Source organism: Limosilactobacillus balticus, from assembly GCF_014145615.1.
In the GTDB taxonomy this organism is placed as follows: domain Bacteria; phylum Bacillota; class Bacilli; order Lactobacillales; family Lactobacillaceae; genus Limosilactobacillus; species Limosilactobacillus balticus.
Genome location: NZ_JACIVH010000042.1, coordinates 173,015 through 230,685, shown reverse-complemented (window position 1 = coordinate 230,685; position 57,671 = coordinate 173,015). Strand labels below are relative to the sequence as shown.

The window sequence follows — 57,671 nt, the reverse complement described above, 5'->3', positions numbered from 1 at the left end:
ACTCGCCGCTAAAATGTGGTTAACACGGGTAATTGGTGTATGAATTTCTAAAATTGCCACTTGATAAAGATACTGATATGCCTCCGTTAAATCTGTAAAATACTTATAAAATGCTCCTCTGGCGATTCCCGCTTGCTTTACAATCCGTGCAACTTGGGCACTTGCTAAACTATGTTGACTAAATTCTGTTAATAGTGCATTAGTAATAAGTTCTTTTTTCTGTTGATTTAAATTTTCAAATGTTGTACTTGGCATTTTAATTCCTCCAGCGTCTGATGACACAATGTCACCATCGATGTAATTTATACATTACCATCAAAGTGACACCGTGTCAATCATTAGGTGGATATTCATGTAAACTTTACAATTGTAGGACTTAACTTAAACTTGTTCTAACTGCTGATTACATTCCTTTGCGGATAAAATGATGTATAAAAAAAGAGGTGAGAAATTTATCTCGCCTCGTTTTCAATAGATTTAATTTTTATCTCAATCTAGATTAAGCTTCTTCGCCGCCCACTTTAACAACAGCTTTTGAAACTTTACCTAACTTACCACTAACAAAGTCTTCCACACCATCAAGGTCTAATTCATGTGAGAAGAGTGGTAGTGGATCAACAACCCCAGAAGAAAGAAGTGCAATTGAGTCTTCAAAGGTGTAAGGGTTAATGAAGGCACCTTGAATTGTAAGTTGCTTTTGGAATACATCGTAAGTGTTTACTGAGAACTTATCATCAGGGTTACCAACACCAAACATTAATACTTGAGCACCACGAGCAGCTGCTGCAAGTGCTTGTTCTTGAGTAGCTGGTAAACCAACAGCTTCAACAACGATGTCATATGCATCAGCAGGAATCTCTTCCTTAGTAGTGTTGATAGTCTTAACACCAAAGTGCTTCCGGTTGTTTTCCAACTTTTCGTCTGAACGACCAGCTAAGGTAACTTCATGGATACCACGTGCCTTTAAGATTTGTGCAAATAATTGACCTTCAAAACCATCACCTAATACTAAAGCCTTTTGGTATGGGTGAGTTTCAAGCAAGTCAACACCGTGCATTGCACATGAGATTGGTTCAACCACGGCAGCAGCCTTTAATGAAACATCATCAGGAATTGGGTAAACAACTTTTGCGGGAGCAGTAAAGTATTCTTCAAAACCACCGTTACGAGTAACACCAACAGCATCAAGGTGTTCACATAATTCTGGGCGTTGAGTCCGGCAGTACTTACATTGACCACAGTAAATGTTAGGGTCAACAGTTACACGATCACCTGGCTTAACGTTAGTAACTTCCGAACCAACTTTTGTAACTACACCTGAGTTTTCGTGACCTAAAACAATAGGAGGAACAGCTGATGCAGATCCAGGAAGACCAGCATAGAGTGCCTTATCAGTACCACAAATACCAGCGTAGGCAGTGTGAATTAAGACTTCATCAGGCTTAATTTCAGGTTCTTTAATATCTTCAATTTCAAGTTGCTTTTTACCTGTTAAAACAAGTGCCTTCATAATCAAAATACCTCTCTTGTGAATTTAATCATTTGTCAAGTGTTAGTATAGTGTGAAAACGCCTTAATTGTCAAACGTCCAACAATTACCTCACATTCTTTTTACCATCATAAAACGTTAAACTCACTAAATATAAACTCAAACAAAAGCCGATATAAAAGGTTTTTGAAAAAAAGTAATATTTTTAAATATTTTTTTCTTCACTAAGTGACTGCTATTTTTTCGCTATTACATAAATGGTTTTACCATCATTTTTTCAATTACATAACTTCACAAAGCTTCTTTTAGCCAATTTAAGTTTTATATCAATAAATAAAATGTTCCTACATACAAAGAAGAAAAATCTAAATTTATATAAAAATTTCTCCACACTTTTGCAAGCGCTTAACAACCATTAGGTACGCCAAAACTTATCTCCAACCGGTCCTTAACGTTACTTAAACTGCCGTTATAACGGCGATTTTCCATTGCAGGATATATTTTTTTATGTTACCCTAACAAAGTATTCGAACTTAGTTAATTATGATTTCCAATCTAATTAACAAAACTCAAATGAAAGGTGGATTTGGCGTGGACGACACAAAGAATCAACACCGTAAGCATAAATTAATTGAATATGCTAACGGTAAATCACTAGAGGAAATCAACGGAACAGTTGAAGTTCCTCGTGGAAAAGGCTTCTGGCGAACATTATTCGCTTACTCTGGTCCCGGTGCATTAGTTGCCGTGGGTTACATGGATCCAGGTAACTGGTCAACTTCAATTACTGGTGGACAGAGTTTCCAATATACCTTAATGACTACTATCTTGATTTCAAGTTTGATTGCGATGTTACTTCAATACATGGCGGCTAAACTCGGAATCGTGAGCCAAATGGACCTTGCTCAGGCAACACGGGCACGTACCGGTAAAGCATTAGGTATTATTTTGTGGATTATGACTGAGTTAGCGATTATGGCAACTGATATCGCTGAAGTTATCGGAGCTGCTATCGCGTTAAACTTACTGTTCCATATTCCGTTAATCCCATCTGTATTTATTACTGTTCTTGATGTTTTAGTACTGCTATTATTAACCAAGATCGGATTCCGGAAAATCGAAGCAATTGTTGCATGTTTGATTTTGGTAATCTTGTTTGTTTTTGCTTACCAAGTTGCTTTATCTAACCCTAACTGGGGTGGCGTATTTATGGGTCTTCTCCCATCAGCCAAAGCAATTGCTCAACATCCTGAAATCGGTGGCATCACTCCATTAACTGGTACACTAGGTATTATCGGTGCGACAGTTATGCCTCACAACCTATACCTCCACTCAGCTATTTCTCAGACTCGGAAGATCGATCATAATGATCTTGATAGTATTCGTCAAACAGTTCGTTTTACTACTTGGGATTCAAATATCCAATTATCTCTTGCGTTTATCGTTAATTCTCTCCTTTTGATCATGGGGGTTGCTGTTTTCAAGACTGGTGCTGTTCAAGATAGCTCTTTCTTCGGTCTGTATGATGCCCTAAACAATACCTCAATGCTTAGTAATCCAGTGTTAATTGCTGTTGCTAAGTCAGGTGTATTATCTACTTTATTTGCCGTTGCTTTACTTGCTTCTGGGCAAAATTCAACAATTACTGGAACATTAACCGGTCAAGTTATTATGGAAGGTTTCATTCATATGCGAATGCCTTTATGGGCACGACGGTTAGTTACTCGGATTATTTCCGTTATTCCGGTTATTGCTTGTGTTGCTATGACGAGCGGTGAAAATACTATCCAACAACACACCGCCTTGAACCTTTTAATGGAAAATTCACAGGTATTCTTAGCTTTTGCCCTTCCGTTCTCAATGTTGCCATTATTAATGATGACTAACAGTGAAGTTGAAATGGGTGAATTTAAGAATAGTGGCTGGGTTAAGGTTTGCGGTTGGATTTCTGTAATTGCCCTTACTTTCTTAAACCTTTACAATCTTCCTGCAACTTACGAAGGCTTTGGTATCTGGTCTAAAGGAACATCTGACGTTCTTGCTTATACCACAATTATTATCATCCTTGCCCTTCTTATCTGGACTTGTGTTGAACTATATAAAGGTGACAAACGCTTTGCTGCTGAAGGCAAAGGATTTGGTCAACGCGAAGCTCAAATGAAAGATACAGCTGTAGAAGATTAAAATAAAAAGCTGGAACTAACTTCCAGTTTTTTATTTTTGTAATGATTATTTCACAAAATGTTCATACTTGAACGGTATAGTATAGACAATCCCTAATATAAATAAACCCCTATTTTTCTTCTATACTATCCCCCTCAAAATAGCTATGAAGAAATACGAAAAATGGTCGGCCCATAATGGGTCGACCATTTTTTAATACATCTAGGATCTCCATGGTATAATAAGGAACTAGATATATTACTCATTAAGTATGAGGTGAAATCATTGAATAATAAAGATAATAATCAAAACAACAATAAACGTCGTCCTACTCGGGTTGAGCTTTATGACACTCCGAAGCCAGGAGAAGAAAAGAAAAAACGTTCTTTCTTTAATCGTAAGCCTAAACAGACTACCCCTAACCATAAACATAAGACAGCATCACCTAACAAGAAAAAGAATCCATATGGAATTTCTCGCCGGATGTTTAAGGTCATTTTAGGCTGTCTATTAGTTGTCTTAATTGCAACCATTGTTATTTTCCTAGTTAAACAACAGGACCCTATCAATGTTGATAGTAATGACACTACTGTTTCCACAAGTACTTCATCACGCAAGAAACATAAAAAGAGTAGCAGTAGCAGTCATAAGCACCGTTCGAGTTCCAATGACAGTGATGATAATGATACTCAAGATACTTATAGTATTTCAACGCCTAGTCGTTCAAATAGCACGCCTCAGACAAATCATTCAACTAATCAACAACCAACTACTACCTCTTCCTCAACTCCACAACAAAACCAACCATCGCAGGAAGAGCACCATGATCAAGGCAGCAGCCAACAACAATCTACTTCACAACCAGCAAGCAGCAATTCTGGGTCACAATCTACTCAAAGTTCGCAAAGTACTAGTTCACAATCAAATCCACAACCAGTTCAACCTCATTCTCAAAATAATTAATTATTAATTTAGAATATAGGGGTTGTCAATTAAAGTGGGCGTGCTATAATCAAGACAATCGATTGAAGGATATGCACTTTCAAAACCCTCTACAGAGAGCAGGTGCCTTGAGTGGAAGCACTTGTGGGTGGCGATGATTGTTGTACCACCTTCCCTTATTATTAGCCGAGATAAGGCTAGTCGGATCGTGTCCGTTACCGCACCTTAGAGAGGACATTACTAGTATGTCCTAAAGATGGGTGGAACCACGCTAATTTTTGTTAATTAACGTCCCTGATACTTTCAACGTCGAAAGTATCAGGGACGTTTTATTTATATTAAAGGAGAGATTTCTATGGCTCAGGTTGCTGTTATGTCCCCAGATGGATCAGTTAAAAAGATCGATCGGGATTCACAAGAAGGTTTAGAAGCATTACGTAAGCTTTCTGCATTAATGTTAAAAGCTGCATTAAAACAAGAATTTAAGGGTATTCGACTTGGTGAAGCTGTCGCTGATGAAGATGGTTTCCATGTTGATTCTGATAAAGATAATCAACAAGTTTCTGCTGACGAATTACCAGCTCTTGAAGATGTAATTAAGGGAATGGCAAAGAACGATGTTAAGGTAGAATTTGTTGAAGTACCGGTTGACGAGGCTCTTGCTGAAGTAAAAGATGATCGTTTCTCTACTGAATTGATCAATGAAAATGCTAAAGACGGCAAAGTAGCAATGTACCAACTTGGCGATGTTAAAGCCGTTGCCGATGATGACATTCTTTTGTATGGTAATGTTGTTAAAAACTTACGCCTGCTTTCTGTTGCTGGTGCTTACTGGAAGGGAATGTCCTCTAATCCTATGCTTCAACGGATTTACGGAACTGTCTTCTACAAGAAGGACGCATTAGAAGATGATTTAAAGAAACGTCAAGAAGCTAAGGAACGTGACCACCGTGTTATCGGTAACCAACTTGATCTCTTCTTTGTTGATCCTAAAGTTGGTGCCGGTTTACCATACTGGTTACCAAAAGGTGCTACTATTCGCCGGACAATCGAACGTTACATCATTGACCGAGAAGTTGCCGATGGTTACCAACACGTTTATACTCCAGTCCTAATGAATCTTGATGCATACAAGACTTCTGGCCACTGGGAACACTACCGTGACGACATGTTCCCACCAATGGACATGGGTGATGGTGAAATGCTTGAATTACGGCCAATGAACTGCCCAAGTCATATTCAAGTTTACAAGCACCATATTCGTTCATACCGTGATCTTCCATTACGGATTGCTGAACTTGGTATGATGCACCGTTATGAAAAATCAGGTGCTCTTTCTGGCCTTCAACGGGTTCGTGAAATGACTTTGAACGATGGTCACACCTTCGTTACCCTTGACCAAATTCGTTCTGAATTCGCTAAGATTTTGAAGTTGATCATGAGCGTTTACGAAGACTTTGATATTACTGATTACAGCTTCCGTCTTTCTCTTCGTGACCCTAAGAACGTTAAGAAGTACTACGCTAATGACGAAATGTGGGAAAAATCTCAATCAATGTTGAAGTCAGCAATGGACGACCTTAACCTTGATTATTATGAAGCTGAAGGTGAAGCTGCCTTCTATGGTCCAAAACTTGATATTCAAACCAAGACTGCTCTTGGAAATGACGAAACAATGTCAACTATTCAACTTGACTTCATGCTTCCAGAACGATTCGGTCTTTCCTATGTTGGTCAAGACGGTAAAGAACATCAACCAGTTATGATTCACCGTGGTGTTGTGGGAACAATGGAACGGTTCATGGCTTACTTAACAGAAATTTACAAGGGTGCATTCCCAACTTGGCTAGCCCCAGAACAAGTTCACATTATTCCTGTTAATGAAGAAGCTCATGGTGAATACGCAGATGACCTCGCTAAGAAGATGAAGGCTGCTAACATCCGGGTTAATGTCGACCACCGAAACGAAAAGATGGGCTACAAGATTCGTGAAGCTCAAACACAAAAGGTTCCATACACTCTTGTTGTTGGAGACGACGAAAAGAATAACAATGGTGTATCTGTTCGTAAGTACGGTGAAAAAGAACAAAATGAAATGAGTCAAGAAGCATTTATGAATGAAATTCTTGAAGATATTGCCTCTTACTCCCGCGAAAAGTAATTAAGATAAAAAATGGCTTTATCACAACATTGTGAAAGCCATTTTTTTGTTTTAAATTTTATGAAAGTGAAAATTTTAGCATAACTTTAACCACCAAAAATAAACCGTTTTCGAAACATTCGTGAAGTTTTGGACAACCTAAAATTAGTGATTGACACTATTCATCAAAGGTTTTATAGTAATAAACGCTCGCTTCTGAGCCACTAAATATAATAATTAATCATAAAAAACAAAAACTATTTATTTTGGAGGTATAAGATATGTCTACTATGAACGATTTATTTAAAGCAATGGGTAAAGCTACAGAAGCACATCACGCTAGCGGTCTTTCATTTGAAGCTAAGACTGACACCCCTGCTGGTATTGGTCAAGGTATCCTTAATGTTCGCAAATAATTTTTAAAGGTCATGATTAGGAATTTCCCCGATCATGACCTTTTTTATTTATCCTTAATAGCCGAAGCAAATATAAACATAACTAACCCCAGGGCAAATAAAATACTTAATGAAGCGGCACCAACTGTCGATTTACCAGTCCATTGAGTAACGACTCCGACAATAAAGGGACCAAGAATTGCGGAAAACTTCCCAAGAATATTATAGAAGCCAAAAAACTCACTACTGTTATTTTTGGGAACAAGACGGCCAAAATACGATCTACTAAGCGCTTGAAGTCCACCTTGGCTTGTCCCAACCAAAATAGCTAATATCCAAAAATCAACCAAAGTCTCTAACCGCAAAGCATAAAGACAAATAAAGAAATAAATAATAATGCCTAGCATAATAATTCGTCTCGTAGAAAATTTATTAGCAAGCCAACCATATAAAATTGAAAATGGAACAGCAATTAACTGGACTACTAACAGAACCACCATCAGCATTGTTGTTTGAATCCCTAAGTCTTTACCAATAACTGTTGCCATCGTAAAGATTGTATCAACGCCATCAATATAGAAGAAATAGGCAACTAAAAACCATGTCAACTGCTTATATTGATTAATATGATGCAAGGTTATTCTCAAACGACGCAAACTATCAATAAAGGGATTTGCTACACTGTTGACGCTATAACGTTGATAACCATTTTTTAATAATGGCCACGCAAAAATAATCCACCAAATTGCAGCCAGAATAAAACTAAATTGGGCGACTCCATAACTATTTAGAAGGCCGCCAAAGCCTTTACTTAGTTCTGCGACTAAAAAGATAATAAAGGCGACAACTCCTCCTAGATAGCCCATTCCATAGCCAGTCGATGAAACACGGTCCATTTGCTTATTATCGGCTACATCTGTTAAGAAACTGTCATAAAATAGATTTCCTCCTGAGTAACCAATGATTGACCCAATATAAACAATTAAAAGCAATTGCCAGTATTTGGTTGGAACAAGGGCAAGCCCAATTGTCAGTACAATCCCCAACCAAGTAAAAAGATTAAGCCAGCGTTTCTTTGCATGCGGATAATCAGCCAATGCCCCTAATAAAGGTGCAAGTAATGAAATAATAAGCGTGCCAAAACTATTTGCGTATCCCCACAGCGCTGTCGAATTTGCTGCACCAACCCCAGCATGATCAGCGACTGCTTTGAAATAAACGGGCAAAACAGCAGTCACAACTAAAATTCCATAGCCAGAATTTGCCCAATCATAAAAAATCCATTGCCATTGTTGTCTTGTAAACTTCACAACGTCACCTCAGTCTTTAAAGATTGCATCAATTGCTTGTCCGGCAGTTGCAGTCGGATAATGTAATCCTAATAGTTTAGCAAATGTTGGTCCTTCATCAACCAGGTGAGCATTTTCAACAGTCGCACCACTCTCGATTTGTGGACCAGCAAAAATAGCGGTAGTGAAGTAATTTGCTTGTGTTGGCCCGTAACCATGGACTCCACGATATCGATCATGAGTTCCAATTGATTCTGGAGCAACTTTTTCAACAATTGCTGGTCTGTTTACCTCATCAGTAAAATAATATCCCGGCTTAGCTTCAACCAAAAACGTACATTTAGGATCCGCGCCTCGTTTAATTGCCGTTGCGTTATCATAGATTTGCTCAACCCCTTCAATACCAGCAATCATTTGCTTAAGTTTTCCTCGATCCACGGCGCCACGAGTATAAATATAGGTTTCTCCATCGCAAGTTTTAGCAGTGACTTGCCAGTTATTTCGATAAGTAATTTTCTTTCTAAGAGGGTGAAGAAGTCCTTGTTGCGCAAACAACATATTTAAATGAATCATCTTATCAACATTAATTTGATAGTGATCCCCTAAAACTACAAAGTCCGTTCGCGCATAAGTACCGGCATCTTTCGTCGCTTGAATTATCTTAGCTACGCGTTTATCTAGACGGTGTAATGCTTCTTTAGCTTGTGGTGACCGCACTCCATAACGGTGACGCATACTATCCATATCAACTAAGTGAATTAAGGTTAAGTCAGGCTTTTTATTTTTAATCGTATCAACCGCACAGGCTGTTACAAAATCATCAAGCCATGGCTGCTTAATCCCATGCCGTAATTTACCGTATTTCTTATTCATTTCATATAGAAATAACGGACTACTTGCCTTTAACGAAACAAGTACTTGATTTGTCCAAATTCGATTAGGAAAAATTTCCGCAAGATTATAATCAATCTTACTACCAGCAGTAACAGGCCATAGAAATGCAGCAGTTGTTAAGCCATTTTCTTTTGCAACATCATAGAGGGGCATCGATTGAATATCTTTTCGATACCAGAACCAGTCAGGCGATTTCCGTCGTGGCTGCAATTTAGTATTGTTAACAATTCCATGCACGGCCGGATACTGACCGGTAATAATCGAAGTATGAGATGGATAAGTTAGCGTTGGAAAGATTCCTTCAACTTTCTTTACCCATGTTCCTTTTTCTATTAAATTTGCTAATGTTGGTGTTAATTGACGCAATTCGTTTAGGTCACGAAATCCTAGTGAATCTAGCGAAATAACAATTAGCTTATGCTGTTTCATTAGTTCATCTGCTTTCTTTTCAAACTCATTAGCTATTTTAAAATAAATCATTGTTAATAACTAGTTTTGAAAGAAATTATCAAAAGTCATTCTCATTGTAAGCCTTAAAATTTGCATGATAGAAAGGTTAGCCCATATTAGCAGACTGCAGATTTTCAATAAGTTTTAAAGTGAAATTTGATTCACAGCAATTTTTAATGTAAAATTAAGTTTCAGTTTTCAGTATTTTATGAAAGGAATCATAATCATGCAAAATCAGTTACCCAAGGGAAAAGAGCATGAGAAAACTCTCGGCCTCTTCGACCTTTCTATTCTAGGTATTGGCGCAATCATCGGAACTGGAATTTTAGTTTTAACTGGAATTGTCGCCGCGGAAGATTCAGGTCCAGCAATTGTTTTCTCTTTTCTGATTGCTGCTCTTGCTAGCGGCTTAATTGGTCTCTGTTATTCAGAATTAACCACTAGCCTCCCCAATTCAGGAAGTGCCTTTTACTACGCGTGGGTTTCAATTGGTAAATTTATGGCGTTCCTTGCTGGATGGACACTGATTGGGGTCTACGTTACTACGACCGCTACAGTAGCCAATGGTTGGACGGGATACGTGCAATCGTTCCTCGAAGTTCTTGGAGTTAATTTACCACATAAATTACTGGTTACTCCTGCAGCTGGTGGTTATGTAAATCTCCCCGCCGTCTTGATGATCCTTTTTATGACGATTATTCTGACACGTGGAACTAGTGAAAGTAAACTTGTTAACAACTTCTTGGTTGGTGTCAAAATTTTTATTATTGTTCTATTTATCGTTGTTAGTGCTCAACATATTAATCCGGCTAACTGGCACCCATTTTTACCATATGGGTACAAAGGAATTTTCACAGGGGCATCTGCTGTCTTCTTCTCCTTCTTAGGATTTGATGCACTAGCTACTTCTGCTGAAGATGCTAAAGATGTTGATAAAAATATTCCCCGGGCAATAATTTTATGTTTAGTTATTTCGACTGCCCTCTATATTCTAGTTAGTCTTGTTATGACAGGAGTTCTAAGTTATAAAGATTTGAATGTCTCTGAAGCTATGTCCTATGTTCTTTTAGCTAAAGGTCATAAATACGTGGCTGAGATTGTTTCGCTTGGTGCTGTTTTAGGAATCATGGCTGTGGTCTTTGCATTCATCTACGCTGGTTCAAACATTATGAAGTCAATGAGTCGAAGTGCTTTCCTTCCTCAGGGCCTCGCTAAAGTTAACGACAAAACCCAAAGTCCTAATCGTGCTATTTGGTTAGTTGGACTTCTTGCAGCTGTCTTGGCTGGAGAATTTGATCTCCATTATCTTGCATTAATTGCCAATATTGGATCATTGGTTGTCTTTACTTTAATTTCGCTTATCGTAATTATCTTACGCTACCGTTATCCAGAATTAAAACGCCCATTTAAGGTACCTTTTGGCAACGTTATTCCTGTTTTATCAGTATTGATCTGTATTGTTTTATTAATAAGCATCTCACTTAATGCTTGGTTAACATACTTATTGTGGTTACTAGTTGGATTAGGAGTTTACTTCTGTTATTCTCTTCGTCATGCAAACGAATTTAATTTCCAAGATGAAAGTGATATTCCAGGCGCTTAAAATTTATTTCTAAATTATGATAGACCTCCCACATTGATCTAAAATGTTGGAGGTCTATTTTAATACTATTTAACACTGCGATTTTGACGAGTAGTTTCAGCTAAGTGGACTAAATTAGTGACAAAATTATGGGTCTTTGCTTCATAATTATACTGGCGCCCTAACTCAACAAAGTAACCATTGATATAATCAACTTCCACAGGACGATTATGACTCATATCTTGGTACATTGATGGATAATGATGCGGACAACCAACTTTAGAGACATAATTCACACTTTTTAGCTCTTCTGCTCGCGTATTAACCAATTGTACTCCAGCACGCTCACAGACATCATATGCTTCATCAATTAATTGACGGGATAGTTCATCAGCCTTATCAAATGCCGCATATTCACCCATTGTAATTTCAAACATAGTACAAAGGGTATTAACAACTGAATTAAAGACTACCTTTGCCATCAGCGTTCCCATAAAATCTTCTTTAAGGGATGGATTAAAGTTTGCTTTTTTGAGTTCTGCCATTAACGCTTGTGTCTTCTCATCAGGCTTTTCAGTATAATTAGCCCAATTAGTTGTTCCCATTCCTCGTTCGCCAACAAATTCAACTTCGCCAGGTTTGGTTAAGATAGTTGCTACCAAGGCCGTTCCAGCAACTACTTTTTCTTTTGGGAAATACTTCAATAATTTTTCAACATGTCCCATTCCATTCATCGCTGTCATCGCATATTGATCCTTCAAGAAATGTTCACAACGTTTTAACATATCGTCTAACTGCATTTGTTTTAATTCAAAGAAAACAAAATCAGCATCTGTAGCTTCGTATTCTTCGGGTGTATAAACGTTAACCGGAACAAGATGTCTATTTTTATGCTCGCGAGTTACATAAACTCCTCCTTGTTCTTTCATCTTGTTGTAATGTGGTAACCACCCTTCAACAAAATCAACTTCATTACCCGCTTCTTGTAGTAGAACACCAAACCGTAATCCCATTGCACCCGCACCAACAACTGTAAACTTCATAATTATCTCTCCTTTTTTATGACTATAAAAAAGCGTCCTTAGATTAAAGAACTTAATCTAAGGACGCTTTTCACGTGGTACCACCTTAATTTGCCAATAATTCACATTATTAGCCTCAAATGTTCAATGTTTCCATTAAACACGTCAGCTATAATGGGCTGATCCCACCATTAATTACTAATTTCATCATGGCACTCAAAGTGATTTTCATTATAAGCAGGTTATCCTTTTCCATCAACCAAGGACTCTCTGCTAATCCACTCATAATTACTCTTCTTTTCAACGCGTTTTTATAATCATATTTTAATTTTTATCTAATTTAATACTTTTAATCGCATATGTCAAGATTTATTTTTTTGTCATAATTGACTTGACATTCACATCTCATCCGCGTATTATAATGACAAATAAATGAGAAACAATTTAGAAAAGATGAGTAATCTTAGAATCTTATTACAGAGAATCACGGTTGATGAGAAGTGACATAAGAGACTGAGACGAAGATGGTCTTGGAGCTTCACGAATTACGAGTATTCTATATAAGTAGTTCACGATTGACGACCGATAAAACGTCTGGGTATAGCTTCCATTAGTGTACCTATTGAGGATAGTATTGTGAGATGCTATCAAATTAGGGTGGTAACACGTTAATTAACTATTGATTAATCAACGTCCCTAGGAAAAGTAGAAATATTTTTCCTAGGGACGTTTTTTATTGCTTCAATTCTTGAACCCATCACGAATAGAAAGGATCGATTTACTATGACTGAATTCACTATACGTACTACATCACCATTTCGTTATGACATCGTTGGAAGCTTCCTTCGTCCTCAAGAGCTAAAAGAAGCTCGCGCAAAATTTGTAAACGGCGAAATAACACAAGCAGACTTAACAGCTGTTGAAGATAAAGCAATTATTAATTTGATTAAACAAGAAGAAGCTGCTGGCCTAAAAGCAATTACTGACGGTGAATTCCGGCGTAGTTACTGGCATTTAGATTTCTTCTGGGGATTGCAAGGAGTTAAACATGTTAACTTAGAGCATGGTTACTTTTTTCATGACGAAGAAACTCGAAATGATTCTGCTCAAATTAGCGGAAAAATCTCCGGCGAAAACCACCCCTTTGTCGAACATTTCAAATTTACCCAAGCTCATACCTCTGATGGCGTTCAAGTTAAACAAACCATTCCTGCACCAGCACAATTTTTAGAAGAATTTCTTCGTCCCGAAAATCAAGCTAATGCTAAAGAATTTTATCCCAACCAAGAAGATTTAGATCATGACGTTGCAGCTGCTTATCATCAAGTGATTGAAGATCTTTATACTGCTGGTTGTCGTACTCTTCAACTAGATGACTGTACATGGGGAATTTCTGTTAACGCCTTTGCTAACCTAAAGAAAAAAGACCCCCATGCTGATGTATCTCAGCTTGAAGCCCTTCAAAAGCGATTCTTAAAAGTAAATAATGAGGCAATTGCTAATTTACCTGCCGACTTAACAATTAATACCCACGTTTGTCGCGGAAACTACCACTCAACCTGGGCTGCCGCCGGTGGTTATGGACCAGTCGCCGACACGCTATTTGCTAAGGAAAACGTCACTGCCTTCTATCTCGAATACGATAGTGAACGTGCTGGCGGATTTGAACCACTTAGCAAAGTTCCTGATGATAAGTATGTTGTTCTTGGTTTAATCACTTCAAAATCAGGTGAACTTGAAGATAAGGAAGCAATTATCAAACGAATTCATGAAGCTGCGCAATTCCATCCATTAGATAAGCTCTGTCTTAGTCCTCAATGTGGTTTTGCATCAACTGAAGAAGGAAATATTTTAACAGAAGAACAACAATGGAAAAAGATTGCATTAGTTAAAGAAATTGCTACAGAAGTTTGGGGATAAGTTAAATTGCCTATTGAGGCTGTGACATAAGTCATACTATACCCCAAAATAGCACAGTACAACAATAGGTCTCTAACATTCGGCTTTACCGAATATTAGAGACCTATTGTTATTTACGGGGAACTCGAAAACGAAGTTACGAGTGATTTTTGTCTCGATCCTATTTATTCTTCTCCCACTAAAGTCCCCACCTTGGGTAGGCTTGCCAATACACGGTCTTTATGTGGAGAAACCTTATATAGTGCATCCGTTAAATCATAACCGGCTTGATAACCATGATGAATTCCATTTTTCCAAGCAGGACTATGAGTCACATCATAAACAATTCCATCGATTGCAATATATGCATCCGCTCCATTCTGTCCATTATACTTACGCAACTCATCTCTGGTAAATGTTTTATTTGTCATCTAACCACCTTCTTAATCAGCTAATTTTCCCACAACTGTTAACTTTTTTAGAATTTCATCTTTTTCTTTTGAACGGCCAAAAACGACTTCCATCAACTTTTTTATGCTGATTCCTTTTTTAGGAGCATCTGTAATATCATAAACTAACCCATCGATTGCCATGTAATGTGGCTTTTCACCATCACCATTATATTTAGCTAATTCATCTCGTGTAAATTCTTTCTCAGCCATTAGCTATTCCTCCCAAAGCTTATCATTAATTTAAATATAGCACTATTATTTAATAAATAAACCAAAAAGCACTCCAATAACTATAAAGCAATAATTTAATTATATTTCACAAATAAAAAAGGCTAAGGTAAACCCAGCCCCTCTTATACCAATTCCCCTACTAATGGTAATTTAGCCAATACGCGATCCTTATGCGGAGAGTAATTAAACAGAATATCTGTCAAATCCAATCCTGCCTTGTTTCCATGGTGAGCGCCATCTTGCCATGCTGGGATATGCGTTACATCATAGACACGATTATTAATTGCTACATAAGCTGGATTCCCATTTTGTCCATCATATTTTTTCAATTCTTCTCTTGTAAATATCTTTGTCATAATATTCTGCCTCCTTATTTGATAGTGTCAATTCAATATCCTCACTATATCACGGAAGCGCTAACACAAGATTGATAATTACCTTACTTTAACTCAAAATTACTACTCTATTAGTATTTTCTTCACAATTAATCTAATACCATATCTAAGTGCGGAATATTATCTTCAAGGTAAACATCTGAAATCGGCTTAAATCCAAACGATGCGTAAAACTCTTTAAGATATGCTTGAGCTTGAATTTGAATTGTCTTATTTGGGAAAAGACGCTTAGTTTCATCGATCGTTGCCTGAACTAGCTGACGACCATATTTATGTCCACGAAATTGCTTCAAGACTAATACACGGCCAAAAGTCGCATGAGCATCATCCTTAGCCATCATTCGCGTGTAACCTACTAATTCTCCTTGCTCGTCCTTTAACATTAAATGGTGAGCTTGATAATCCTGTTCATCGATTTCTTGATAAGGACATTCTTGCTCAACAACAAATACTTTTATCCGTTCTTCTGCTAATCTACACCATTCTTGAGCGGTCATTTCATTTAGTGTTTTTACTTCAACATTCATATTAAAAACCTCCTAAAAAATAAAAGAGTACTAACCAACTTCTTCATGTCATTGTGACAGGCCCTAGTAGAAGGTGGCTAGTACTCTTAATATCTTTAATCCGGGGACTAAAGACGAGTCGTTATTAAATTATTCGGTTTTAGTATACAATGGACTAGTCTATTTTACAAGTAGAGGCTTAATACCATGCTGGTTTATCCCCATCCGTATTAGGTTTATTCACACCAAAGTTTTTTCGTGCATATGGTGCCGGATCATCAATAATTTTTGCAACAAAATTACCGATCGACTTGCGAGAAACCTCCGTACCCTTAAATGGTTCTCCTTTTACAGTCGTTTCGTAATCAATTTCATCCTTATCCGTTAACCAAGCTGGACGAATAATCGTGTAATCAAGGGTTGAATTTTCAATTACATCGGCAGCCCTACGATAAGTTCCTAAATAGCTATCTTTCTGGCCGCCACCTAACATTTCATTATTCCATTCACCAAATTTACCTGGAACTTCATCATAGATTCCAATCGAAGAAATCCAGACTAACGGCTTTACAGCATATTTTTCCATCAAACTAACAATATTTTTAGCTTGTTGCGTAATTTCAGGATTACGTAGATTAGCATAAACTACATCTGCTCGTTCAATCGCGGGCTCTAGATCTCCAATATTTAGGACATCCCCTTTAATAACTGTTTCGCGATTTTCATCGACAACATTCATATTTTGTGGGTGCCGGGTAAACAATAATAATTCGTCATTACCATTTGCTAACAATGCATCAATTGCGTGTCCAGCAATTTTCCCAGTTGCACCCAGAATCAGAACTTCTCTTGCCACTATTTTTACCTCCTCGTAAATTCTACTTTTAGTATACAATTCTCCACGCCAATTAAAAGTAAGCACTTACAAGTAAGATAGTTACATTTAGGTAAGATATTATTGGTGGACAAGCAATCGGCAAAATTTTATTTTTTAGTATATTTTTTGCCCCACTGGTTAATTGACTTAATTACTGGTACTAAACTTTTTCCTACTTCCGTCAATGAATACTCAGTCTTAGGCGGCACTGTCGAATAAACACGCTTTTGAATAATGCTTGCTTCCTCTAAATCTTTTAGTTGAAGAGCCAACATTCTTTTTGAGCAATCAGGAATTAATTTTTGCAACTCTGAAAAACGACAGGGCGCATATTTACTAATTTGATATATAATTACGCTTTTCCATTTTCCGTTTATTAACTTAAGCGTATTTTCAATTGGACAATCTTTTTTGGCCATTTTTTCTCCTTTCTCTGGTGAAATAAAATTCACTTCTTGTATATTTTTGTTTTTAAGTTACTATTAGTAAGTAAATAAATGTACGGGAGTGATTATTATGAATTCACAATTTAATAGTTTAACTACAAAGCGTCGTTCAATCTATGCGCTTGGTGATAATCTTTCACAAACACCTGAAGAAATTTTTGATTTGGTTAAGCAAACAATCAAAAACTCACCAACTGCATTCAATAGTCAAACAGTACGAGCAGTCGTATTATTTGGCAAGTCATCAGATAAAGTATGGGAAATCGTTGAAGATGCTTTACGTAAAATTGCTAAGAGTCCAGATGCTTTTGAAAAAACAAAGGCAAAGATTGACAGTTTCAAAGCTGGTTATGGAACGATCCTCTACTTTACTGATACTGCAATTGTGCACCAATTAGAGAATGATTATCCATCATATGCAGCTAATTTTGCAAACTGGGCTGAACAAGGCCTCGGTGGTGCTCAACAAGCTGTTTGGACAGCACTCGCAGAACAAGGAATCGGCGCTAGTCTTCAACATTATAACCCATTGATTGATGATGCCATTAATCAAACATTTAATCTTCCAGCCGATTGGCAATTGCGTGCCGAAATGCCATTTGGGTCAATTGAGGCACCAGCTAGAGAAAAGACTCACCTTGATGACGAAGAGATGTTCAAATTAATCAAGTAAACTAATTTTTCTTCCTCCTCTTTAACGTTATATAATTATCATAAACGTCAAAGGAGGAATTTTAATGGAACGGCAATCTAGAATGTATAATACTGGAGCAGACTACGCTCTAGCAATCATCGGCGGTAAATGGAAGTCTGTTATTCTTTATCTCTTAGCTGATCATCCTCGACGGACAAGTGAACTAGTTAAGCAACTAGGTACCTCGTATAAAGTCTTGAGTGACCAACTTCGTGAAATGTCAGATGCCGGCCTCGTTATCCGTAAAAGTTTCAATACAATCCCTCCCCACGTTGAATATCGCTTAACTCCTGAGGGTGAAAATCTTTATGCTGCCCTTCGTTATTTAAATTACTGGGGTGAAAACAGAGCAAAACAAACTGGTGACGCTAAAATCATGTGTACTGACGAAATGAAACAGGCCGGTGATGATGGTTTGTGTGTTATCACTAAAAAACATCTTAACCATTGGAAACAAGAAATTGTAAAAAGCAAGGACAAAGATAGTTCTATCTAAGTTCTTGCTTTTTGGTATTCTCTAATCTAAAAATCAACGCCATTATAAATATAATCATGTAACCCGCAAGAATAAGATGGGTATTCATGATAATTGAAAAGCTTTGGGCACTTGTTTTTCCCACTGAAAAAGCGCCAAAAATTCTATTCATTCCCGTTGGTCCAGCGAAAATAAATAAGCTTCCCCACATTACTAATTGGGAAATTATCCCCGCAATTGATGCATAGTAATAATTGACAATCGAAGAAATACTATAATTATGGGTTGCTTCCTCATAGTCGTCAATTGCTATTTTACGTTCTGCACCGGCAAAACTACGGATAATAAATACGCCAATAAAATATGTTGGTAGCCAGAATGTTAAAAGAATTCCAAATATTATCATTACTAGATTAATTTGGTAATCCTTAAAACGCAACAAGCGATTTATTTGCTTTACCAGTATCCCGCCAAAGACGAAAGCAAATAAGTAAGCAACAATTGTCCAAGAATACATCCTTGTGCCATACAAGATGCCAATAAAAACGGTACTATATAAGGTCCAATACTGACCACAAACTCCATAAAGCATTATTCGTTGTCGTAAATGATTTGGATAATGAAGTAATCGGCGATGGTTTAAAAGTAAGGCAAGGATCATTGTAATGAGAAAAATCAATAAAAGAGCGGTTCCCCATTCAAGTGGTTTCCCAAAGCCCAAACTTCTCCCCAATCGTAACAGTAACATTGCGCCAAGTAAAATTAATGCTAGTAAGTAATTAGACCAATGTAAACGAACTGGTAGCGGACGAATTGCGTGGGGTGTTTTCCAAATCGATCCCATTGCGCCAAAAGTAACAATCAACATTAAAGCAAAACTAATTACTGGCTTCTTTACCCACACAATTATTCCAACACCGATCAAAACTATAACAACTTGAAAGATCGGCTTAAGATGGTCCTGTTTAGGTAATAGTCCTTGTTTTATTAATCGTTTACGCTGACTTATTGCGGTTGGAAATAGTCGAGAAGCAATTCCTGCACCTACACCCGACAAATCCCAGAAGATCGGTTGAAATCCACCAAACATCCCTAAAAAGTAACCAATAATCCCACTATAAAGACCAATCCAGGCAAGACGCTGATAATCGTATTCTAAATCGCGACAAAATAATAAAATCGTATGCCGAAAAGCATAAAAAATAGCGAAGGGTAAAGCACCAACAAAGATATCAGATTGTTCTTTAGTAAGAGAAATATACAGCAAAAAAGGCATTAAATTTAATAATAAACTACAGACACCAGTCAACTTTTCTAATTTTTTCATTTTTATTGCCTCTAATGCTGGTCAATTGCACTATTTAGTTTCTTTCGGTTTAATAGAAAAATAATAATAACTAGCGGGACAATAAATAGCATTACGGGATAAAAATATTTCACAGGTAACGTACTATCAATAATTCCCCCAATAATTGGACCGAGTGTCATTCCAATATCAAGGCCGAGAAAGAATGTCGAACTCGCTAAACCGCGCTCATTATCTGGAGCTAACATCATTGTTGTTGATTGACAGACGGAATAAATAATCCCATAGCCAAATGCCATTCCAGCAGCTGCCAATGCCATTTCGATATTATTTTTCATAACACTTAACATAATAAGATAAAAGATTGTTGCGACCGTGCTTAAAATCAACCATGGTTCAAAACGTACAGTATCAAATTGAGTCCGTAAGAATAACCGGCTAAGTAAAAGAACGACAGCATAAATTAAGAAATAAGCGCCGACAGCAATCGGTAAGTGACGTTGTTCAGCGTACTCAACAATATCTGCCTGCGTTGCAAAATATGGGATCGCAAATAAAGCTGTTAAAAGGGCAACTGGAATAGCGTCCCGCTGAATGATTTTAATATGGAAACCACTTTGTTTTACAGAGTGTGCTGCTGGTTGAGCGCGGTTACTGACAAACTGAATTGTGACAACAACCAGTAAAGCCGATAATGCTGAAAACACCATTGCAGCTCGATAACCAATAATTCGATACAAGTTAATTGAGACAGCGGGGGCACATGCCATTGCCAAAGCATTCATCAGTCCATAAAAGCTCATTGCTTCGCCAACATGATTAAATGGCACTAAATATGATAGCCACGTTGTCATGCAAACTGTACATAATACAAATCCCAACCCGTTAATCAAACGACACATTAACAGGAATGCGCTATTAGGCGTTAATACATAACCTGCAACCCCAATAAAGCACAATATGCCACCCCAAAAAGCTAAGGAATACTTTGAAAAACGGTCAGTCAGATTACCAGCAATTGGTCGCAAAAACATTGAAACAATACTCATCATTCCAACGATTATACCTGCAAAAGCACTTGATGCGCCTAAATCTTGAGCATAACCGTTAATCAATGGGTTACAGTACATATTACTAAACATAAAAAAGAATGAGGCCGCCATTACGAGTACAACATCTTTTGTAAAAATCGATTTTTCCTTCGCCATCAATTCCCCTGCTTTCTTTGCATGATTTTAATTAAATTCTAATTACTATCATACAACTATTTGGGGAAGTTAAATGATTTCCCAGGAAATAAATAAAGAGATTGGGTTTTGTTTCCCAACCTCTCCGTGTGTACTTCACTATTTATATTTTACTGCAAAGAATCCCAAGCTGGTAGAGTAACGGGTTCACTGTCAGCTACTTTCTTTACTCGATCGCTAAGGTATTTCTTATTAATAACAGCTTCATAAGTGTACTCTTCAAACCAATCTTGGGTCATTACAAAGTATCCGTTATCGCCATTATCCTTACCCCAACTGTTTTCAATCTTCCATCGTGTAGGTTGATCATTTACCATGTCAAAGCCTGTTAATGTCATTGCATGAGAAACGACAGCTTGCTTAGTTTCCAAACGGTGCTTCTTATCCATTACAAAGTCAACATCAAGCAATTCCTCGCGATGATATAATTTTGCATCCATCAAGCCTCGCTTACGGTCCATTTGTTGGAGGACATCATTTCCAACCCAAACCGTTTCACCAGCTTGCAATTGTTTGATGGCTCCTTTTTGTAATTCTTCAAAAGGAACATTAACAAATTTAATCGGCAAACCATTAACCACACTATCTTGAGCTGGCATTAAATAACTTCGGTCCATTTCATGATCAGGTGCATTAGTAACCACAATATAGTCACTTAAGTTTGTATCAAAGTATTCATTATAGAACTTTAATGGCGTTAAGCCAAGAACTTGATGGAATTTTTTATCATCATCCCGATATTCAAGATCAAATTTTACAGGCGGTTCACCAAATGAGTAGGCCGCAATCTTATAAACGTCACCCATCATTCGCTCTTGTGCTTCCTGTAATTCCGTTGCACTGGCATCAGTTTGCACCATTGCTCGTAATTCAATTGCATCTTTGCGCATTAAACTGTCAAATACTTCGGCCACATCTGAAGTATCCTTAGTATTATGTGTGTCAGGCATTACATATTCAGGAACAACACCATATTTTTCAATAATAGAAGCAGCATTAGCCCATTGTCCGCCATCATTTAATGCGAAACTAAGGTAGAAATCAACGGTTCGATCATGCAAAGGCTTATCAGCAGTTGCAATAATCTTTTGGAAAAACATATTTGCTCGTTCAATTCGATCCCAGAAAAACAGATAATTTTGTGACAATTCAAAGTCCTTGAACTTATATTTTGTCGCAAACTTATGACGAAGTGTATTCAAGGCCGCAAAAGACCAGCAACGTCCGCTATGACGCTGGTTAGTTGGCTTCCCCGTTTTAATTTCATAGGAAAATGCTCGATGAAGACGTTCGCTTGCCATTGGATCTTCACTCGCAGCCTTAATTCCATTTTTTTGGATTGCCCGGGCAATAATTTCTGCATCTTTACGTGAATGAAATTCTTTCTTTAATTCTTCAACCATTTTTAAGGTTAAATCGTGTTCTTCAGTCACAATAAATCCCTTCTTTGCCTAAAATTCTAAAATGACTTATACACTATTAATGATACCGCATTTTAGACAAAATTATTGAATTAACGCTTTGACATTTGAAATCACCATTATCCTTTACCGCTTATAAAAAGTTAGCTAAAATCATACTTAGTAAGTCACTTTTAATTATAAATTGTAAAGACTGCGTTAAAATTTCATCTAGGAGGTCAATTAATTATGAAAAAAGTATTTGTTGTCGGTGGTTCAGGCCGTGTCGCTACTGACTTAATTAAAGATTTAGTTGCTACCGGTAATGAAGTTACTGCCGGTGCTCGTCATCCTGAAAAAGTTATTAAGTTAAACCACGTTACTGCTGTTAAATTGAACCTACATGATAGCGTTGAAAAAATCGCTGAATTAATGAAGGGCATGGATGCGGTTTACTTTGTTGCTGGATCTCGCGGGAAAGATTTACTGCAAACTGATACGATGGGAGCAGTTAAAACAATGCAAGCTGCCGAAAAAGACGGGATTAAACGTTATATTATGTTAAGTTCTCTCTATGCTTTACAGCCTGAAATGTGGTCAAGGATTCCATCATTAGCTTCAATTATGGACTACAATATTGCTAAGTTTTTTGCTGACAATTATCTCATCTCAAATACAAATCTTGACTACACTATCCTTCAACCCGCTAACTTAACCGAAGAACCTGGTACCGGTAAAATTCAAATCGGTGAAGGTTCTGCAACCTCTAATCCAATTCCTGACGTTGCCCAGACTTTAGCCGATATCCTACAACACGATAACACAATTGGCCACGTAATCATGATGCGGAGTGGAAATACGCCGATTGAAGAAGCACTAGATCAAATTTAATTTTTTTACAGATTGTAGACCTGTCTAAAATAACATAAGATTGGTCTACAACTTTTTCTATTCTAAAATTAGGTAATAATTTAGCTAATTCTTCTCATCAGCCGTATAATAAACATTAAAAATAAATTAAGAAGGGAACTTTTCATATGGCAAAACTCGAACGCTTTTATAATACTTTCCAACCTGACCATTATGATGTTTTTATCGATATTAATCGTGCAGAAAAAACAATTAATGGGAAAACAACGATCACTGGGAATGCTAATGATCCTCAAATTGCAATTAACCAAAAAAATTTGCAGGTCACTAGCGTTCAAGCAGACGGTCAAGAATTAGACTTTAATATTGATAATGATGCCGAGGCAGTTCGAATTACCCTTCCTCAAACTGGTAAAGTAACTTTTACTGTAACTTATAATACTAAGTTAACTGATTCAATGATGGGAATCTATCCATCATACTATGAGGTTGACGGAGAGAAAAAACAAATTATCGGGACTCAATTTGAAACAACTTTTGCGCGGCAAGCTTTCCCCTGTGTCGATGAACCAGAGGCCAAAGCTACCTTTAGTCTAGCAATTAAATTTGATGAGCATCCTGGCGAAACTATTATTGCTAATATGCCAGAAGATCACGTTGAAAATGGTATCCACTACTTTGGACCAACTGTGCGGATGTCCACTTACCTTGTTGCCTTTGCCTTTGGGGAACTCCAAAGTAAAATTACTGAGACAAAGGGTGGCGTTAAAGTAGGTGTATTCGCAACGAAAGCACACCAACCCAAGGAACTTGATTTCGCATTAGACATTGCTAAGCGGGCAATCGAATTTTACGAGGATTTCTATCAAACCCCGTATCCTCTTCCACATTCATGGCAATTAGCTTTACCTGATTTCTCTGCCGGTGCAATGGAAAACTGGGGATTAGTGACCTATCGAGAAGCTTACTTATTACTCGATCCAGATAACACTTCCCTTGAAATGAAACAATTAGTTGCAACTGTTATCACACATGAACTAGCCCACCAGTGGTTTGGTGATCTTGTAACAATGAAGTGGTGGGATGACTTATGGCTCAATGAAAGTTTTGCTAATATGATGGAATATGTTGCCGTCGATGCTCTCCAGCCCGACTGGCATATTTGGGAACTTTTCCAAACTTCAGAAGCTCCAATGGCATTACAACGAGATGCAACGGATGGTGTTCAATCCGTTCATGTTGATGTTAACAATCCAGCTGAAATCGATGCCTTATTCGATGGTGCGATTGTTTATGCTAAAGGATCGCGAATGTTAGTAATGGTCCGGGCTCTTTTAGGTGACAAAGCGTTGCGAGAAGGCCTTAAGAATTATTTTGCTGCTCATAAATACAGTAATGCAACCGGAGCTGACTTATGGAAAGCTCTTGGCGACGCATCGGGGCTTAATATTGGAAAGATCATGAACTCATGGCTCGAACAACCAGGTTATCCTGTTGTAACAGCAAAGATTAATGATGATGGCGACTTAGTATTGTCACAAAAGCAATTCTTCATTGGTGACGGTAAAGATGTTGATCGGCAATGGCAAATCCCGCTTAATAGTAACTATGATGAAGCTCCACAAATTATGGCTGAACAAAAAATCAATCTTGGAAATTATCAAACATTGCGCGATAAGAATAGTCAACCATTCCGTCTAAACATCGGTAATAATTCACACTTCATCGTAAAATATGACGATACGTTGCTAAACGATATTTTAGATCACGCCGATGAATTAGACCCGATTACTCAGCGCCAACTTCTTCAGGATCTGCGGTTACTCGCCCAAGGACAGCAAGTATCATATGCATCATTGATTCCATTATTAAAGCAATTTAAAGATAGTACTTCTGCAATTGTTAACGCCGAACTATACCAAATTGCTAACAGTCTTAAAATGTTTGCTAAGCCTGATTCTCCTGCTGAGCAAGAATTACGACAATTCTTTGATTTATTAAGTAAGGACCAGGTAAAGCGACTTGGTTGGTTGCCAAAAGATGGTGAAAGCAATGATGATCAATTAACGCGCCCTTATATTCTTAGCGCTTCACTATTTGCACGTAATAATGATTCAATTACTCAAGCTCATCAAATCTTCACCGAAAATCAAGATAAATTAGAGTCCCTTTCGGCGGATATTCGTGGGTTGGTTCTTAAAAATGAAGTTCAGAACTTCGGGAGTGCTGAATTATTCGATAAATTGATCAAAGCTTACCAACAAACGGCGGACGCAAGCTTTAAACAAGACTTGCGAATGGCAATACCAAATACAACTGATCCAGCATTAATCGCAAAAGTCGTTAGTTACTTTGAAAATGCCGATATTATCAAGCCACAAGATTTACGAGCATGGTATCGTGGCCTTCTTGCCAATCAAGCAGGTCAACAAGCTGCCTGGAACTGGCTTCGTGATGAATGGCAATGGTTAAATGACACAGTTGGTGGCGATATGGAATTTGCTACCTTTATCACTGTAACTGCTGGCGTTTTCCATACTCCGGAACGATTGAACGAATTTACAGACTTCTTTGAACCTAAACTTAATACACCAGGTTTAACTCGGGAAATTAAAATGGACATTAGCGTAATTGAAAGCAAAGTTAACTTAATTAACCAAGAACAAACAGCCGTTAATGATGCAATCGCTCAACAATAACGAAATTAATTAATAGTAAATTTCACCTATTTTGTTGATTCGTGTTTAGACTTAGCATATATTACTACTGTTGGGGTAGGAATCTCAGAGTTATTGTCTAACGGAACGGAATGTGAACGTTAGAAGGAGGCTAATAACTAGCTGCTTTGTTATTCCGCATTCACCATGAACGGAAACGTCAATGTGTTCCCTAACAAAATTTTTAAAAGGGAGTGGATTGATATGTCTACGTTATCATTTGCTGGACCGCGCTTTACTACAAAGAATTTAACTTTAGCTGCTATGTTGGTCGCACTGCAGGTGATCTTAAATAAACTTTCAATTGGGGATCCAACGGTTTTAAAGTTTAGTTTTGGTTTTATTGCCACTGCACTTATTGGCTATTGCCTTGGTCCATGGATTGGCGGATGGTCAATGGTCGTATCTGATATCATAAGTAATACTATTTTAAATTCAGGAAGCTTATTCTTTCCTGGCTTTACCCTCTCAGCATTTATCTCTGGTGTAATTGCAGGAATGTTCCTATATCAACAACGGATAAGCTGGCAACGAATTTTAATCTATGAGTTTTTTCAACTTCTTCTTACTAATGTTATCGGAACAACTTTATGGCTTTACCTTATGAGCTTAAGCTCCAGTAGTAGCAGTCATACTTTCATGGCACTCCTCTTCATCCGTTTGCCAAAAGAGTTGATCACATGGCCGATTGAGACCTTGCTTGTATTAGTTATACTGCGGCAATTATCACGATTAAATTTAATTTCAAAATAATCATGATTAGAAAAATGAAATCAACTGATATCAATAGAGTGATGGGTATTTGGTTAACTACTAACTTAGAGGCTCATCCTTTCATTAATCCAAATTATTGGTATCAAAATTCGTCAAATGTTCAAAATGCAATTCAACAAGCAGATGTTTACTGTTCAGTATCTGCCAATGAGCGTATTCAAGGTTTTATTGGGCTTCAAGATAATTATATTGCTGGTTTATTTATCGCAAAAGATTACCAATCACAACATCTTGGTACTAACTTACTGAATGTTGCTAAAGAAAAACATCAACAACTCGTTTTAGATGTATATTTAGAAAACCAGCGTGCTATTAAGTTTTACCAACAAAACGGTTTTCAGATTACTAAACATAATAGTTTAGAAGCCGAAATGACATGGTTAAAATAAATTTATTTAAAAAGTATTGCATTTTAAATGAATTAGGTTAAAATACAATTAACAAAATAAAAAAGCGATGAGAAAGAAGAGTAACTAGTTGTATTCGTTCAGTGAACTGATGATAGTGAGAAATCAGTCGACCCTATGCTAGTGAATAACACTTTCACGAGTGCTGCCAACCCAAATAAGTTTACTTAAAGTAGGCTTGGCCGGATCCGGACCGTTACCTCACCGGCAGAGCATGTTGTGCTCTTGAGGAGGCCTAGTTTTATACTAGACAATTTGGGTGGTACCGCGGAAAAAAGCCTTTCGTCCCTTGATTGTAAGGGGAACGAAAGGCTTTTTTAATTCATTCCTAAATCTATTATTTTAAGGAGTGTCTATTATGGACCTAACTATTCCAAAGGATTACGATCCACGTCTTTCAATTAGAGAAACTGAAGCTGCTATTCGTTATATTCGTGAAACTTTCCAAGACGAATTTGGCAAAGAGCTAAACCTTCAACGGATGTCTGCACCAATGTTTGTTGAAAAGAGTACTGGATTAAACGATAACTTAAACGGTGTTGAACAACCAGTATCGTTTGAAATGAAGGATATGCCAAGCGAAACTGTTGAGGTTGTCCATTCCCTTGCTAAGTGGAAACGTCTTGCTCTTAAACGGTACGGTTTTGGAATGCATGAAGGCCTCTACACCAACATGAACGCTATTCGTAAGGAAGAAGACCTCGATAATTTCCACTCAATTTATGTTGACCAGTGGGACTGGGAAAAGGTTATAAGTAAGGATGAACGAACAGAAGAAACCTTAAAGGATACAGTTCGTGATATTTTCAAAGTAATCAAGCACATGGAACATGAAGTTTGGTACAAGTTCCCTCAAGCTGTTTACCATTTACCAGATGAAATTCACTTTGTTACAACGCAAGAACTTGAAGATCGGTGGCCAGATCTTACCCCACTCGAACGGGAAGATAAGATTGCTAAAGAGCTTGGTGCTGTCTTTGTCATGAAAATCGGTGATAAGTTGCAACGCAGTGGTAAGCCTCACGATGGTCGAGCACCTGACTACGATGACTGGAGCTTAAACGGTGATATTATTTTCTGGTATGAACCTCTTCAACGCCGGATCGAAATTTCAAGTATGGGGATTCGGGTTAGTCCAGAATCAATGAAATACCAACTTGAACAAGCCGATGCAACTGATCGTGAAAAATTACCATTCCATAAAATGTTGCTCAATGGCGAATTACCATATACAATTGGTGGAGGAATTGGTCAATCTCGTCTCTGTATGCTCCTTCTTGGCAAAGCTCATATTGGAGAAGTACAGGCAAGTATTTGGCCAGAAGATATGATTAAGAAGTGTGAAGAAAACCACATTCAAATTCTATAATTTAAGGGAGAGTATAAAAGTGGAAACTATTACAATTAGTGAAGCACCTAAACATGTTGGGGAAACAGTTAAAATAGGTGTTTGGTTAACTGACAAGCGTTCAAGCGGTAAGATTGCATTCTTGCAACTCCGTGACGGAACTGGATTTTTCCAAGGAATCATCCGTAAAAATGATGTTTCAGAAGAAAAATTTGATTCTGCTAAGCACGATTTACACCAAGAGACTAGCTTTTGGGTAACCGGTGAAATCGCTGAAGACAAACGTTCAAAGTTTGGTTATGAAATTCACATCAAAGACTTTGACATTGTTGGCGAAAGTGAAGATTACCCAATTGGTAACAAGGAACACGGAATTGACTTCTTGCTTGATAACCGTCATTTATGGTTACGTTCTCGCAAGCCATGGGCATTAATGCGTATTCGTAGTCGTGTTAAGCTTGCGACAATGGAATTTTTCGAAAAGCATGGATTTACTCAATTTGATGCTCCTGAATTAACTGGAAGTGCTCCTGAAGGGACTACCGAATTATTTGAAACTGACTACTTCGATCGTTCTGCCTACCTTTCACAATCTGGTCAATTATATGCAGAAGCTGGTGCCATGGCATTAGGTCGAGTTTACACAATGGGTCCTACTTTCCGTGCTGAAAAATCAAAGACTCGTCGGCACTTAATGGAATTCTGGATGATCGAACCAGAAATGGCTTGGATGCATCAGGATGAAAGTCTTAAGATTCAAGAACAATACATTGCTTACTTGGTCCAAGACTTAATTGACCATTGTGCACGGGAACTGGAAATGGTAGGTCGTAGTGTTGAAAGCTTAAAGCCATTCACTGAATTACCATATCCACGGATTACTTATAAGGAAGCCATTGAAATGCTTCAAAAGGGTGGCTTTGATGTAGAATACGGTGCTGACTTTGGTTCACCAGAAGAAACCTACTTGGCGGATCAATTCCAAAAGCCAGTATTTATCTTGAACTATCCTAAAGAAATCAAGGCTTTCTACATGCCTGAAGATCCTGAAGATTCGCGCCAAGTTATCTGTGCGGACTTGCTTGCTCCAGAAGGCTATGGTGAAATTATTGGTGGTTCTGAACGTTCCTACGACTACGAATACATCACAAACAAGCTTGAAGAAAATGGTTTAAGTAAAGAAGATTACGGTTGGTATGACGATTTACGGAAGTACGGCTCAATTCCGCACTCTGGATTTGGAATGGGACTTGAACGATTCTTAGCTTGGATTACTCTCCAAGACCACATTCGTGAAAACATTCCATTCCCACGGATGCTTAACCGGTTGAACCCTTAATAATTAAAAAGATGAGACTGAACTTCTAGGTCTCATCTTTTTAATTTTGGAAATTTACGCGATATTTCAACTTTAATTTTCCTATACTATAAATTAATAATGTTTAAATTCAGAAGAAAGGACTTTTTTATCCTCATGGCGGAAGATTTAAGAGTCCAGCGAACTAACAGAGCAAATAAAATCCAGACAGTAAATACAAAGTCGGTTAAAATATCATTCGTATTAATAATAATTTTGCGCCTAATTATTTGCGATAAAATCCAATAGTCGATACATAACTCGCTTATTTTCGGCAGGAACGCCATGTTGAATGATTTCTCTTCCATTTTGTTGAAGATCATTATGGTCCAATGGATATCGATTATCATTTACAACAATCTCGCGAACATTATCTACTGTCGGTTCAAAGTGGAATTGAAGTCCGATTACATTACCGTTCATAACAAAGCCTTGATTTTTAACTAAGTCGCTACTAAATAATAAGTCAGCTTGAGCTGGAACTTCAAACATCTCTTCGTGCCAATGTAAAGCAGTTAATTTTGGAGGAATATCAGAAATAATATCGCTTTTTAGATACACCGGCGCCCAACCAACTTCTTTATGTGGTACCTTTTTGACGGCATAACCGAGTGTCTTCGCAATCTGTTGGGCCCCATAACACGCACCAAAAATTGGCTTATGAGCATCCAATAGTTGCTGAATTAAAACTCGTTCTTGCTTAATCCACAGTAGATCGTCATTCGGGCTCATGGGACCACCAAGAATAATCAACATATCGGTCTCGTCAGCAGTCGGCAAATTACCAAACTGATATGGATGATAAATATACATCTCATGTCCATGATCCTGTGACCATTCTTGAATTGTTCCTGGTCCTTCATTTGGCGTATGTTGCAAAACATTGATTCTCATCGAATATCCTTTCCGTCGACGGCAATGTTGTGCTAGGTATCGCCTGCAAGTACCTAAGATATTATTGTTATAACATCAAATCATCGGCTTAACAATAGTTTTTATTCCCAGTATTCTTCATACTTTCGTGATGCCCCAGTTGCAGCATCAACATCTGCTTCACTGTTATCTTCACGGCTAAAAATAAAAATTGGCTCTTCAGTCCCTTGCGGATAATCAACAGTAACAACTAGTCCTGAAAAGAACCAAGCATCCGTAAAGTTAACATGGTAATTGATACCATCTTTTTCTATGACGATTGTTGCCTCATCGAGCGTCGACTCAGGTTCATATCCCTGCTTAGGACCATGTTTAACATTGTGTGGTTGAATTGTTTTACCATAAAATTTTATTCCATCACCGCTAGTAAGGTTAAATTTTTGTTGGAACCACTTGCTAGCCGGATCAGTAATAATTAATTGCATTTCAATCACTCCTTGGATGTTAATAATTGTTTTAATTATAAATTGATCCATAAACAAAGACTAGTGAAACCTTTATTTTTCGTCATTTTGAACCATCTTTAAACTGGATCCAAAAATTTGTTCAATCGTAACCGGATCACGGTGGTCAAAGAATTGACTTTCATTCTTGTCAAGACTAGCCATCTTCTTCATATCATCATCAGAAAGTTCAAAATCAAAGACATTGATATTTTCTTCCATCCGATTCTTATGAACTGACTTAGGAATGACAGTAATGCCACGTTGTAAGAGCCAGCGAAGAATTACTTGACCATTGCTCTTACCATATTTAGCAGCAATCTCAGCAATTGTTTCGTTGGTAAAGATATCATGCTTACCTTCCGCAAATGGTGCCCATGCTTCAACACGAATATCTTCACTTTGCGCAAACCTAACTTCTTGAGCTTGTTGATACCAAGGGTTAACTTCGATTTGGTTGACTGCTGGCTTAACAGGCATTGTTAATTCAAGGTCCTTTAATTGATCAGCGTAGAAGTTTGATACACCGATTGCGCGAATCTTACCTTCCTTTTGTGCTTCTTGTAATGCCCGCCAAGCACCCATTGTATCGCCATATGGCTGGTGGAGAAGGTAAAGATCCATGTAATCAAGGCCAAGTTTTTGCAGTGAAGCATCAATCCCCGCTTTAGCCCGCTTATAGTTAAAATCAGATACCCATAACTTAGAAGTTACAAAGATATCTTCACGGTTTACGCTACTATTCTTAATTGCCTTTCCAACTGCTTCTTCATTTTGGTAAGCAGCAGCAGTATCAATTAAACGGTAACCGACTTCAAGGGCATCGGTAACTGCTTGTTCAGCTTGACTTAAGTCTGGAACTTGGAATACCCCAAATCCAAGGGTTGGCATTTCTACCCCGTTATTTAGTTTTACTGTTGGTACGTTTGTCATAATAATTCTCCCTTTCCGTAATTAATTGTTGTCTATATATTAATTGCGAATTTACGAATTGAAAATTACTACCTTTACATGGTAGTATACAATTAATGTATACTGTTAAGGAGTGGTCTAATGATCGATAATTACTTGCTTGAAGAATTAGTAACCTTTGCCAATGAAAAAACACTTGCTAAAACTGCTGAAAAACTTAACGTTACCCAGCCAACCGTTACACGAGGAATGCAAAAATTAGAAGATGATCTTGGGATTCAATTATTTGACCGCCAACCAAATCGAATTGTCCTTACTGATACCGGAAAACTAGCTGCTGAAAAAGCTACTGAGGTTCTCGCCGTCAACCGCAATTTTGTTCAGCAGCTTCAAAATTATGTTGCGCGACAATCAGTAATTAAAATTGCATCAATTGCTCCTGGACCGTTAATTCTTCTTCACACAAAAAATTCATCTTTCTCTACACAAATTTCGATTGATGAGAAGTTTATTACTCCTGAACAAATCACCACTTCACTTTTAAATAATGAAAATTCAATAATTATCAGCGACCAAGAGATTCAAACTGATCAAATTGAATCTCGTTATTTAGGTACTGAAAATCTCTATGTTAATCTTGATAAATTTATGTATCTTGCTAATTCGCAACAGGTTTCTTTTAAGGATCTAGCCGGATTAAGTTTTGTTGTTTTGAATGATATCGGACCGTGGAAAGAAATTATCCAAAAACATATTCCAAATGCTAAATTTTTATATCAAGAAGAATGGGTCGCGCTTACTGAAATCACAAAATATTCCAATTTCCCATACTTTAGCACTAATATAACAACAGTTAATCCACGACAACGTACTTCAGACGACAATCGAGTCAGACTTCCCATTACTGACGAAGCTGCAACAATGACGTTTTATGCTAACTATCTTAAGAAACAAAAAAGTTCCTTAACGCCCCTACTTAATGAGATTAGCCAAAGTTGGCCCAATTTAAGTTAAATTATAGGCGTTTAACTTGTTTCAATGAAAATCCTTATTTAAAATATTAATAAAAATGAATCATGGTGACTAAAAATGACGAAAAAATTATTACTTCTTTCAACCGGTGGAACTATTGCCTCGGTTGTTTCTGATGAAGGACTGGCTCCAGGCGAATCTGGTGAAGAATTAATTAAAATGCTTGGTCGGCTGGAATACGACATTACTGTTCGTGACATTCTCGAATTAGATTCATCTAACATCCAGCCAGAAGAATGGAAAATTATTGCTGAGTCTATCTATGACCATCGTAATGACTATGACGGGATAGTCGTTTCACACGGTACAGACACGATGGCTTATACTGCCTCAATGCTAACTTTCATGCTTCAACATATCGACATCCCCGTAGTATTAACCGGTAGTCAAGTGCCAATGAATGTGATCCTTAGTGATGCTCCTGATAACTTACGACTTGCCTTTGCGGCCGCTGCTAACTGCGAGCCAGGAGTTTATATTGCTTTTAATCGTAAAGTAATGCGTGGTTGTCGGAGTGTTAAAGTTCGAACAACCGCCTTCGATGCTTTCGAAAGTGTGAATGTCCCACCAGTAGGAGAAGTTACTTCAGACGGCTTTTCAATTAGGGATCACCGGCATCCCCAACCTGGTAAAAGTCAATTAAATACTAAGATCGATACTCATGTTTCACTGGTAAAGCTCTTCCCCGGATTTGATCCTGCCTTGCTCCATGCAATGGCTAAGAATGGCTGTCATGGAATTGTGATTGAAGCGTATGGTCTCGGAGGAATGACCTCGATTCGGCGAAATATGGTCGCTGCAGTTGGTGAATTAATTCGAAACGGCATTCCAATTATTACTTCTAGTCAGTGTCTTTATGAACGAAGTGATCTAACAAAATACGAGGTCGGACGACTTGCACTTCTAGAAGGAGCAATCAGTGCCCGCGACATGACTTCTGAAAGTGCCATCACTAAATTAATGTGGGGCCTTGGTCAAGGGATGGATGTTAAAGAAATTGCAGACTTCTTCAATACCGATGTTGCTGGTGAAGTAACTCTTGACTAATTATTAATTCCCACGATATTTTGCTAATGTTCGTAAAAAAAGTAGAGGCAGGAAGAAAACAAAATGTTCTTCCTGCCTCTACTCTTTTCAATAGCAAGTAGCAACAGTTTCCTCACCATTGGTATTATAGTCAACTTTACCATTAGAGTCAGCAATATAACCGTCAAGGCTCATAGCAATAAATAGTTTTACCTTTCGCATTATTAAGATATTCGTCTATGCTAAAATTTTAAAACCAACTACGAACCCAGTTAACAAACCGTGTCCACCAAGATTGTGCTTGCTGCTTAACTGCCTGCCCATCTTGAGAATTCAAGAATTTTTTAGCTTTATTCATCATATCCCCTGATGAATTCTTTACATTATTAATCGTATCGGTTACGTGTGAGCTATAATCTTTGCTTGAACTAATTGGAGCATTATTAAACTGAACAAGCGCGTTGATAATCGGTTGTTCATGATTTTTCGTTTCATTGTAAATATTTCGCTCTTCAAGTTTTTGATTAAAGATTACTTGAATTTGATTTTGCGTTGGAGTAGTTCCTTGTTTCTTTTGTTGGTTAATTTCCTTAGTGGTATCACCAACAGCAGCCATCAATTTACCAGGATATTTACTATCATCTTTATTAGCTTCAATTGCTCCATTTGTGGCGGTTAACATTTGGTTAGCCGATTGAGTGTTTTGCGCATTTAAACTAACACCATCTGCGGCAATTGCTTTATATACACCTGTTAAAGCTGACTCTCCAGAAACAGCCCGGTTAGCACTAACGGTGATAGTAACATCTGTAACACCAGCCATTTGAGCGACCATTGCGTATTGCTGAGCAGTTACTTTTGTAATATTATCCTCACCATTAAATTTTTTCACATTAACTTTAATCCCAGAGCCTGGATCGGTGGGAACAATTGCTACTGAGCTAACCATGGCGGCATTAGTTGTGGAACCATTAGGATTGATGTACTTTTGATAATCACTAGCAGTGGCCGTTAACGTTGTAAAATTATCGTCGACTGCTAGTACATTGTTTAATTCATTCTTATCGGCAGCCCCTGCTCCATATACAACATATGACTTATTGAGGGTATGCGTTTGCGTGCTGGAACTATTACTTGTACTTTCACTAGTTGTTTCAGTTGCGAAAACAGTTGATTGACTAATCGGAACTGCCAATAAAGACAATGTCAAAGTAGAAGTAATTAGAATCTTGGTTAACTTATTTGAGCGCACTTTATATACTCCTTTTAAAACGAATTTAATTTACGTTTAATAATAAAGAAAAACTCACGCAAATACTAGCAGATTTTATTTTCTTTACCACAGTTTAATGATTGAGCTGATGGATTAATCTTGAGAAGAAAGCGTTTATTACATTTTTCATCCTTACTCTTCTATCTCTTTTAGCCACTCTATCTGTCCTTTTGTTCGCGAAATAGCTCGTGTCAGAATTAAATAGTGTCCATAATTCTTTTTAATTGCATCTTTATTGGGAAAAACTAGCGTCAATCGCTGTTGAAGATATTTTAACTCTTTCTCTAATAGCGAACGTTGGCGATTAATTAATTGCGGAATTCGATCATCATTTTGGTCTTTAATAAAAAATAATTTTAACGAGAATAGATCTTCGTGGATAGGAAGGTCTGTCACTAATTGATCAAGCCAATGATTTAGGACTTCTTGCCCTTCTGACGTTATTTGATAATACCGTTCCTTTGCATTTTCTTGACTAGTTGAAGCAACGATCCAACCATCATTCACCATTCTTTTTAATTCTGGATAAATTTGACTATGCGATGCCCGCCAAAAATCGCCAATTTCAGTTTCAAATTCAGCAGTAATCTCGCGCCCGGTAATATGCGGACGATTATTAATAATCCCCAAAATAATAAAAGGAAGAATTCGTTTTTTTGGCATTGTGAGGTCCTCCAACTGTTAATTCTTCCTTTATTATACTAATTATTTATTGAGCCGGCGGTAATTTTCATCAAAGTAGCGTCCTTCGCGGATATCATCAGTAATCCTATCGTATGGCGCTTCAGAAATTACATCTTCATTATTTTGACCAGCATCTCCCATGTAGGTGATATGGGCGAATTCAGGAACGACTAGCTTAGGATATGTATCATATTTTTCGCGTGCTTCATGCATCCGATCAATATGTTCATTTTGGAAAGTTACCGTAATTTCAGGATGTTGCTTTACCCATGCTGGGAAAAAGATTGTTCCATTAAGTTTCTTTTCATTTGGAACAAAGTCAAGGGCTACATCCGTCCCCGTTGGTTCAGTCCAAGCAACTTTATAAATACCTTCTGTTAACATTACAATATTTGCTTCTTGGTCTTTTACCCAACGGCCTGCTACCATCCCACCGTGAATACGGTAATCAACAGTATGGTCATTCTTAGCGTACCATTCATATTCCCAACCATTATCGTAAGTATAAATAAAATGGGTCCCAAGAAAATCATCAAGGGTCTTAAACGTTTTTTCGGTCATTTTGATCATCCTTTCAATTCTTTTCTCTATGCATTTTTATTTTATGTCGTTATCGACACAATGTCAAACAAAAAAGAAATGAAAAAAATTCCCATTTCTTTTTACTCTATTTTTCCCACAAGAATTTAATTAATTCACGGTTTACTTGACTGTTATTGTGGAGCTTACTGTGTTGAGCGTTCTTTCCGTGGATTTCAACTTCTTGATATGACTTGGCGCGATCACCGACTAAATACTTTAATGATTTAGCAGAATTTACTGGGACATCCTCATCAGAACGACTACCATCACCAACATCCCCGTAAATATTTAACACCGCTGTATTTCTAGGAAAGCTCTGCCGTAAGCCAAGTAATTCGCGGTAAGCAGAATCCATTTTATCTGGTTCACCAGTCTTAGAATTTACCTTCGCATTTTGAACATTGCTTTGACCCACAAGTCCATTATAGTGACCAGCAATCGCTACTAAGTGGGCTACTTGCGGAAGGCTTTTATCATTTACATTGTCATTAATATAATTGATAATTTCAAGATTCCCCATTGAATGGCCCACAAGGTTAATTTGCTTATAATGGTGCTGTTTTTCTAAAGCTAATACCACGTTTTTTACATACCCACCACCATGATGATAACCTTGCGTGTAATCATCTTGATAGGCACTTAATTTATTATCTTCAAGATTAACTTCAACAATTGGATTAACGGCATTTGCTGGAATTTGATGGTTAAATGTTACTTTTCCTTTTCTATCAACGTTGGCCCGCACAATTGTCTTCGTAACATCAGCATCACGGGCAGCAGTAGCCATTTTTTCTTCAGCATGAGAACTACTCCCCCACCCATGAACAAAAATTGTCGGCGTTGATGACTGAATATAGTGGGTCACTGCATGTGCTCGCGAACTTATTCCTAATAGGCCAACTAAAATAACAGCAAATCCTAATAATAATTGAGAATACTTTTTCATCTAATCTTCCTTTACAAAAGCTTCATCAAAGAATTGTTTGATCTTATTAAATGGTATTTTATCAACCCGATCATAAAGGTCAATATGTTCACAATCATCTACAACATACATCTCTTTAGGTTCTTTTGCTAGCTTATAAGCTCGTTCAGAGAAAGCACGTGAATGAGCATGGTCACCAAAAATAAAAAGAATTGGCCGTGGGGAAATCTCGTCAATATAAGCTAACGCCGGAAATTGCATCATGGCAAGGTTAGAAGTAGTAGTGAAATTTCCACGAGCATGAGCATGAAAACCACGAGGAACAGCGTAGAATCGATTCCATTCATTAGTAATCGGATCGCTTTCTGGCAATGCATCAATATCCGGGTAAGGTTTAGTTGGGAAACTTGGCTTATATTCAGGAATCCCGTTTGCATAATCTTCCCAGCGCTGGTTAGCTAACTCTTCTTTCATTTTATGTAACTCTTCATCGCTTAGGTTCATCATCCCACGAACATCAGTAATATCATACATTGATGCAGTAGCAACGGCTTTAATTCGTGGATCCACCGCAGCTGCCGCTAGTGCAAAACCACCAGAACCACAAATTCCAACAACCCCAATCTTGTAACGATCAACAAACGGAACGTCAACGCCAAGAAAATCAACCGCTGCACTAAACGATTCCGCAAATAATCCTGGTGAAGAAACGCGTCGTGGCTCACCAGCAGAATCTCCCATATTAGCTTGATCAAAAGTTAAAACAACAAAGCCACGCTGAGCAAGTTCATTACCATACACGGCTGGTCCTTGTTCTTTCACCCCACCATAGGGCGCACCAATAATTAAAGCCGGGTGCTTTTCTTTAATATCTAAATTCTTAGCATAATAAAGGTCACCAGCTAATTTTAAGCCATAACGATTTTTAAAATTAATACTTTGCCGTTCTACGTTTGCTGATAATGGTGTAATATATCCAAATGACATATTATTCGCCTCCAATTTTCTTAATCACCTTAGCAGGAACGCCCGCAACAACAGTATTAGCAGGAACATCTTTACTAACAACTGCTCCCGCTGCAACAACAGCATTTTCACCAACTGTAACGCCTGGTAAGATTGTAGCATTTGCGCCAAGCCAGGCATTTTCCTTAATGAGGACTGATTTCAATTCAACGCCGCGTCGCTTTTCTGGATCAAGGGGATGATTTACCGAAATGATTGTTACATTGGGTCCGACTAAAACCTTATCTTCTAATTCAATTCCGCCGAGATCAGTAAACATCGCACCACTGTTAATAAATACTTGTTTCCCAATTTTCAGGTTAGCTCCGTAATCACTACGGATCGGCAAACGAATTTCAACCGAGGCATCTATTTTTTGACCAGTTACATCATTAAGGACATGGCGAATTTCTCTTTGCGATGCTGACCGACTATTCAATTGTTGAAGTAAGTCTTGATTTTTTAAAGCCGTTGCCGTGATTGTCGCAAGTTCTTCTTTTTGAATCTCTTTCATTTTCATCCCTCTTTTGCTTGAAATTATTGTTTATATCTTATCGAGTTTTTATAATAATGTTAAATACTTATATTTAATGACATACTATAGTTAAAAAGCATATTGGAGTGATTAAAATGGAAGTCCGTGTACTGAGGTATTTTATTGAAGTAGTCCAAGAAAAGAACATTTCAAATGCCGCTAAAAGATTACATATTTCTCAACCGACACTATCACGACAATTAATGGATCTTGAAAAGGAACTTGGGATTACTTTATTTGAACGAGGACACCGGCAAATCAAACTTACCCAAGAAGGCTATTATTTATATGAACGAGCGCAAGAGATTACTGGCCTCGTTGACAAAACTGAAACCGACCTGCAATCACAAAATGTCATAAGCGGAACATTAGATATTGGTGCAGGAGAAAGTGCAGCTATTCAGCCAGTAATGACAGTAATTGGTGATATTATCAAAAAGTATCCAGATGTTAAGATTAACTTAGTAAGTGGTGATAGCGATCAAATCTATCAGCGCTTAAATAACGGTACCTTGGATTTTGGAATCATAATGGGACCAGAAAAGCTCCTAGATTATCATTCAATTAGGTTGCCGCAAAAGAATATCTGGGGAATCTTAGTCCGAAAAGATCAGCCGATTGCAGAAAAGGAAAAGATTACTCCGGAAGATCTAAAGGGTGTCCCTATTATTACGTCAGCTCAATCTAAAGAGCAGGATGTGTTTCGGGTGTGGGCTGGTTCCTTTATTGATCAGTACAACTTTATTGGCCAGTACAATTTAATTTTTAATGCTCGTTTATTAGTCGAGACAGGAGCGTGCCTTGTATTAACCTATGAAAATCTGATCAATATCACTGGAACTAATCTTATCTTCCGTCCTCTAACCCCTACTATTACAGATCAAAATAATCTCATTTGGAATAAAAACCGTCAATTATCTAACGTTGCGCAGGTTTTCTTGAACCACTTAAAGGAAGTGCAATGAATTTTACTATTACAAAAAGCGCTGAACAACTGGATTTCCTAGCTTCAGCGCTTCTCTTTATTTAAAATTAAGTGAGTCAATCCAGCCGTCAATTTGGCGTGGGTCATTTAAAATTGCCCCTTGGTTGACTTTGGTATCATAACCATTTTCATTAACCGTTCGTTCAACATAGTTTTGTGAGCGATCATAGCTTGTTCCACCAGAAGTAGCAAATAGTGCTAAATTCTTCCCGTTTAAATCAAGATGATCAATCACCATACTAATCATCCGCGGCGGGATAGCCCACCAAATCGGGTGCCCAATGACAATATTGTCATAGCCACTAATATCTGGTAAATCATCCTTAATATCAACCCGGCTATTATGCTCGTGCTGTTCAATTGATGTCCGGCTTTGATCATCATGCCAGTTTAAATCTGCATCCGTATATGGTTGTGCTGGATGAATTTCGGCAATATCTGCATTTAATTTTTGAGCAATCTGTTCTGCAATCTTCTTAGTAGTATTGGTTGCAGAATAGTATAAAACAAGGGTCTTTGCCATTAATGAAGGGCCTCCTTTATCTTAAAACGCTGTATAAATTTTAACGTAAAAACGCAATGATGGAAAATGCTTATAATTAATCCTTATCTATGCTTTAAAAGTATTAATCATTAGCGTGAATATCATATGCATTTAATAACATCTCACCAACACCAGGCGCATCAGGATCATGCATTCCCTTTCCTTTATCGAGGGCCCGAATTTGGTCCATTTCTTCATCCGTTAATTCGAAGTCAAAAATATCAAGATTACTCTTAATTCGTGCTTCGTGAACAGACTTAGGGAAGACAACAATTCCTTCTTGATTTTCAAAGCGAAGAATTACTTGACCAGCATTCTTACCGTATTTTTCAGCAATTGCTGTGATTACTGGTTCATGTAGTAAGTCAGCATTACCTTGTCCAAGGGGTGCCCAGGCTTCAAGACGAACATCATCCTTCGCAAGAATTTCCCGTAATTTCTTTTGTTGGAAATAAGGGTTAAATTCAACTTGGTTTACCGCAGGAGTTACATCAAAGTTAGGAACAAACTTGTTCCAAAGTTTAGGTGTCATGTTGGAAACACCGATTGAACGAAGCTTACCAGCCTTTTGTGCTTCTTCGACTGCCTTCCATGCTTCGTCAACCGCCCCATATGGTTGGTGAAGAAGGTAAAGGTCAATATAATCAAGCCCTAATTTGTTAAGGGAAATTTCAATAGCCTTTTTAGCGTCTTCATATTTGTAGTCTTGAAGCCACATCTTACTTGTTACCCAGATTTGATCACGAGGAATCCCGCTATCCTTGATTGCTTTCCCAACTTCTTGTTCATTCATGTAGGCAGCCGCGGTATCAATATGACGGTAACCAGCAGCTAAGGCATCCTTAACTGCATTGTATGTTGTACCATCAGCAGGGATTTGGAAAGTTCCAAAACCGATTACTGGAATTTCATTGCCATCGTTCAATTTGAAAGTAGGTACATTATATTTAGACATTATTTTTCGTCTCCTTTGTGTTAATCATTGTCTAAATATTAGCACCATATTTTCTAAACTAACATTACTTGATTATCATATAAGTATGCTCAAAACGTATACTAATTGAGTGAAGGATATGGGAAATTTTAAAGTAAGGATTAAAAAACAACCTGAGAAAAAGCTTTTATTTTTTCAACAGCCTCGTTATTTTATACGAATATTGTTACGATATCATGGCACTGGCCGCGCGTCGCCAAAAGACTCGAAGCTAAGTCCCCTGTGCTGTGCTAATCCCCATTCTATCCTTAGCCCCTCTTTGTTGAAAAATTAATTCACACTCACCTACTTTTCAAATTTAATTCTTGCTTATATCGATAATTACTTTACCTTTATTATGTCCCTGCTGAACTTTTTTCATCGCTTGGGGAACCTCATCTAGTGAAAAGATTTTGCCAACCGTGGGATGAATTTGATTTTCAACCAAGATCTTGTTTGCAGCTGCTAATTGTTGGCCATTGGCTGTTACGAATAAAAATTGATAGTCTATTTTCTTTTTAGCTGCTTCTTTTTCAATACTACGGGATGCAAGACTAAAAAGTCCTTGTTTGAACTTGCTCATTTTCATTCGTTTAGCAAATTCCTTATTAGGTATTCCACGTAAAGATACGAGCTTCCCATGAGGACGTAAAATTGCCATCTGCTTAATTGTTTCTTTTCCACCTAATGTATCTATTACTAAATCAATCCCTGAAAGAACCTTTGTGTAATCTTCTTTTGTATAGTCAATAAATTTATTAACTCCGAGTTGTTCGACACGTTGCTGATTTTGTGGACTACCACTAGTAATTACTTTGAGTCCTTTTGCAATTGCAATTGGAATGGCCATTGCACCGAAGCTTCCTGTCCCACCAGAAATAAATAATGTCTGACCTGGCTTAGCTTGTAACAATTCAAGAGCCTGAATTGCTGTTAAAGCAGTTAAAGGAACGCTAGCCGCTTCTTGATTGGTAAGATATTCCGGTACATGAGCAACTGCGGATTGATTAACTACTAATTCTTCAGCAAATGCACCAATATTATTTAAGGGATTACGTCCATATACACGGTCACCTACCTTAAAATTAGTAACATCTTTACCAGTTTGTTGAACAATTCCTACAAATTCATTGCCCAGTGTTTGCGGTAATTTATATGGGACAACTAATTTCAAATCGCCCCGTGCTATTAAATTGTCTAATGGATTAACACCTGCCGCTTTAACTTGAATTAGTAGGTCATCAGGTCCAAGCGGCGGCAAAGAAACATTGCTAATTAGTATTTGTGGATTCTTTTTATTGTATTTAGTAAGTTGAGCTACTTTCATAATAATCCTCACTTTTTTCTTATCTTTATCAACCATAGCGAATTAAGAAAATAGCGTCAATAAAGTAGCTCTAACATGTATTTCATGTTTTAATTTTTGCTTTCTAACATTATATTTTTCAATGTCTTACTAACAAGACATTAATCGTACTATTATTCAAAGGTTTTTGTCTTGCCTTATTTTATTTAGTCACAAATAAAAACTGCTAACTATTCATTTTTTACATTATTACCTACTTAATATTGGTATTTTAAATTTTAGCTTTCTAGGCTTATAGTAAAAGTAATCAAAATTACGATTGAGAAAGGAAGATTTTCATGGCTAAGAAACAAACAGCTGGTCGCGACCAACTTGGTGATTTCGCCCCTAAATTTGCAGAATTAAATGATGATGTATTATTCGGACAGGTTTGGTCACGGGAAAACGAATTAAGCCTTCGTGACCGGAGTCTTCTCACCGTTACCGCTTTAATTACAAAGGGTGCCTTTGAACAACTCCCTTACCACATGCAAACTGCTAAGAACAACGGCATTACAAAAGATGAAATTGCGGAAATTATTACTCAATTGGCCTTTTATGTTGGATGGCCGAATGCCTGGTCTGCATTTAATGTTGCGAAAAAAGTCTGGGATGATTAAAAAATCAATTTAAAACGTGTCTTTAATGGCGCGTTTTTTATTTTCGGCCTATTATAAAATTAATTAGGAATTGTGAGGTAATTAGGATGGAAGAAATTAAAGAAGCTTATTATGATGGTGAACGTCCACTTTATGGTCTTCAAGATGCTCATTTAGTAAACACTACTTTTGGTAAGGGTGAATCACCATTAAAAGAAACTGCTAACTTGACTCTCGATGGCGTACTCTTTACATGGAAATATCCTCTTTGGTATTCCGATCATATCAAAGTAACCAATACAATCTTTGAAGAAATGTCACGTTCTGGAATTTGGTATACCAACGATATTGAAATTACTGACAGTACAATTCAAGCACCTAAAGAATTTCGTCGATGTGATGGGATCGTTCTTAATAATGTTCACTTTACAGATGCTGCTGAAACAATGTGGAACTGTAAAAATATTAAGATGAAAAATGTATATGCTACTGGTGATTATTTAGGAATGAATAGCGAAAACATTTATGTTGACCATCTTGATCTTGTCGGAAATTATGTTTTTGATGGCGCTAAAAATGTTGAAGTTCATAACTCACGCTTAGTATCAAAGGATGCCTTTTGGAACTGTGAGAACGTGACAATTTATGATTCTAAGATCAGTGGTGAGTACCTTGCTTGGAATACCAAGAACATTACTTTTATTAACTGCACAATCGAAAGCGATCAGGGATTATGCTATGTTGACCACTTAACGATAAAGAATTGCCGGGCATTACGAACTGACCTTGCCTTTGAATTATGTACTAATATTGATGCCGAGCTAAAAGGTACTATTATGAGTATTAAGAACCCAATTAGTGGTAAAATCACCGTTGATCACGCTGATGAAATCATTATGGATAATCCTAAAATTGATCCAAACAAGATTCAAATAATTCAAAAGAAGTAAAGGGTGAAAAAACTATGGAATATGATTTTGATACAATTCTTGATCGACGTCACACCAATTCTGAAAAATGGGATGTTAAGCCAAATGAGTTACCGATGACAACTGCTGATATGGACTTTAAAACTGCCCCTGAAATTATGGCTGCAATGACAAAGAAGATTGCTTCAGGCGCTTTTGGGTATGAATATCCGAATGAGGAATATTTTAATGCGGTTGCTTCTTGGTATAAAACCGAGCATAACGCAAAAGCTGATCCCTCTTGGATGCGATTTGCGACTGGTGTCATCCCTTCTATTACTGCCTGTGTTAATTATTTAAGTCATGAAGGCGATAATGTCTTGTTAATGGAGCCAGTTTACAATACTTTTTACAACTCTATCCTCAACAGCGGCCGTCATGCTTTTCCTACCCAACTAAAATACGATCATTCTACGTATACTTATTCTGTCGATTGGGATGACCTTGAAGACAAAATGAGTAACCCGCTTACCACGCTGATGATTTTATGTAATCCTCACAATCCTACTGGCTACGTTTGGTCACGCGATGAGTTAATCCGAATTATTAAGCTAGCCCAAAAGCACGGCATCATTGTTATTAGTGATGAAATTCATGGTGATTTAGTATTAACGGGTCCAGACTATACCCCTACTTTCTCCTTGCCAGAAGATTGTCGCCAGAATGTAGTTACATTAGTGTCAACTAGTAAGACATTTAATGTGGCGGCCCTTCATGCTGCTACGGGAATCGTTCCTAATCCTCTTTTGCGAGAACACTTTACGCGCGCAATCAATAAGTATGAAGTCGCAGAACCAAACCTCTTAGCAATTCCTGGAACAATCGCTGCCTATACACAAGGCGCAGACTGGCTTCATCAGCTTAAAAAGTATTTATTAGGAAACCGTGAATATCTTGTTGAATTTATTAAGAAAAATCTTCCTAAACTCCACGTTGTTCCTGGAACAGCAACTTATCTTGTGTGGATCGATGTTAGTGAAGTAACCGATGATAGTGCTACTTTAGCGCAAAAAATTCGTGAAAAAACTGGGTTAATTATTAATCCAGGAACCTATTATCATGGCAATGGGAGCCACTTTATTCGCATTAACATTGCCTATCCCCGTGCACAAGTAAAAGATGGCTTAGAACGATTAGCTGCTGCTATTAAAAATTAACCATTAATAATTATTATCAGTAATTAAAACTATTTTCCTCTTGACTTACTAAGAAACTAATTTATTTTTTCGCGCTTTTAAATACTTGGACAGGAACAAGTGCGCACCAATATCGCGAAAATCATCATTAAACATAAAATTGTAATAAAATCCCTCGCATGCAACTTTCACACATGCGAGGGATTTTATTAATGATCAGTTTCAACCTCTAATACTTTCTTTGATCCAGCATCAATCTTAACTTCTTTAACTGTTCGTCCATCTTTTACTTGAACTTCCCACACAGCCTGATTTTCTTTTTCTTGTTCTAATTTCCATTCGATAGAACTACCCTTCTTAGCTGCTTTTTCTGCAATTTGGCTCGCCTCATCACGACTAATTGTCTTACTTGGATCTAATGTGTATTTCTTATCATTTTTATCAAGCTTTTCAGATTTATTGGAAATTACTTTACCATCCTTGGCATTAACTTTGACCTTATACTCATTTGCATTGTCAAAGCCTTTTATTGTATATACATATTTACCATTGTCACTTTCTAATTCAACTTCATTGATTCGCTTATTTTGATACTTTTGATTAAATTTATCAATTGCTGCTTGTTGATCAATCTTGATATCACTCTTCTTAGCTAACTTTTCATGTTTAACAGCTGCTTCGATTTGATCATGATGGCCATGTATTGCAACTACTCCAACTGTGCCTCCTGCTCCCAAAACAATCCCGCTACAAATACAGGCAGTAATAAGCATTTTCTTAGTCATTTGAGGAAATTTCCTTGATTTTTTCTTATCTGAGTTTGGTTGATGATCTTGTCTTTTTTCCGTCATTTTTATTCTTCCCTTCTTAACTTTAGTTGGTAATTTTATTTTACGAAATAATCTGCCAACTAAAACCAAGAACAGGTGAAAGTATGATGAAGAAATCTTCATTTTTGTTTAGGAAGATAAACTGTAAAAATCGTTCCAACTGGTTCATTGTCGCGAATCATAATTTTTCCGTGATATTTTTCAATAATCATTTTAACAATCGAAAGGCCAATCCCCGAACCAGCAACCTTATTGGAATGTGATTCATCTTCACGGTAGAATCTCTCAAAAACTTTTTGGCGATTTTCCTTTGCAATTCCCTGACCTTGATCAGCAACTTTTAAAACTATTTGGCTATCGTCTGCCGTTAACTGAACATTAATCGTTGAATTAGTTGGTGAATATTTGGCCGCGTTTTCTAGCAAATTATGAACAAGACTTTGAAAGTCACCTTTTGTTATGCGGTAAGATATATTCGGATTTAAGTTAGCAATAAATTTCTGATGATATGCACCTTGGAGTGACTCAACTTCAGCGAAAGCAATTTTTGACAAGTTAATTTCTGTTAGTTTTTTAGTCTGATGTCCTTCTAGAATAAGCAGTTCATTTATTAATTGACTCATTCGCTGTGCTTCTTGATCAATGTACTTCAATGACTTAGCAATTAATTCCGGATGTTTATCTCCATGCCTTCGTATTAGGTTTACATGTCCCAGAATTCCAGCAAGTGGTGTCTTCAACTCATGAGAAGCATTCGCAATAAATTCTTTTTCGCGTTGCATTGTACGATACTGCCGTCCTAGCAAATGATTAAAAGACTGGGCAACCTTTCGTACCTCTAATGGTTGTTGCGGAACCGTTAAAGTTTGCAATCGATTGCTTTGGGGCGTGATTGCATCAATTTCATTATCTAAATTAGTCAATGGTTGTGTCCATCGGCGAGCTAAACGATGAATGATGGGGAGAGCAATGATACTTATTGCAAGGTTAATTAACAGCGTCACTATCAAGAGCCAGCACGTTAATTCGATTAAATCATCAACATTAATTGCTACTTTGACGATTCGATTATGGTCTATTTTTTGCTGCCGTAAATAATAGACTCCATGCCGGGTTAACTGTAGATTCTTGATTGCTAAATTCCGCTGGTCAATTCGCTTAAATATTTTATGGGCTTTGGGGGAGATATATTTTTGTTCTCCATCAGTGATCTCAATTGCGTCATCGTCTTGACGAGCAACATAAGCATTTAAAAAAGTTTCCTGATTCTCGTTTCTTGGCCAATCTTCTTCAATTGTTTCAATTACTTCTTCTGCCTGCTCATCAGCATAGCGATATATTAAATCAGCAGCAGTCACAACAAAAAGAAAGTTAATAATTACCAAAATTGTCGCAAATAACGTTAAGAAAAGACGAGTTAATTGCCGTGATGCGGTTATTGGACGTGTGTTGTTCATTGCTCATCACCTAATACATAACCAATCCCCCGCACAGTTTTAATTAAATCACGGTACTTACCTAACTTGTTGCGCAAAGCACGGATATAGACATCAACATTATTGGTCTGACCGTCAAAATTGTAACCCCATATCTCGTTAAGAAGGTCATCACGGGTTTGGACAACTCCTGGTTCTTTAATCAGGGCAGCCATGAGGGAAAATTCTTTAGGTGTTAAATGAACTTGTTTCCCATCAACCATAAATTGATGTTTCAGTAAATTTATTTCAAATGGTCCAAAATGATAATCATGTTTTTCTGCTTTTTCTTGCCCTAATCGTCGTAGAGCAACCCTAATTCGTGCTAAAAGTTCCTCAATTTCAAATGGTTTAGTAATATAATCATCCAATCCTTGATCTAGCGCCATGCTAATATCAGAGGTTTGACTACGAGCAGTAATCATAATAATTGGAACATTACTCGACTGACGAATTCGTCGTAGGACTGTGAGACCATCATAAACTGGGAGCATCCAATCCAATAAGATTAAGGTTATTTCTTTCTCGTTAAATATTTCCAGTGCTTCTCGCCCATCTTTTGCCCAGATAACTTCATATCCTTCTAGTTCTAATTCAGTTATTAAGAAACTTGCAAGACTTTCTTCGTCTTCAACCAACATAATGACAGCTTTCTTCATTATTTTGCCTCCAATTATTTGTCCTATATACTATTTTAGCTGTTTTGATTGCAGGCAAATAAAAAAAGTTTCATATGAAACTTTTTTACTGGTAATTAGAATTTTTGTTCAAGCCGATATAAATCATTCAAGAAATTAGCAACAATATTTAATTCATCCATTAAATATTTTACGGTTAGTTTATCAACCAACTTAGTCTTTATTATTTCATGCATTTGATCATGAACTTTTGCTACTTTTTTCCCATTACTCGTTAATGAATATCTTTTTATCATCAGGATGTTTTACTGAAGGAAGTGATGTAATGTCGATTGGACAAATTTTTAACCAGGTCGTCATTATTTTCTTACTAATGCTTTTAGGGGCAATTATTAGGAAGCTCGGATTTCTCCATCCACAATCAATTAATGACCTAACAAATATTACACTCTATTTTTTATCGCCAATCGTAATTATTAAGGCCTTTGAACAGCCGTTTTCACGATCACGCTTTTATCAATTATTACTATTAATTGTAGGAGTCTTTTTAACTTACTTTGTTTCTATTTTGATCGCTAAAATATTCTTCCATAATGTCAAAGACCAAAATATTCGTCAAATTGCGACTTATGGAAGCATCTATTCTAACAATGGTTTTATGGGCGTTCCATTAGCACAAGGACTTTTTGGAAGCGTGGGCGTCTTTTATGCTGTCGCCTCAATGATTGGGTTTAATGTCATGTCGTGGACCCAGGGAATTGGAATTTTTCAAAAACGGCAGCCACATGATTGGAGAACACAATTAAAGAAAATTATTTTTAACCCTAATATTATCGCTATTGTTATTGGCCTTTTCCTATTCATTAGTTCTTTTCGGTTACCAAAATTAATTGCTGGCTTTATTGATTACACCAGTCCAGCGTTTACTCCACTATCAATGATTGTTATCGGAAGCAATCTTGCCAACCTAAGGATTAAAAATATCAAATTACCAACTGCACTCTGGGGAAGTCTCTTCGTAAGGAATATTTTCTTCCCAATTCTAGGGACAATTATCTTATTATTGTTGGGAATCACTGGTGTTCCACTCTTCACCACAGTAATCTTTAGTGCATGTCCAGTCGCTGGCTTAGTCGTCCTTTTCACCTTACAATCAAACGGTGATGCACGACCAGCAACTGTTTTAATGAGTATTTCAACCATTTTGAGTTTAGCAACTATTCCATTAATATATTGGTTTGCTAGTTTGTGGTAATAATATATCCATTTTTTGAATAAAACACTAAATATAATAAGAATTTCAAATAACGGCTGCCTTAATCTATGATGGAATTAGATATTAAGAAGGCTTTATAAATGAATAAACCATATATTACAATCAAAAATTAAATGCATAGGATCGTGGTAATTTACTGCGATTCTATGCGTTTGTGCTTTAAAAACAAGAAAACACAAAAACTCTCGCACACGCTTTGAGTACCTAAACCAAAGTAGCGAAGGAGCTTTCGTAATGAAAATTATAAAGTTGAAGTGCAAGATAAAAAGTTATGATTCCAATATCCAACTGGGATCATAACTTTTATTCTCTAGATTATTGCTTTTTAAGTTTCTTTAGATAGAAAAACAAGATAAACAATCCTATTACTATACACACCAATGCACCTGGCCATAAATCTATTCGAATGATCAAAATAAATATAGCATATAAGATTATTGCTATTCCTTCTAAGAAAAAATATTGTTTCTTTAAACAATCAATCAGCCATAAGATTGCACAAAGTAAAGAAGATGTAGAAGCAACAATATTCTTATTGTATGCATAGTATACACAAATAATGAAAAATATTAATATTGCAATTATATTCCACTTATTCTTTTTCAAAAAGTTAATCAAAATCATTACCCCCCCATGATAGTCGAAACAATTTTTCCTCCGACTCTAACTATTCTAGAAGCCAGTTCAGCCTCTAAAATAAAATATAAAGAAAACTATTCCAATTAAGATCAAAATTACAGAAACTATCCATGTGCTTGGATGAACTATAAAAAGTAATAATCCATATATTATGAACAATAGTGCTTGCAGATATAAAAATTTCTTTCCTAGATTACTAATTAATAATGAAAGTCCACAAAAGATTGACATCGATATCATGCCAAAATTGTAATCAAATATTAAATACATAAAAGCTATGGCAAAAAATATAATGGATCAAACAAAAATTTTTTCATAATAATTTCCTTCTCAATTTCTATACTTTAAGCATAAAGTAAATTAAGACAGCTAAATGAAAACTTCTAATTTGTACAAATTACACTCATATCCTGCTTCAACATCCTAATACGCTAAAATTCCACTAAAATTAGAAGAAAATTATTAAAAAAGATAAATTATGCTATAGTAAAAACCAAACTTTTTAAGAGGAGTAAATTAATGAATAATAAACTTTTTCAATGGTTCTATAATATGCCCAAATTAACAAATAAGAATGATAAAGATTATATAGCGAAGATTAGTCTTAATATCGCTGTTAGCTTATTTCTTTTTAACCTCGTTGCAGTTCTTATTTCCTTTTTCATTGTTACTACAACAGAGAATTATGAATTGTCTTTTAATGTTTTAGCTGGGGCGTTACTGATTTTTACAGTTTATATTGTTGGTGGCTATTCTATATATGCAAAACGTAAAATTAATAGAGTCGTGACTCATGATAACACACATATTGTAAAGAATAGTTTTACTTCAGCTGTATATATAACACTGATTATTTATTTACTTAATTCTCTTACAAATGCTCTTAGTTTTCATACTTCACTTATTAGCGAATTAAAAAATCCCATGAGTTATATAATTCCAACTGTAATTGGGATTATATATGGGGTGCTTATGGCTCTTATTACTTGGTACAGAAACAAATAAGGTCAATATTTTTCAAAACCCATATAAGCAACTACCTTCTTTACAGAATTTGAGTGCTATTTACCCACTTTTGAATTTCACTGATTTAAAAACTAGATCTTGTTAGAATAAAACTATTAAAAAATTGTTAGGGGACAGAATTATGCAAAGTTATAAAAAACTTTCAACAAAACAATTAGCAACTACTATAGGTGGTAATATACAACAACAATCTAGCCAAATGGTATCTCTTCAAAGCTTTGGACGAATAACTGATAAAGATTACACATATACAATTTATAAAAAGTTAAAAGGCATTTTTCACTAATTTAGAAGGTAATTACTTTGAATTTTTATCTCCAAATACTTACTTCGTTGTTCTCTATAGTGATTGACTACTTTTTATTTCTTTTTCTTTTACGAAAAAAGCTTTTTATTACTGATATATGGTTTCTATTAAGCACATTTATTATTATTTTTATCATTGATGGCCTTGGGTATATTGGCGCTTACTTTTCACCATTACTCGAAGCCTTTCTTTTATATCTCTATTACAAGAAAAAAGCGCCTAAATATCTATTGATTAGCGCTCTATTATTGGTTTCCTTAAATTCAATTCTTATAGATTTCTGCACTTACGTTATAGGAAATTTTTTCAGTATTTCCATCAATTACCAAATTCTAATTAGCATTACTTTATATTTTTCTAGCTTTATTATTCTAAGAATCTATAATCCTATCCAATATTTTCAAAATGATAATAGTTCCATCAATTTGTGGATTCTATTTTATTTATTTATAACCTTAAATATCGCTGGTTTTATAATCATTGCTATTCCAAGTTTTACGCCATCATTTATTGCTATTTTTTGTCTATTAATTTTACAATGCATTTTCACCATTTTTATCTACAAAGCTAATAAACAAATCCAACAGAAAAAGCTAAATTTACAAGAAAAGAAGGACTTACTATTCTTAATTCAAAATTTAGAAGAAAGCCAATCTAGGTTAAGGCGCTTTAAGCACGACTATCAAAATTTATTAAATAGTTTAAAACTTAGCGCTTTAAGTGGTAACAATCTAGAACTATTGGAAAAATTAGAAAAATATTCGAAAGAAAGATTAGGAAAAGACTCGCTTTGGCAATTTCAAGACACAAAGAATATCAAAAATGATGTTTTACGAAGTATCTTCATTAGTAAATTAAATTCAATATACCAGAAAGACATAAAATACAAATTTGAATGTGTAAATAAAGTAACTAAGTTACCAAAAATAGATTTATTTGATTTAACCAGAATAATCGGAATTGCCTATGATAATGCAATTGAAGAATGCGAGCAACTTAAAAAAAGCGGAATAAATAACATATATATTTATTCTATGCTTTATCAACCAACACCTGGAAAACTAGAATTTGAAATAAAGAATTCGTGTAATTCTAACATTGATATTGGAAATATCACTGCAGAAGGAGTTTCAAATAAAGTTAACCACCATGGTTTAGGACTAGCTACAGTACAAAAAACGATTGCAAAATATAATAATGCATTTACTTCTTATAGCATAGAAGATGAATCTTTTACTCTTATAATTTCTTTTGAATAGAAAGGACAAAAAATGGAATATCATTTAATAATTTGCGATGATGACAGAACCCAAGCAAAAAATATCGCCACACTACTTAAAATGTCATCAATTATCCTTGAAGAACAAGATATTCAGCCAACCATTGATTTGATTGCAACCGACGCAGAGAGTGTATTAGATTACCTTGAGTTTAATAGTGATTTAAATAATATTATTGCCTTTTTAGATATTCAGTTAGATGAAAATTCTAATTCAAAAGGTGGTCTAGATTTAGCTCAAAAGATAAAAACACTTAACGAAAAAGCACAAATAATCTTTATTACAACGCATGAAGAACTAGCTTTTCTCACCTTTCAACGTCGAATTAATCCGTTGGACTATATAACTAAAACTACAAACCAACGAGATTTACAAAGACGGCTAACCGAAACCCTAGAACTAGCTATAAGGAAACTGAATGAATTTAACTATATTAAAAAAAATACATTCAGTTATAAAGTTGGTACAAGGATTATAAATGTAAACTTCAGTAATATCCTTTATATCTCTACTACAAAATTCCCTCATAAATTAAAGATTGTTACATCTAATGGTCAAGGGGAATTCTCAGGTGATATTAAAACAATTGAGCAAAATTATTCTATGTTTTTCAAGGCTTCTCAGTCTAGCTTAATTAACTTACAAAATGTTGAAACAATTAATACCAAAAAACGGCTTATTAAGTTTTCCAACAATGATTATCTTAAGTATTCTAGAAGCAGAGCTAAAGAATTAAATAATCTATATAAATCAAGTCAATAAGACTGATGTAGATTAGCAACAGTTCTTTATAATTACGGATCTAAAATTTCATTAGTAACTCTGCGAAAATTCACAAAAACCACTACTGATGGAACTACTGCACTTGGGATTGTAAAAGCAGCAGAAAAGTTAAAAATGGATGTTAAAGCATATCAGTTTATTTGATTCAAAAGATGTAATTTATCCTTTTATTGCTCATCTCATGAAAAAGACAGCCTCTCACTCCCTAATTTTGATGGTTTATCCTATAATTAATGTAAGCGTTTCACGATAAGAGATTTAATTAAGGAGCAAAATTATGACATTAGGAACCTATCAGCAAGTTAAAGATGCCCTAAAGAATTTCGGAATAACTGATTATACTGTGATTGATCACCCTGCTGCTCACACCACCGAAGAAGCTGATGCATATATCGCTGGTCATGAAGGTGTGCGCACTAAAACCATGTTTCTGAAAGGGAAGAAAAAGAATTTCTACATGGTTATTATGGATGACAAAAAAACAATGGACTTTCATGAATTTATGACCCTAACTGGAGCTAAAAGGGTTTCAATGGCTCGACCGGAATATCTGCAAGAACAGCTTGGCTTAGCACCAGGAATTGTTTCACCATTTGGCCTCCTAAATAATGAAGCTCATAATGTAAAGGTGTATTTTGACAAGGACATTGTCGACGAACCAATTCAGACTTTCCATCCCAATGAAAATACTCATACAATTTTTATTAAGACAGATGACTTATTCAAATTTTTTAAGCAGATTGATTTTGAACCAGAAATTATTGATTTGTAACCACCAGTCGATTACTTATTGCGATTAGCTCCCTCTTTTTTTGGGGGAGTTTTTTTGTCTTGTAATGTTCTCACTAATAGCAAATAAGTTCAAGTAAAAAACAGAGCCACCTTCAGATATAAGGTGATCCCCCGTCAGGAAATTACATTGTGACGTAACGTACCTATTAGGAATAAGTAACAAGCAATATATAAGTCTATTTTAAGCTCGTGTTCACTTTTACTAGTTTTCAACTTAAATTCCTAACTTTTTCATGTTATTATATCAGTAATTCTGCTTCTCTCTAGTCCCTCAGCCTACTTGATCCTAATTTTATCCCAGGAGATATTACTAAAATGAATAAAATTTATTTCTTATGTACTGGCAATTCTTGTCGCAGTCAAATGGCGGAAGGATATGCAAGAATTTTTCTGAAAGACAAGTACGAAATCCAAAGTGCTGGTCTTGAAGCTCATGGCGTTAACCCCCTAGCAATTGAGGTAATGGCAGAAGACAATATCGATATTAGTCACCAATATTCTAAAACGATTGATCCTCATTATTTTAAGACCGCCAATTTAATTGTAACCTTATGCGGAGACGCCAAAGACCGTTGCCCAGTCATCGCTCCTCCAACGCACAGTATCTACTGGCCTCTGCCAGATCCAGCACAAGCCACCGGAACTCCTGAACAGCAGTTGCAAATTTTCCGGCAAGTACGCAATGAGATTAAGCAGCGGATTTTAGCCTTGGCAAGCAACCCGTAAAATTATACTAATATCTAAAAATGCCTTCTGAGCAAAACTCATTTGTTTACTCAGAAGGCATTTATCGTTATTCCATATAATTATGGAGAATATCATCCGAAGCTGCCTTTAATTTTAGATAATCGATATTATTAGAGAACAGCATAACCATTCGTTTCGTCTTGTAATCGGCGACAAAGCAACTGTTATATCCAGGAATACTTCCATTAGCCCGGATAACATCCCCATCAAAGTAGACCCCACCAAAATAGGCCACTTCTTGATATTGGGCTTGATGATAATATTCATTAATCATTTTTGGATCTTTCAGGACCTCATTATATACAAACTTCCAATAATCGTTTGGTGATATGAATAAGTTCCCCGCTCCAAAATCTGAGGAGGTCGTTACAGTTACCCGGTGCCAATCAACTGTTGGATCCATAGGTTGCGGAATTTCTTTTTTTGAAACCTCAGAAAAATCTTTAATTTGGTGAAGATGGAGTGGTTTAGCAAAGTTTTTTCGAATATAGGCATTATAACTTAAATGTGTTTGCTTACTAACAATGGCTGCCAATATTTCATAATCAACATCTTGATAATCCCACGTATGGGCATGATCATATTTGAGATGTTTAAGCATATAAGCAATTTGGGCTTTTTGGCCTCTAAGTGGTTCAAAGGGACGATCATTATTAATCAAGCCACTGGTATGGTTCATTAATTCCCGAATCGTAATATCTTTACTGCCATCAATCTGTGGGTAATACTTACTTAGCGAAGTATCCCAATCTAACTGCTTTTTTTGCTTTAATTGGTAAACAGCAGTTCCCGTTACAATCTTTTGAAGCGATGCCGTGGGAAATAGTCGATCCGCTTTTATGATTTGATCTTTATTTGTGGTTTCATTATTTTCAATAGCAATTGGCTTTCCATCTTTACCACTAACCAACATTACCCCATTAATATGATGGTCTTTCATATAGTCTTGAAGTTGGTGTTGCGTTTGTTTGTCAACTACTTCTGCCTTCACCTTTGATGGTGTAGTCAACAAAAAAATGGCAAAGGAACAGAGCGTCAAAAAAATATACAAGTTAACTTTTTTCATAATTATAAGTATTCCTTCCAGGCATCCGTTTTCGAAAAAAATATCTACCTGTATTATACAAATTTTATACCCCACCTTACAAAGTAGAATAAAAATCTGATTTTTATTACTAAAACACTTTAAATTCATTCGATTTATGTTAAAATTCTAACGTCAATAAATAAAAATCGTAAAAATAGTTCGTAAACAACGAACATTATTAAGGGAGAGCTAGAATGAATAACGACGTCGAAAAAGTTTTATACACCCAAGATCAAGTCAATCAACGCTTAGATGAACTTGCCAATACACTTACTGAAAAATATCAAAATGAATTTCCAATTTTAGTTTCCGTAATGACAGGGGCAATGATTTTCACTAGCGAAATGATGAAGCGCCTTAATTTCAAGTTAAACGTTGATTATGTCGACGTCTCTAGTTACGAAGAAAGTTCAGAATCCACTGGAAAAGTTAAATTAATTCAAGATCTTTCCCACGATATTAAGGATCGACCAGTTATTATTATGGAAGATATTATTGATACTGGTCATACATTAAAGTATCTCGCTGCTCTTTTTGCTAATCGCGGCGCTAAGAGTATTGAGATTTGCTCCTTACTTGATAAGCCAGACCGGCGTGAAGTTGATGTTGAAGCCGATTACGTTGGCTTTAAAGTTCCCAACGAATTTATTGTTGGATACGGCCTAGACTTTGATGGTCTCTACCGCAACCTTCCATATGTGGGTGTGCTGAAGCGTTCTGTATATGAAAAATAAAAAGCATGTGGTTTGCGAATTTAATTTTCGCATCCTACATGCTTTTTAGTTACTTCAGATTTTCCTTAAAGAAACTGTCAAACTTATCAAATGGGATCTTGTCCATTTGGTCGTAAAGATCAGTATGCGTTGCATTTGGCACTAATACCAATTCCTTAGGATCAGTCAACCGCTTGTAAGCATCTTCAGCCATGTAACGTGAATGAGCTTTTTCACCAGTAACAATTAACTTAGGTGCAGTGATCTTTTCAATCCGTTGTTGAAGTGGGAAGTTGTAGTAGCCCCATGGACTTGTAGCGTCCCAGATCATCGCTGAATTAATGGCGCGTGAATGGTAAGCACGTTTTACATAGTAGTTAAAGAATTCAGTCGTGACCGGATCAGCATCGG

The 57,671-nt window shown here is 36.6% G+C and carries 61 protein-coding genes, 1 riboswitch and 2 other annotated features (2 of these 64 running past the window's edge); of the genes, 29 read left to right on the top strand and 32 right to left on the bottom strand.

The window, feature by feature from the left end; translation table 11 throughout:
- Together H5S10_RS01930 and H5S10_RS01925 are read right to left on the bottom strand one after the other, a co-directional pair.
- Positions 1-255, bottom strand: the 5' portion of a protein-coding gene (locus H5S10_RS01930) for a TetR/AcrR family transcriptional regulator (protein WP_182588548.1). The gene continues 258 nt to the left of window position 1, outside the view; only the first 255 of its 513 coding nucleotides appear in the window; the start codon lies at positions 253-255; the stop codon falls past the left edge of the window.
- Positions 256-499: 244 nt separating this feature from the next.
- Entirely contained in the window at positions 500-1,510 is a 1,011-nt protein-coding gene (locus H5S10_RS01925; protein WP_003665087.1) for a zinc-dependent alcohol dehydrogenase family protein, read from the bottom strand.
- A gap of 522 nt (positions 1,511-2,032) precedes the next feature.
- Here H5S10_RS01925 and H5S10_RS01920 point away from each other — a divergent pair.
- From H5S10_RS01920 to H5S10_RS10385, 4 genes are all read left to right on the top strand, one after another.
- The gene (locus H5S10_RS01920; RefSeq protein ID WP_182587228.1) at positions 2,033-3,673 is read left to right on the top strand and encodes an Nramp family divalent metal transporter; all 1,641 of its coding nucleotides are present in this window, start codon (positions 2,033-2,035) and stop codon (positions 3,671-3,673) included.
- Between the two features lie 264 nt (positions 3,674-3,937).
- Entirely contained in the window at positions 3,938-4,615 is a 678-nt protein-coding gene (locus H5S10_RS01915; protein ID WP_182588547.1) for a hypothetical protein, read from the top strand.
- Between the two features lie 334 nt (positions 4,616-4,949).
- Positions 4,950-6,755 (top strand): threonine--tRNA ligase, encoded by a 1,806-nt coding sequence (gene thrS / locus H5S10_RS01910; protein ID WP_182588546.1) that lies wholly within the window; start codon positions 4,950-4,952, stop codon positions 6,753-6,755.
- Between the two features lie 260 nt (positions 6,756-7,015).
- Positions 7,016-7,150, top strand: a complete 135-nt coding sequence (locus H5S10_RS10385; protein WP_266101591.1) for a hypothetical protein — start codon at positions 7,016-7,018, stop codon at positions 7,148-7,150.
- A 44-nt stretch (positions 7,151-7,194) separates the two neighbouring features.
- Here the strand turns inward: H5S10_RS10385 and H5S10_RS01905 are convergent, their stop codons facing one another.
- Together H5S10_RS01905 and H5S10_RS01900 are read right to left on the bottom strand one after the other, a co-directional pair.
- A complete protein-coding gene (locus H5S10_RS01905; RefSeq protein ID WP_182588545.1) occupies positions 7,195-8,439 on the bottom strand; it encodes an MFS transporter in 1,245 nt (414 codons plus the stop codon).
- A 9-nt stretch (positions 8,440-8,448) separates the two neighbouring features.
- Entirely contained in the window at positions 8,449-9,741 is a 1,293-nt protein-coding gene (locus H5S10_RS01900) for an alkaline phosphatase family protein (RefSeq protein ID WP_182588544.1), read from the bottom strand.
- Positions 9,742-9,970: 229 nt separating this feature from the next.
- On the opposite strand from H5S10_RS01900, the gene H5S10_RS01895 reads away from it, so the two are divergent.
- Positions 9,971-11,365 (top strand): APC family permease, encoded by a 1,395-nt coding sequence (locus H5S10_RS01895; RefSeq protein ID WP_182588543.1) that lies wholly within the window; start codon positions 9,971-9,973, stop codon positions 11,363-11,365.
- Positions 11,366-11,430: 65 nt separating this feature from the next.
- Here H5S10_RS01895 and H5S10_RS01890 read toward each other — a convergent pair whose 3' ends face one another.
- On the bottom strand, positions 11,431-12,387 hold the full coding sequence (locus H5S10_RS01890) for a ketopantoate reductase family protein (RefSeq protein WP_182588542.1): 957 nt from the start codon (positions 12,385-12,387) through the stop codon (positions 11,431-11,433).
- A gap of 56 nt (positions 12,388-12,443) precedes the next feature.
- Positions 12,444-12,679 (bottom strand) — a binding site (T-box leader).
- Positions 12,680-13,149: 470 nt separating this feature from the next.
- Between H5S10_RS01890 and H5S10_RS01885 the strand changes: the two genes are divergently transcribed.
- A complete protein-coding gene (locus H5S10_RS01885) occupies positions 13,150-14,286 on the top strand; it encodes a 5-methyltetrahydropteroyltriglutamate--homocysteine S-methyltransferase (protein ID WP_182588541.1) in 1,137 nt (378 codons plus the stop codon).
- 164 nt (positions 14,287-14,450) lie between these two features.
- On the opposite strand, the gene H5S10_RS01880 is transcribed toward H5S10_RS01885, so the two are convergent.
- The 6 genes from H5S10_RS01880 to H5S10_RS01855 all read right to left on the bottom strand — a co-directional run bounded on the left by H5S10_RS01880 (position 14,451) and on the right by H5S10_RS01855 (position 17,145).
- On the bottom strand, positions 14,451-14,696 hold the full coding sequence (locus H5S10_RS01880) for a cytochrome b5 domain-containing protein (RefSeq protein ID WP_182587235.1): 246 nt from the start codon (positions 14,694-14,696) through the stop codon (positions 14,451-14,453).
- Between the two features lie 12 nt (positions 14,697-14,708).
- Positions 14,709-14,927, bottom strand: a complete 219-nt coding sequence (locus tag H5S10_RS01875) for a cytochrome b5 domain-containing protein (RefSeq protein ID WP_182587236.1) — start codon at positions 14,925-14,927, stop codon at positions 14,709-14,711.
- Positions 14,928-15,070: 143 nt separating this feature from the next.
- Positions 15,071-15,304 (bottom strand): cytochrome b5 domain-containing protein, encoded by a 234-nt coding sequence (locus H5S10_RS01870; RefSeq protein WP_182587237.1) that lies wholly within the window; start codon positions 15,302-15,304, stop codon positions 15,071-15,073.
- Positions 15,305-15,432: 128 nt separating this feature from the next.
- Entirely contained in the window at positions 15,433-15,870 is a 438-nt protein-coding gene (locus H5S10_RS01865) for a GNAT family N-acetyltransferase (protein WP_182588540.1), read from the bottom strand.
- A gap of 178 nt (positions 15,871-16,048) precedes the next feature.
- Positions 16,049-16,705, bottom strand: coding sequence for an NAD(P)H-binding protein (locus H5S10_RS01860; RefSeq protein WP_182588539.1), 657 nt, complete (start codon positions 16,703-16,705; stop codon positions 16,049-16,051).
- Positions 16,706-16,833: 128 nt separating this feature from the next.
- Entirely contained in the window at positions 16,834-17,145 is a 312-nt protein-coding gene (locus H5S10_RS01855; RefSeq protein WP_182588538.1) for a winged helix-turn-helix transcriptional regulator, read from the bottom strand.
- 97 nt (positions 17,146-17,242) lie between these two features.
- On the opposite strand from H5S10_RS01855, the gene H5S10_RS01850 reads away from it, so the two are divergent.
- Both H5S10_RS01850 and H5S10_RS01845 read left to right on the top strand, forming a co-directional pair.
- The gene (locus H5S10_RS01850) at positions 17,243-17,845 is read left to right on the top strand and encodes a nitroreductase family protein (RefSeq protein ID WP_182588537.1); all 603 of its coding nucleotides are present in this window, start codon (positions 17,243-17,245) and stop codon (positions 17,843-17,845) included.
- Between the two features lie 64 nt (positions 17,846-17,909).
- On the top strand, positions 17,910-18,362 hold the full coding sequence (locus H5S10_RS01845) for a winged helix-turn-helix transcriptional regulator (protein WP_182588536.1): 453 nt from the start codon (positions 17,910-17,912) through the stop codon (positions 18,360-18,362).
- Here H5S10_RS01845 and H5S10_RS01840 read toward each other — a convergent pair.
- From H5S10_RS01840 to H5S10_RS01830, 3 genes are all read right to left on the bottom strand, one after another.
- Positions 18,355-19,668 carry a hypothetical protein gene (locus H5S10_RS01840; RefSeq protein ID WP_182588535.1) on the bottom strand — a complete coding sequence of 438 codons (1,314 nt, stop codon included), beginning with the start codon at positions 19,666-19,668 and terminating at the stop codon, positions 18,355-18,357. The genes H5S10_RS01845 and H5S10_RS01840 overlap by 8 nt on opposite strands.
- 11 nt (positions 19,669-19,679) lie before the next feature.
- Positions 19,680-20,855, bottom strand: a complete 1,176-nt coding sequence (locus tag H5S10_RS01835) for an MFS transporter (RefSeq protein ID WP_182588534.1) — start codon at positions 20,853-20,855, stop codon at positions 19,680-19,682.
- A 149-nt stretch (positions 20,856-21,004) separates the two neighbouring features.
- Positions 21,005-22,327, bottom strand: a complete 1,323-nt coding sequence (locus tag H5S10_RS01830) for a C1 family peptidase (protein ID WP_182588533.1) — start codon at positions 22,325-22,327, stop codon at positions 21,005-21,007.
- 216 nt (positions 22,328-22,543) lie between these two features.
- Between H5S10_RS01830 and H5S10_RS01825 the strand changes: the two genes are divergently transcribed.
- The 6 genes from H5S10_RS01825 to asnS all read left to right on the top strand — a co-directional run bounded on the left by H5S10_RS01825 (position 22,544) and on the right by asnS (position 29,749).
- Positions 22,544-23,185: an SDR family oxidoreductase gene (locus tag H5S10_RS01825; protein ID WP_182588532.1), complete on the top strand. Its 642-nt coding sequence runs from the start codon at positions 22,544-22,546 to the stop codon at positions 23,183-23,185.
- A 146-nt stretch (positions 23,186-23,331) separates the two neighbouring features.
- On the top strand, positions 23,332-25,863 hold the full coding sequence (locus H5S10_RS01820; RefSeq protein ID WP_182588531.1) for a M1 family metallopeptidase: 2,532 nt from the start codon (positions 23,332-23,334) through the stop codon (positions 25,861-25,863).
- Between the two features lie 69 nt (positions 25,864-25,932).
- Positions 25,933-26,031, top strand: a riboswitch (THF riboswitch).
- 54 nt (positions 26,032-26,085) lie between these two features.
- Positions 26,086-26,634, top strand: a complete 549-nt coding sequence (locus tag H5S10_RS01815; RefSeq protein ID WP_182587247.1) for a folate family ECF transporter S component — start codon at positions 26,086-26,088, stop codon at positions 26,632-26,634.
- Positions 26,635-26,648: 14 nt separating this feature from the next.
- Complete coding sequence (locus tag H5S10_RS01810) at positions 26,649-27,044, top strand: GNAT family N-acetyltransferase (RefSeq protein WP_182588530.1); 396 nt, start codon at positions 26,649-26,651, stop codon at positions 27,042-27,044.
- A 58-nt stretch (positions 27,045-27,102) separates the two neighbouring features.
- Positions 27,103-27,355: a binding site (T-box leader), on the top strand.
- Positions 27,356-27,420: 65 nt separating this feature from the next.
- Positions 27,421-28,431, top strand: a complete 1,011-nt coding sequence (gene asnA, locus H5S10_RS01805; protein WP_003665121.1) for an aspartate--ammonia ligase — start codon at positions 27,421-27,423, stop codon at positions 28,429-28,431.
- Between the two features lie 19 nt (positions 28,432-28,450).
- A complete protein-coding gene (gene asnS, locus H5S10_RS01800; RefSeq protein ID WP_182587249.1) occupies positions 28,451-29,749 on the top strand; it encodes an asparagine--tRNA ligase in 1,299 nt (432 codons plus the stop codon).
- A gap of 240 nt (positions 29,750-29,989) precedes the next feature.
- Here asnS and H5S10_RS01795 read toward each other — a convergent pair whose 3' ends face one another.
- The 3 genes from H5S10_RS01795 to H5S10_RS01785 form a co-directional block, all read right to left on the bottom strand.
- Entirely contained in the window at positions 29,990-30,661 is a 672-nt protein-coding gene (locus H5S10_RS01795) for a type 1 glutamine amidotransferase (protein ID WP_182588529.1), read from the bottom strand.
- A gap of 101 nt (positions 30,662-30,762) precedes the next feature.
- Complete coding sequence (locus H5S10_RS01790) at positions 30,763-31,125, bottom strand: HesB/YadR/YfhF family protein (RefSeq protein WP_094509232.1); 363 nt, start codon at positions 31,123-31,125, stop codon at positions 30,763-30,765.
- Between the two features lie 72 nt (positions 31,126-31,197).
- Entirely contained in the window at positions 31,198-32,076 is an 879-nt protein-coding gene (locus tag H5S10_RS01785) for an aldo/keto reductase (protein ID WP_182588528.1), read from the bottom strand.
- A 120-nt stretch (positions 32,077-32,196) separates the two neighbouring features.
- On the opposite strand from H5S10_RS01785, the gene H5S10_RS01780 reads away from it, so the two are divergent.
- Both H5S10_RS01780 and H5S10_RS01775 read left to right on the top strand, forming a co-directional pair.
- Complete coding sequence (locus H5S10_RS01780; RefSeq protein WP_182588527.1) at positions 32,197-33,069, top strand: LysR family transcriptional regulator; 873 nt, start codon at positions 32,197-32,199, stop codon at positions 33,067-33,069.
- A 75-nt stretch (positions 33,070-33,144) separates the two neighbouring features.
- The gene (locus H5S10_RS01775) at positions 33,145-34,134 is read left to right on the top strand and encodes an asparaginase (RefSeq protein WP_035152126.1); all 990 of its coding nucleotides are present in this window, start codon (positions 33,145-33,147) and stop codon (positions 34,132-34,134) included.
- Between the two features lie 229 nt (positions 34,135-34,363).
- Here H5S10_RS01775 and H5S10_RS01765 read toward each other — a convergent pair whose 3' ends face one another.
- From H5S10_RS01765 to H5S10_RS01740, 6 genes are all read right to left on the bottom strand, one after another.
- Positions 34,364-35,365: a DUF1002 domain-containing protein gene (locus H5S10_RS01765; RefSeq protein ID WP_182588526.1), complete on the bottom strand. Its 1,002-nt coding sequence runs from the start codon at positions 35,363-35,365 to the stop codon at positions 34,364-34,366.
- Between the two features lie 153 nt (positions 35,366-35,518).
- Positions 35,519-36,049: a PadR family transcriptional regulator gene (locus H5S10_RS01760; RefSeq protein WP_182587256.1), complete on the bottom strand. Its 531-nt coding sequence runs from the start codon at positions 36,047-36,049 to the stop codon at positions 35,519-35,521.
- A 42-nt stretch (positions 36,050-36,091) separates the two neighbouring features.
- Positions 36,092-36,631, bottom strand: coding sequence for a phenolic acid decarboxylase (locus tag H5S10_RS01755; RefSeq protein WP_182588525.1), 540 nt, complete (start codon positions 36,629-36,631; stop codon positions 36,092-36,094).
- Positions 36,632-36,737: 106 nt separating this feature from the next.
- A complete protein-coding gene (locus H5S10_RS01750) occupies positions 36,738-37,598 on the bottom strand; it encodes an alpha/beta hydrolase (RefSeq protein WP_182588524.1) in 861 nt (286 codons plus the stop codon).
- Positions 37,599-38,564 (bottom strand): alpha/beta hydrolase, encoded by a 966-nt coding sequence (locus tag H5S10_RS01745; protein ID WP_182588523.1) that lies wholly within the window; start codon positions 38,562-38,564, stop codon positions 37,599-37,601.
- Between the two features lies 1 nt (position 38,565).
- Positions 38,566-39,096: a DapH/DapD/GlmU-related protein gene (locus tag H5S10_RS01740; protein ID WP_180374504.1), complete on the bottom strand. Its 531-nt coding sequence runs from the start codon at positions 39,094-39,096 to the stop codon at positions 38,566-38,568.
- 116 nt (positions 39,097-39,212) lie between these two features.
- Between H5S10_RS01740 and H5S10_RS01735 the strand changes: the two genes are divergently transcribed.
- The gene (locus H5S10_RS01735) at positions 39,213-40,082 is read left to right on the top strand and encodes a LysR family transcriptional regulator (protein WP_182588522.1); all 870 of its coding nucleotides are present in this window, start codon (positions 39,213-39,215) and stop codon (positions 40,080-40,082) included.
- Positions 40,083-40,139: 57 nt separating this feature from the next.
- Here H5S10_RS01735 and H5S10_RS01730 read toward each other — a convergent pair whose 3' ends face one another.
- The 3 genes from H5S10_RS01730 to H5S10_RS01720 form a co-directional block, all read right to left on the bottom strand.
- Positions 40,140-40,625, bottom strand: coding sequence for a flavodoxin (locus H5S10_RS01730; RefSeq protein WP_182588521.1), 486 nt, complete (start codon positions 40,623-40,625; stop codon positions 40,140-40,142).
- Positions 40,626-40,728: 103 nt separating this feature from the next.
- Positions 40,729-41,601 (bottom strand): aldo/keto reductase, encoded by an 873-nt coding sequence (locus H5S10_RS01725; RefSeq protein ID WP_182588520.1) that lies wholly within the window; start codon positions 41,599-41,601, stop codon positions 40,729-40,731.
- A 337-nt stretch (positions 41,602-41,938) separates the two neighbouring features.
- On the bottom strand, positions 41,939-42,946 hold the full coding sequence (locus tag H5S10_RS01720; protein ID WP_182588519.1) for an NADP-dependent oxidoreductase: 1,008 nt from the start codon (positions 42,944-42,946) through the stop codon (positions 41,939-41,941).
- 317 nt (positions 42,947-43,263) lie between these two features.
- On the opposite strand from H5S10_RS01720, the gene H5S10_RS01715 reads away from it, so the two are divergent.
- The 3 genes from H5S10_RS01715 to H5S10_RS01705 all read left to right on the top strand — a co-directional run bounded on the left by H5S10_RS01715 (position 43,264) and on the right by H5S10_RS01705 (position 45,688).
- Positions 43,264-43,584: a carboxymuconolactone decarboxylase family protein gene (locus tag H5S10_RS01715; RefSeq protein WP_003665152.1), complete on the top strand. Its 321-nt coding sequence runs from the start codon at positions 43,264-43,266 to the stop codon at positions 43,582-43,584.
- Between the two features lie 86 nt (positions 43,585-43,670).
- Entirely contained in the window at positions 43,671-44,513 is an 843-nt protein-coding gene (locus tag H5S10_RS01710; RefSeq protein WP_182588518.1) for a DUF3737 family protein, read from the top strand.
- A gap of 14 nt (positions 44,514-44,527) precedes the next feature.
- A complete protein-coding gene (locus H5S10_RS01705) occupies positions 44,528-45,688 on the top strand; it encodes a MalY/PatB family protein (protein WP_182588517.1) in 1,161 nt (386 codons plus the stop codon).
- Positions 45,689-45,876: 188 nt separating this feature from the next.
- On the opposite strand, the gene H5S10_RS01700 is transcribed toward H5S10_RS01705, so the two are convergent.
- The 4 genes from H5S10_RS01700 to H5S10_RS01685 form a co-directional block, all read right to left on the bottom strand.
- Positions 45,877-46,518: a PepSY domain-containing protein gene (locus H5S10_RS01700; protein WP_182587265.1), complete on the bottom strand. Its 642-nt coding sequence runs from the start codon at positions 46,516-46,518 to the stop codon at positions 45,877-45,879.
- A gap of 98 nt (positions 46,519-46,616) precedes the next feature.
- The gene (locus tag H5S10_RS01695; protein WP_182588516.1) at positions 46,617-47,954 is read right to left on the bottom strand and encodes a sensor histidine kinase; all 1,338 of its coding nucleotides are present in this window, start codon (positions 47,952-47,954) and stop codon (positions 46,617-46,619) included.
- A complete protein-coding gene (locus H5S10_RS01690) occupies positions 47,951-48,631 on the bottom strand; it encodes a response regulator transcription factor (protein ID WP_182588515.1) in 681 nt (226 codons plus the stop codon). The genes H5S10_RS01695 and H5S10_RS01690 overlap by 4 nt, the downstream gene beginning before the upstream one ends.
- 95 nt (positions 48,632-48,726) lie before the next feature.
- Entirely contained in the window at positions 48,727-48,906 is a 180-nt protein-coding gene (locus tag H5S10_RS01685; protein WP_231795601.1) for a transcriptional regulator, read from the bottom strand.
- 29 nt (positions 48,907-48,935) lie between these two features.
- Between H5S10_RS01685 and H5S10_RS01680 the strand changes: the two genes are divergently transcribed.
- From H5S10_RS01680 to arsC, 8 genes are all read left to right on the top strand, one after another.
- Positions 48,936-49,865, top strand: a complete 930-nt coding sequence (locus tag H5S10_RS01680) for an AEC family transporter (RefSeq protein WP_182588514.1) — start codon at positions 48,936-48,938, stop codon at positions 49,863-49,865.
- 1,179 nt (positions 49,866-51,044) lie between these two features.
- Positions 51,045-51,530, top strand: a complete 486-nt coding sequence (locus tag H5S10_RS01675) for a DUF3278 domain-containing protein (protein ID WP_182588513.1) — start codon at positions 51,045-51,047, stop codon at positions 51,528-51,530.
- 142 nt (positions 51,531-51,672) lie between these two features.
- Positions 51,673-51,837, top strand: a complete 165-nt coding sequence (locus tag H5S10_RS01670; protein ID WP_136001999.1) for a bacteriocin — start codon at positions 51,673-51,675, stop codon at positions 51,835-51,837.
- A gap of 17 nt (positions 51,838-51,854) precedes the next feature.
- Complete coding sequence (locus tag H5S10_RS01665; RefSeq protein ID WP_182588512.1) at positions 51,855-53,117, top strand: GHKL domain-containing protein; 1,263 nt, start codon at positions 51,855-51,857, stop codon at positions 53,115-53,117.
- Between the two features lie 12 nt (positions 53,118-53,129).
- Positions 53,130-53,900: a LytR/AlgR family response regulator transcription factor gene (locus H5S10_RS01660; protein WP_134907738.1), complete on the top strand. Its 771-nt coding sequence runs from the start codon at positions 53,130-53,132 to the stop codon at positions 53,898-53,900.
- 45 nt (positions 53,901-53,945) lie between these two features.
- Positions 53,946-54,065 (top strand): cysteine peptidase family C39 domain-containing protein, encoded by a 120-nt coding sequence (locus H5S10_RS10195; protein WP_080707486.1) that lies wholly within the window; start codon positions 53,946-53,948, stop codon positions 54,063-54,065.
- Between the two features lie 133 nt (positions 54,066-54,198).
- Positions 54,199-54,693 (top strand): prolyl-tRNA synthetase associated domain-containing protein, encoded by a 495-nt coding sequence (locus H5S10_RS01650; protein WP_182588511.1) that lies wholly within the window; start codon positions 54,199-54,201, stop codon positions 54,691-54,693.
- A 335-nt stretch (positions 54,694-55,028) separates the two neighbouring features.
- On the top strand, positions 55,029-55,439 hold the full coding sequence (arsC, locus tag H5S10_RS01645) for an arsenate reductase (thioredoxin) (RefSeq protein WP_035169933.1): 411 nt from the start codon (positions 55,029-55,031) through the stop codon (positions 55,437-55,439).
- Positions 55,440-55,506: 67 nt separating this feature from the next.
- On the opposite strand, the gene H5S10_RS01640 is transcribed toward arsC, so the two are convergent.
- Positions 55,507-56,526, bottom strand: a complete 1,020-nt coding sequence (locus H5S10_RS01640) for a serine hydrolase domain-containing protein (RefSeq protein WP_182588510.1) — start codon at positions 56,524-56,526, stop codon at positions 55,507-55,509.
- A 215-nt stretch (positions 56,527-56,741) separates the two neighbouring features.
- Between H5S10_RS01640 and hpt the strand changes: the two genes are divergently transcribed.
- Positions 56,742-57,281, top strand: coding sequence for a hypoxanthine phosphoribosyltransferase (gene hpt, locus H5S10_RS01635; RefSeq protein ID WP_182587270.1), 540 nt, complete (start codon positions 56,742-56,744; stop codon positions 57,279-57,281).
- A gap of 49 nt (positions 57,282-57,330) precedes the next feature.
- Here the strand turns inward: hpt and H5S10_RS01630 are convergent, their stop codons facing one another.
- Positions 57,331-57,671 carry the 3' end of an alpha/beta hydrolase gene (locus H5S10_RS01630; protein ID WP_182588509.1) on the bottom strand. The gene runs 679 nt beyond the window's last position, so only the last 341 of its 1,020 coding nucleotides appear in the window; its start codon lies off the right edge, out of view — the gene reads right to left on this strand; its stop codon occupies positions 57,331-57,333.

Excerpts from the sequence above, each read along its gene's own strand:
- H5S10_RS01710 (WP_182588518.1), top strand. The coding sequence starts at position 43,671 with ATGGAAGAAATTAAAGAAGCTTATTATGATGGTGAACGTCCACTTTAT.
- H5S10_RS01835 (WP_182588534.1), bottom strand. The coding sequence starts at position 20,855 with ATGGCGAAGGAAAAATCGATTTTTACAAAAGATGTTGTACTCGTAATG.
- H5S10_RS01750 (WP_182588524.1), bottom strand. The coding sequence starts at position 37,598 with ATGAAAAAGTATTCTCAATTATTATTAGGATTTGCTGTTATTTTAGTT.
- H5S10_RS01650 (WP_182588511.1), top strand. The coding sequence starts at position 54,199 with ATGACATTAGGAACCTATCAGCAAGTTAAAGATGCCCTAAAGAATTTC.
- H5S10_RS01640 (WP_182588510.1), bottom strand. The coding sequence starts at position 56,526 with ATGAAAAAAGTTAACTTGTATATTTTTTTGACGCTCTGTTCCTTTGCC.
- H5S10_RS01820 (WP_182588531.1), top strand. The coding sequence starts at position 23,332 with ATGGCAAAACTCGAACGCTTTTATAATACTTTCCAACCTGACCATTAT.
- H5S10_RS01825 (WP_182588532.1), top strand. The coding sequence starts at position 22,544 with ATGAAAAAAGTATTTGTTGTCGGTGGTTCAGGCCGTGTCGCTACTGAC.
- H5S10_RS01690 (WP_182588515.1), bottom strand. The coding sequence starts at position 48,631 with ATGAAGAAAGCTGTCATTATGTTGGTTGAAGACGAAGAAAGTCTTGCA.
- H5S10_RS01890 (WP_182588542.1), bottom strand. The coding sequence starts at position 12,387 with ATGAAGTTTACAGTTGTTGGTGCGGGTGCAATGGGATTACGGTTTGGT.
- H5S10_RS01755 (WP_182588525.1), bottom strand. The coding sequence starts at position 36,631 with ATGACCGAAAAAACGTTTAAGACCCTTGATGATTTTCTTGGGACCCAT.
- H5S10_RS01670 (WP_136001999.1), top strand. The coding sequence starts at position 51,673 with ATGCAAAGTTATAAAAAACTTTCAACAAAACAATTAGCAACTACTATA.
- H5S10_RS01815 (WP_182587247.1), top strand. The coding sequence starts at position 26,086 with ATGTCTACGTTATCATTTGCTGGACCGCGCTTTACTACAAAGAATTTA.
- H5S10_RS01810 (WP_182588530.1), top strand. The coding sequence starts at position 26,649 with ATGAAATCAACTGATATCAATAGAGTGATGGGTATTTGGTTAACTACT.
- H5S10_RS01875 (WP_182587236.1), bottom strand. The coding sequence starts at position 14,927 with ATGGCTGAGAAAGAATTTACACGAGATGAATTAGCTAAATATAATGGT.
- H5S10_RS01845 (WP_182588536.1), top strand. The coding sequence starts at position 17,910 with ATGGAACGGCAATCTAGAATGTATAATACTGGAGCAGACTACGCTCTA.
- H5S10_RS01870 (WP_182587237.1), bottom strand. The coding sequence starts at position 15,304 with ATGACAAAGATATTTACAAGAGAAGAATTGAAAAAATATGATGGACAA.
- H5S10_RS01885 (WP_182588541.1), top strand. The coding sequence starts at position 13,150 with ATGACTGAATTCACTATACGTACTACATCACCATTTCGTTATGACATC.
- thrS (WP_182588546.1), top strand. The coding sequence starts at position 4,950 with ATGGCTCAGGTTGCTGTTATGTCCCCAGATGGATCAGTTAAAAAGATC.
- H5S10_RS01685 (WP_231795601.1), bottom strand. The coding sequence starts at position 48,906 with ATGATAAAAAGATATTCATTAACGAGTAATGGGAAAAAAGTAGCAAAA.
- H5S10_RS01720 (WP_182588519.1), bottom strand. The coding sequence starts at position 42,946 with ATGAAAGTAGCTCAACTTACTAAATACAATAAAAAGAATCCACAAATA.
- H5S10_RS01895 (WP_182588543.1), top strand. The coding sequence starts at position 9,971 with ATGAAAGGAATCATAATCATGCAAAATCAGTTACCCAAGGGAAAAGAG.
- H5S10_RS01785 (WP_182588528.1), bottom strand. The coding sequence starts at position 32,076 with ATGACAAACGTACCAACAGTAAAACTAAATAACGGGGTAGAAATGCCA.
- H5S10_RS01705 (WP_182588517.1), top strand. The coding sequence starts at position 44,528 with ATGGAATATGATTTTGATACAATTCTTGATCGACGTCACACCAATTCT.
- H5S10_RS10385 (WP_266101591.1), top strand. The coding sequence starts at position 7,016 with ATGTCTACTATGAACGATTTATTTAAAGCAATGGGTAAAGCTACAGAA.
- H5S10_RS01745 (WP_182588523.1), bottom strand. The coding sequence starts at position 38,564 with ATGTCATTTGGATATATTACACCATTATCAGCAAACGTAGAACGGCAA.
- H5S10_RS01920 (WP_182587228.1), top strand. The coding sequence starts at position 2,033 with ATGATTTCCAATCTAATTAACAAAACTCAAATGAAAGGTGGATTTGGC.
- H5S10_RS01900 (WP_182588544.1), bottom strand. The coding sequence starts at position 9,741 with ATGAAACAGCATAAGCTAATTGTTATTTCGCTAGATTCACTAGGATTT.
- H5S10_RS01725 (WP_182588520.1), bottom strand. The coding sequence starts at position 41,601 with ATGTCTAAATATAATGTACCTACTTTCAAATTGAACGATGGCAATGAA.
- asnA (WP_003665121.1), top strand. The coding sequence starts at position 27,421 with ATGGACCTAACTATTCCAAAGGATTACGATCCACGTCTTTCAATTAGA.
- H5S10_RS01695 (WP_182588516.1), bottom strand. The coding sequence starts at position 47,954 with ATGAACAACACACGTCCAATAACCGCATCACGGCAATTAACTCGTCTT.
- H5S10_RS01840 (WP_182588535.1), bottom strand. The coding sequence starts at position 19,668 with ATGAAAAAATTAGAAAAGTTGACTGGTGTCTGTAGTTTATTATTAAAT.
- H5S10_RS01735 (WP_182588522.1), top strand. The coding sequence starts at position 39,213 with ATGGAAGTCCGTGTACTGAGGTATTTTATTGAAGTAGTCCAAGAAAAG.
- H5S10_RS01880 (WP_182587235.1), bottom strand. The coding sequence starts at position 14,696 with ATGACAAATAAAACATTTACCAGAGATGAGTTGCGTAAGTATAATGGA.
- H5S10_RS01795 (WP_182588529.1), bottom strand. The coding sequence starts at position 30,661 with ATGAGAATCAATGTTTTGCAACATACGCCAAATGAAGGACCAGGAACA.
- H5S10_RS01660 (WP_134907738.1), top strand. The coding sequence starts at position 53,130 with ATGGAATATCATTTAATAATTTGCGATGATGACAGAACCCAAGCAAAA.
- H5S10_RS01780 (WP_182588527.1), top strand. The coding sequence starts at position 32,197 with ATGATCGATAATTACTTGCTTGAAGAATTAGTAACCTTTGCCAATGAA.
- H5S10_RS01715 (WP_003665152.1), top strand. The coding sequence starts at position 43,264 with ATGGCTAAGAAACAAACAGCTGGTCGCGACCAACTTGGTGATTTCGCC.
- H5S10_RS01855 (WP_182588538.1), bottom strand. The coding sequence starts at position 17,145 with ATGGCCAAAAAAGATTGTCCAATTGAAAATACGCTTAAGTTAATAAAC.
- H5S10_RS01700 (WP_182587265.1), bottom strand. The coding sequence starts at position 46,518 with ATGACGGAAAAAAGACAAGATCATCAACCAAACTCAGATAAGAAAAAA.
- arsC (WP_035169933.1), top strand. The coding sequence starts at position 55,029 with ATGAATAAAATTTATTTCTTATGTACTGGCAATTCTTGTCGCAGTCAA.
- H5S10_RS01680 (WP_182588514.1), top strand. The coding sequence starts at position 48,936 with ATGTCGATTGGACAAATTTTTAACCAGGTCGTCATTATTTTCTTACTA.
- H5S10_RS01775 (WP_035152126.1), top strand. The coding sequence starts at position 33,145 with ATGACGAAAAAATTATTACTTCTTTCAACCGGTGGAACTATTGCCTCG.
- H5S10_RS01925 (WP_003665087.1), bottom strand. The coding sequence starts at position 1,510 with ATGAAGGCACTTGTTTTAACAGGTAAAAAGCAACTTGAAATTGAAGAT.
- H5S10_RS01865 (WP_182588540.1), bottom strand. The coding sequence starts at position 15,870 with ATGAATGTTGAAGTAAAAACACTAAATGAAATGACCGCTCAAGAATGG.
- H5S10_RS01675 (WP_182588513.1), top strand. The coding sequence starts at position 51,045 with ATGAATAATAAACTTTTTCAATGGTTCTATAATATGCCCAAATTAACA.
- hpt (WP_182587270.1), top strand. The coding sequence starts at position 56,742 with ATGAATAACGACGTCGAAAAAGTTTTATACACCCAAGATCAAGTCAAT.
- H5S10_RS01790 (WP_094509232.1), bottom strand. The coding sequence starts at position 31,125 with ATGCAATTAATTATTACTGATCCGGCTAGCAAGTGGTTCCAACAAAAA.
- H5S10_RS01850 (WP_182588537.1), top strand. The coding sequence starts at position 17,243 with ATGAATTCACAATTTAATAGTTTAACTACAAAGCGTCGTTCAATCTAT.
- H5S10_RS01730 (WP_182588521.1), bottom strand. The coding sequence starts at position 40,625 with ATGGCAAAGACCCTTGTTTTATACTATTCTGCAACCAATACTACTAAG.
- H5S10_RS01740 (WP_180374504.1), bottom strand. The coding sequence starts at position 39,096 with ATGAAAGAGATTCAAAAAGAAGAACTTGCGACAATCACGGCAACGGCT.
- H5S10_RS01760 (WP_182587256.1), bottom strand. The coding sequence starts at position 36,049 with ATGCCAAAAAAACGAATTCTTCCTTTTATTATTTTGGGGATTATTAAT.